This window comes from Streptomyces sp. NPDC059785 (assembly GCF_042732375.1).
GTDB lineage: Bacteria > Actinomycetota > Actinomycetes > Streptomycetales > Streptomycetaceae > Streptomyces.
Genome location: NZ_JBHWHV010000076.1, coordinates 1 through 44,267 on the forward strand (window position 1 = coordinate 1; position 44,267 = coordinate 44,267).

Consider the following 44,267-nt stretch of genomic DNA (forward strand, 5'->3'; position numbering starts at 1 on the left):
CTTCGGCTACCTCACCCCGGCCGAGACCCGACGGCGACACCGACACGCCCTCGCGGCATAACCATCAAGTGTCCAAGATCACGGGGAAGCTTCACATGCCACACAAACGATGGGCCACGGATCGGCTGTCCGTCTCGTACTGCCAGTACTACCTCCAAGGTGACGATTTTCTTGACGCCTACGAGGACAGCGACACCGTGCAGCGGATCTTGGAGGGCAACAGCCTGGCGGCGGGTGGCCCGGAGCACCTCACCGTGTTCGCCGGTACGCACACCGGGTGGATCCGTCTGACCACGGAACAGCGTGCGGACATGCCTCCTCCCGTGGGGGATGACTGGGAGACGGCGGTGGATGTGAGCATCTACAGCAGCAGCGGCAGGCTGCGGCTGTTCCGGTGGGGCGGGGATGTGGTGGACGAAGCCGGCGACTTCGCAACGGCCGGGCCCGGCTGGTACCGGGTCCGTGTTCAGGCCAGAGGACGGGACGCGGGCCGATCCGGCGCGGGGGAAGACGCTGTGGAAGAGCACTCTCTGACCACCTGGCCAGCGCCTCCGGAACCGGATGTCGTGCACCGGGCCGATGACGACTTCGCCCGAGAGCATTTCAACCCCGAGCGTTCACCGGGCCTGCCGGTTGACCCGGACGACCCCGCTTCCTTCCTCGACCTGTCATGAGGAACTGCGGTTCATCCGTCGCGACTTCCGGTGATCAGGGTTGATTTCGCATTCCGCCTGGCTGGATGCGGGACAGAGGCGCTGGTGCTCCCGGGCGAGATGAAAGTCCCAGTACTCGTCGAGGCCGCCGTTGTCGTCCAGAGCCTGGAGTTTGAGGACGGCTTCGGCGCCCGGCAGGCCCCAGCGGGCGCCGTCGACGAGCACGCCTCAGGTCCAGGTGTGGCCGGGGTCAGGGGCTTCGGCCCGGTCGAAGGAGGCGGCGATCGAGTCCTCGGGCGGGTGGACGACCGATCCGGTCAGCCACTTCGCCGTGGCGGTCGGCCCCGGCCGGGGAGTCCTGGCGGGGCTGCGGCCGTCGGGCGGGGCGATGATGTCGTGCGGCCGGCGGGGTACCGGATCAGCATCGAAGACACAGGCCAGGGTGGCCATCCGTTGGCGGTGCGGTTTCTCGCCCGGGGCGAGCCGGGTGCGCATCGCCCGCCGGGCGGCCCGGTGCGCCCTGAGGGTGGCGGGCCGCAGCGCTTCGGGCCGCATCACGATGCCCTTCCCGTCGACCTGCAGGACCAGGAGCGTGTCGGCGGTCGCCGGTAGCGGGATGTGCTGGCGGTAGAAAGCGTCAATGTCCCGGGCAGCCTGCATGACGAGGTGTTCGGCCTGGCGCTTGCCGAAGACTCCCTCGCAGCGGCGGTCGATCGCCGCCTCGGCCTGGTCATAGGAGTTGCGGACGGCCTTCATGGCGGCGAGCCGACGCAGACCGTGGGAGTGCCGGCCCGCGGGCAGGGACAGCGAGGCGTCCGCGGGACGGATGCTGCTCAGCCCTTTCTGCCGCCAGGCGCACCGGTTACGGTGCCGAACACGCAGGCCGGCTCGCGGTGATGGCCCGTCTCGCGATAGGGACGGACCAGCCCGTCCGCCCCCGAAAGGCGGTTCGTCGGCGGTGACGCTTCCAGGGACGGAGAGGTGACGGCCCCTCCACGCCCGTGTGGGCACACTGCGTCAGGGGCCCGGGGGCACCGAGCCCCTGTCGTCACCGACATGCTGGGGGTGGTCCCGCCCGATGCCAGCGCCGAAGACTTTCGCGGTGCGGCCGGCAGTGTCGACGGTGATGTCCGCGCCGACGAAGCGGCGGCCGGAGACACCCGGTGGCGCACCGTCCACGGCAGCTCCCTTGTCCACGGCAGCCTCCTTGTCCACGGCAGCTCCCTCGAACGCGCTGGTGACGGCCGCCCTGGCGGGCGGTGGCATACCGGCGAGCGGTCCGGCGAGCGGTGGCATCCCGGCGATCGGCCCGGCCGGCCGTGGCGTACCCGCACCGGCTGCTCCGCCTGCGCCGGGTCGCTTCCCGCCTGCCGTGCAGGACATGTTCGGCAACAGCGCCGTGGCGGCGGCCGGCCGCCGGGAGGCAGGCGCCGCCCCGGCGACGGCCGCCGTACAGCCGGCGCAGGAGACGCAGGCGGCGCCGACGGCCCCCGACGGCGGGCCGGAGGTGCGGGCGCGGCCCGGTCCGAAGGCGGATCCGAAGTTCGCGGCGCTGAAGGAGGACGTCGGGCGGAAGAAGACTGCGTTGGCGGCGTCGCATCCGCCGCCGCGGACCGAGGCGAGTGCCGCGCAGGACGCCGCGCTGCCGCCCGCGGACGACGCCGAGGCGCAGGGCAAGACCGCCAACGCGCAGGAGATGAACGAGGCCGAGCCGAAGGAGTTCGACAAGGACGCGTTCATCCGGGCGGTGGAGAAGGCGATCGCCGACAAGGCGCCCAAGAACCTGGACGAGGCGGACAAGTTCGCCGGCTCCGGCAAGGCCGACGAGGTCCGCGCCGAGGTGCACGGCAAGGTCGGTGAGGGCAAGGCGGCCTCCGCCGAGCAGATCGCCACCACCACCAACGCCCCGCCCAACACCGCCGCCGCCGTGCCCAAGAAGGTCGTCCCGATGACCGCGGACCGGCCGCCCGGCACCCCGGGGGCACCGAATGCCGCCCAGGCCGTGCCCGACCGGCTCCCCGCCTCGGCCACCGACCTGTCCGCCGGGCCCGCCGGCCTCAAACGCCGGATGGACGGCGCGAAAGTCACCGAAGTCCAGCTCCGGAACTCCAACGAACCCGCCTTCAAAAAGGCCCTGAGCGAGAAGAGGACCGCCGAACAGCATTCTGCGGCGGCCACCGGCCGGATGCGCGGGCACGAGCAGAAGGAACTCACCGCCGCCACCGCCCAGGCCAGACGCCTCGGCACCGCCGCGATGGGCGCGATGGGTGCGCAGCGGGTGCTGACCGGCCGCCACGTCGATACGGGCAAGGGCGGGGCGAAGGGCCGCGACGAGGACAAGCGGGCCACGGTCACCAAGCTCCTCCAGGGTGTCTTCGACACCATGCAGAAGGACGTCCAGGGCATCCTGGACGGGCTGGACAAGCTGGTCGACGACCAGTTCGGCCGGGGTGAGAAGGCCGCCCGGGACGCCTTCACCGCCGAGCACAAACGGAAGATGGAGGAGTACAAGGACCGCCGGTACTCGGGCTGGGCGGGCAAGGCACGCTGGGTGCGGGACCTGTTCGCCGGACTGCCCGCCGAGGCCGACACCATCTTCGAAACGGCCCGCACCAACTATGTGCGCCGGATGCGGCAGGTCATCTCCGACGTCGCCGACACCATCGGCGCCGAGCTGAACCGGGCCAAGCGGCGCATCGCCGAGGGCCGCACCCAGATGACCAACGCGGTGCAGAAGCTGCCCGCCGACCTGCGGGGCATCGGCCGGGAGGCGGCCGCGGAGTTCAGCGACAAGTTCGACGAACTCACCACGTCCGTGGACGACAAGGGCACCGAACTCGTCGACACCCTGGCCACCAAGTACACCGACGCCCTCACATCCGTGGACGACGAGATCGCCGCGGAGAAGGAGAAGAACAAGGGCCTGGTCGCCAAGGCCACCGACGCCATCAAGGGCGTCATCGGCACCATCATCGAGCTGAAGAACCTGCTGCTGGCGGTGCTGGCCAAGGCCGCCCAAGCGGTCCTGCTCATCCTGAAGGACCCGATCGGTTTCCTGAAGAACCTGGTCACCGCGGTCGGGGCGGGGCTGAAGCTGTTCCTCGCGCACATCGGCCGGCACCTGCAACAGGGCATCATGTCCTGGCTGCTGGGCAAGACCACCGAGGCCGGCCTCCAGCTGCCCGCCAGGTTCGACACCCAGGGCATCGTCACGATGCTCGCCTCACTGCTCGGACTGACCTGGCAGAACATCCGCGCCCGGATCGTGCGCAAGGTGCCGGGGACGGAGCCCGCCGTCACCGCGGCCGAGACCGCGGTCCCGCTGGTCGCCGACGTCCGCAAACGCGGCGTCGCCGGCATGTGGAACGACCTCAAGACCCGCGTCGGCGACCTGAAGAAGGACCTCCTCGACAAGGTCATCACATACGTCACCCCCACGATCGTCCAGGCCGGGATCATGTGGGTGCTCTCGCTGCTCAACCCCGCTTCCGCGTTCGTCCGCGCGGTCAAACTCATCATCGACATCGTCACGTTCGTCGTCACCCGGGCCCGCCAGATCGTCGAGTTCGTGGGCGCGGTCCTCGACGCGGTCATCGCCATCGCCCGCGGCGGCACCGGCGGCGTCCCCGCCCTGATCGAACGCGCCCTGGCCCGCTCCATCCCCGTCCTGCTCGGCTTCCTCGCCGCCCTCCTCGGCATCGGCGGCATCGCCGCCAAGATCAAACAGATCGTCCAGACCCTCAGCAAACCCGTGAACCGGGCCGTCGACTGGGTCATCGACAAAATCGTCGGCCTGGTCAAGAAGCTCGCGGCCAAGCTCAAAGCCAGACTCGACGCGCGGAAGAAGCAGAAGAAGCCGAAGAAGCCCCGGCGGGCGGCCGACCGCGACCGGCCCGGACGGCGCCGCGGACCAGGCCGACGCCGCGGGCGCAGGCGCCGTAGGGACGACGGGCGACGTCCCCGAAGGAGCGACGAAGACCGTAAACGCGATCGCCGGTCCCCGAAGCAGCAGCAGCGCGACCTCATGGCGGCGCTGCACGAGGCCGCGGCGCTGGCCAAGAAGCACGGCGACGAGGAAGAGGTGCGGCGCGGTCTGCCCGCGATCAAAGCCCGGCACCGGCTCACCGGCCTGGCCGTGACCGTGCGCGAACAGGGCGCGGACAAGGAGCTGTTCCACTTCGAGGCGACGGTCAACCCGCGTGCCACCTTCGACCAGCTCGCGGAGAACTGGTATCTGCACCACGCGATCGAGACCTACGGGGACAACCCGGCCCGGAAGCCTCCCATCGCCTTCGCCATCAGCGCCGAGATCGTCGACACCACGGGCCACCGGGCTCCGGCGCTGACGGCGACGCTGCGTCTGGGCGCCACCCAGGCCCGCAAGTACGCCGATCAATGGGTCAAGCAGGGCAAGCTGAACCGCTTGCCGGGGACCACGGCGTCGGGTGGCCACACGCTCTACAGCTTCGTACCGTGGCCGGTCACCGCGAACCTGGCCGCGCCGCTGCTCCACCCGGAGTACCCCAAGTGGATGTCCGGGGCTTCGAAGGTACCGATCCCGGACGCGGAGGCCCGGCGGCTGTGGTTCCTGATCATCGAGGGGCTCCGGGACTCAAGGCCCGGCAACTTCGACATCGTCGCGGACACCCTCATGGCGGGGATGACGGTACTGCCCGGCCAGGGGGCTCTGTGGTCGAAGGGCGAGGACCTCAGCGACTACGCCCGGAGCCTGGGGTACACGACCCTGGAGGCACAGGACTTCTACAAGATCACCCAGGGTCTGCGGCTGCACAACGACTGGGGCCGGGTCCGCCCCGTGTGGGTGGCGTTCTCAGAGCGCTACGCGCAGAAGCTCCGTCGCGACATCAATATCTTCGCGCGCCAGATCAGTCACGGTTCCGTGCTGGTCGACATCGAACTGCCCGCGGTGAAGGAGATCGAGCGGACTCTGAGGATCACCATCGAGCTGAAATTCCACGGCATGGCGTGGGGCGACGACTCGCGCCGCGTCCTGAGCGACCCTCTTCCGAAATACTGGCGGGAGCTGACCCCGGGCGGCGATGAACTGCCCGCGGGCGGACAGCAAGTGCTTTCCCAGTCCGAGGCCGACGCCGCCACCCGAATCGCCAGGCAGCGTTTCTCGGACAGCCAGGCCGCGAAGAAGAGGGCGAGAGGGATTCCGTAAATGGGGCATCGGCCCGAGCGTTCACCGCTGTTCGAGATGTTCCTGGCCGGGGTGCACACACCGGCCGGACTGTCCCGGGACCTGCTCGACGAGCTTCCCGGGAGCTGGGCGCTTTCGCGGCTCACCGGCGACGAGCGGACCGAGGCCGAGGACATCCTCATCGCCGGACTCGCCGAGAACGACGGCCGCGCCGCGACCGCGCTGGCCGACGCCGGGGCCGTGCGCGCGATCCCCGCGCTGATCGAGCGGACCACCCCCTCGGCGCCTCCCGTCATGCGGGTCTTCGCGGCGCGTGCCCTGCTGAGGCTGGGCGACCTCTCGGGCCGGGACGCGCTTCTCGACCTGCTGCGCAGCGGTGCCGGAAGCCACATCGACCGGTCCACCGCGGTCACCCTGCTGTCCCAATTCCCCGATACGGAGCGAGAGTTCACTCGGCCGGTCATCCTCGAAACCGCATTGCGCGACGCGAGTGGCCTGGTCCGCTCCCAGGCGATCTCCGCGCTGTTCAGCGTCCACGGCCTCGCCGGCGAGGAGATGGAGGGGAGCGAGCTGCTGGGCAGTATCCACAGTCGGCTGCTGTCGCCACTGGCCTCGCTCCGGGACGAGGCCGAGGCCGAACTGCGGGTGCTGCTGGACCGGATCGGGGCCGAGGGGACCCCGGGGCCCCAGCGGAGCGAGGAGGCCGAGGGGGCCGGGCCTCGGCAGCCGGATACGGATCTGATGTGGCGCCCCGACCCGCGGGCGGAACCGCTCCGGAGCCTCTTCGCCGCGGCCGAGCCGGACGAAGGCCCCGGCCGGGTGCCCGAGTACCCGCTGGAGGGGCTGGCCGGGCTGACCGGTCGCGAGCGTCGCGCGGCGGAGGACTTCCTGCTCGTCCGCCTGCCTTTCGACGACCGGGCGGTACGGGCGGTGGGCCGGCTCGGCGTGCGCCGGGCGGTCGAGCCGCTGCGCGAACTGCTGCGCACCACCGCCGCGGACGCCACCGTACGGGACGACGCCCTGGCCGCCCTGCGCGTCCTGACGGGGGACGACGGGACGGCCGCGGACACGGAGAATCAAGGGCGCCCGGAGGATCAGAGGCGTCAGGATGGCTGAGGGATCACTCAACACCGCGTACAGCCTGGGCGGATGACCGGTGTCCTGACCCGGGAGAGGCCGACCGGACGGGCAGCCGTGGTGGGCCGGGCGGGCAGGCCACCGGGGCAGCGTTGGGCGGGCGCGGGACCATGGTCACCGAGGGCCCGCCGGGAGGCCGTAGGGTGCCCGTCGATCCCCGGTCGCCGGGGATATGACACAGGCTCTGAGCTTGTTCTTCAGCCTCCGGCCGTCCTGGCTCTTCGGTACCTGATCAGTTCATGAACGGTGATTGTGGTCGTTTACATCGCTCTGAGGAGCTCCTCATGCGCCCAGGGGGAGGAACTGGCGGACGCCGCGCAACGTGGTGTGCAGCTGGTGCTGGGTTGTGTGACTGTCGAGGCGCACGTCGAGCGCCCCTGGAAGTTCGCTATCGGCCCGCAGCCCGACAGGAAGCCGCGAAACGTCGAGCCCGTCACACTTGGCGATGAGGATCCCGAGTTCATGACGGCTCATAGCGTCGGCTCCTGCCAGATGGTGAACCCCGTTCGCCTCGCCGGAGGCGAGTTCCAGCAGTGCCGCGGCCAGGTCGGCGACATGCACAGGACAGCGGATGTCATCGGTGAACAGGACACCGTTTCGGCTGCCGGCCCATCCACACATAGACCACGCCCCGAAGACTGAATGCGGGTGCCTGATCGCGCAAGGCGACGATGGTGGGGATGGATCCGGTATCGGTGGGGCTGCTGGCGGCGCTGGCCGGCGGGGCCGGCGGAGAAGTCGGCCGGCAGGCCTGGGCGGGGCTGAGTGCACTGGTGCGGCGCCCGTTCAGCCGGGACGGCGACGGGCAGACCCGGCGGCCAGTTCGAGGGAGGCGGAACTGATGCGCCTGGCCAGAAATCCTGATGACCAGGGCCAGGCGCAGGCGCTGAGCACCGCTCTGGCGGTGCGGGCCGCACCCATCACACCGGCCACGCCCACGAAGGCCTTCTGGCGATAACCAGGTGATACCCGTCATTTTCGCCACTGTCGGCTCGTCGGTGATCTTCATAGGCTCCTGGTGCCGATTCCCCCCTAGAGAAGGCAATTCCCATGTCTGACAAGAGCAATGACGATGTCACGACCCACGTCACCCGGCGCTCGGTGCTGCGGCGCAGCACCGGAGTCGCCGCGATCGGCGCGGCCTCCCTGCTCGCCTCCCCGATATCCGCTTCCCCCGCCGGCGCCGCACCGCTCGACGGCGCATCGGCTTCAGGAGGCGACGCGCTGCCGGGATCGGTGGCGGGAATCCGTATACCCGACAGCGCACTGGCACGGGAGACGGTGAGGTTCGCACGAGGCGTGTCCTCCGTGACGCTTTTCAACCACGTCATGCGGACGTACCTGTACAGCGCGCTGCTCTTCGACCGCCGCGGCGTCCGGTACGACTGTGAACTGGCGTTCGTCGCCGCGGTTCTGCACGACCTCGGGCTACTGGAGGCGTACCAGGTCCCGGCCGAGCGTTTCGAGGTCGGCGGCGCGGACGCCGCGGAGCGGTTCCTCAAGAAGCAGCACATGTCTGACGAACGGGTGGCGGTCGTTTGGGACGCGATCGCGCTGCACACGAACATGGGCATAGCAAGCCGGAAGAGGCCGGAGATCGCCATGGTCTCCGTCGGCTCGGCGGCCGATTTCGCCGGGCAGGACCTCCAGCAGATTCCGTCCGACGCCCTCGAGGAGATACTCGACGCGTTCCCCCGGGAGGGATTCAAGCAGGACGCCCTCGACAACATCCTCTCGATATGCCGCACGAATCCCATGTCCGTGGCGATGCACCCCTTCGCCGAGGTCGGCCGCCGACACATACCCGAGTTCCCGGTGCCCACCGTCGAAGACATGCTGCTCGCCGCGCCGTTCGAGGAGTGACGGGTCACCGCGTGTGACTCCCGCCCCACCGGGACGGGACCTTCTTCGACCCAGGCCGACCCCGTGCGTCCCTTCTGTGAGCCGCGTTGACTTACAGCCAGGCCGCACATGGGGGCGGGCCGACGCGGCCGCGATTGCCTGGCGTGGCCGCGTCGGCCCCGACGAGGTTCCGCGGGGTGCTCACGTGTTCCCGTCCGGAAGCGAGTTCGCCCGCCGCGATCAAGACACGAACCGGTCGACGCGTCCGGGCCGACCAGGATCGCCTTCGCCGGCCGTGCGCCGGCCTGTGGCGGTGTCAGGGATTCAGCCGTGTGACCGGTGGTGTGTCCGGGCACACGGCCGGACGCGTACTCCCCCGACGATCTCCGCCCCATCGGCGACGGCTGTGGTCCGCGTCCTGTCGGGACTACAAGTGGGCGTTTGGCCTGTAATGGAAACAAATGGGCCATCTGTGCGCCGCTTTTTTAAGAGCGTTGAGTTGTGTGGCGCACCCGTCATACGAATGGTCGTCCGAGCTGCCCTGAATGCCCGTCTCCCGGTTCCTCGCCTGTCTCATGCCACGATGCCGGCCCGCCGGGAACGCCGGGCCGACGTCCTCTTCGCGATGCCCCGCGACGGAACTTTCTACGAATCTCGGCCAGCCTCAGTTGCCTGACCATAAGCAGCCTCGCCACACACCGGGCAGTCACGCTCGTCGGCCGAGTCCATCACGACCGGGTGACCACAGAAGTCGCACGGACGCACGCCTTCGCCCGTCGACTCCCGAACAGGCACGTCATCACTCATGACAGCCACACCGCCACCCGGCCACCTTGACCGAAGGCATATGGGCACCTCCCGGCGGGCAGCGTCGTGCTTCGGTGCCCACCGGCACGTTCCGCTGCGCGTGGCCCTGCCGCCGGCCGCGGTGGCGGGCATCTGGGTCGCCGCGGCCGACAGGCAGCGCGCGGATCATGCAAGTGCGCGCCACCGCCCGCACCGCACTGCCGGGCCGGCCACACGGCGGTACGGGCCGGGGCGGGCACCTCGTCGACGGCCCGGTGCCGGCCCCAGCTACCGGGAGCCGGCCGCGGGGCGCGACGCGTAGAAGGACTCCTCCAGGTAGACGGCCGCGTGCGGCTGGTAGGGCTCCTGAAGGTAGGCGGCCTCGTCGTCGTCGAGTTCGACGTCCACCGCGGCGAGGGCGTCGGCCAACTGGGCCGGCTTGGTGACTCCGACGATGGGTGAGGTCACCGCCGGGTTGCGCATGACCCAGGCCAGGGCGACCTGCGCCGGGGACAGACCCCGCCTCCCCGCGATCTCGTGGACCCGCCCGGCCACTGCCTGGTCCTCGTCGCGGTAGAGGATTCCTGGGCCCGCATCGGTCCCGGCACGCGCCGTGGCCATGTCCCAGGCCCGGGTCAGCCTGCCCCGTGCCAGCGGGCTCCATGGGATCACGCCGATGCCCTGGTCGGCGCAGAGCGGGAGCATCTCGCGCTCCGCCTCCCGGTGGATGAGGTTGTAGTGGTCCTGCATCGACACGAACCGGGTCCAGCCGTTGAGGTCGGCCAGGTACAGGGCCTTGGCGAACTGCCAGGCGTACATGGAAGAGGCCCCGATGTAGCGGACCTTCCCCGACCTGACCGCGTCGTGCAGCGCCTCCAGGGTTTCCTCGATCGGAATGTCGTAGTCCCAGCGGTGAATCTGGTACAGGTCGATGTAGTCGGTCCCCAGCCGCTTCAAGGAGGCGTCCAGTTCGGCGAAGATCGCCTTGCGGGACAGCCCCGCCCCGTTCGGACCCGGGCGCATCCGCATCCAGACCTTGGTGGCCAGGACCACCTCCTCGCGCCGGGCGAAGTCTTTGACGGCCCGGCCGACGATCTCCTCGCTGCTGCCGGCGCTGTAGCCGTTGGCCGTGTCCAGGAAGTTGACGCCGGCCTCGAGGGCCTGCTTGATGATGTCCCGGCTGGCGTCCGCGCCCAGGGACCAGGGCTCGCCGCCCCGGTCCGGCTCGCCGAAACTCATGCAGCCAAGGGTGATGGCGGAGACGTCCAGTCCGGTCGTGCCCAGCTTGATGTATCGCATGCCGCCGAACCTAGGAGCTGGAGTGCGCTTCAGCGCAAACACACCCCGGCCCGCATCCCGCAGGCACAGAGCCCGCACCATCAGCTCCGCGCCGAACGCACGGGATACCGCCAAGCCCCCCCCCCGGCAGCACACCGCCCTCGCGAAACCGCCGCCACGACCGGTCAACGCCCGACCACCAAGAGACTCCGCCGGCCCGGGCAACGGCACCACGGCGCTCACGACGGCGGCTTTCTCGTAGGCGGTATGGATCAGGCCAAGGCGGCTGCGGCGGATGTCGATGCCATAGTGCGCAGCCGCCGCGGAGAGGAAGCCACCGCCAAAGTCGCCGTGTAGTGCAAAGGAATGGATCATCGTCCCTGCGCCAGCGGGGATGCTCCCCCACCGGCGAGGAAGTCCCGATGCGCTTTGACCGGTCAGGGAGCCTTGAGTCTGGCCGGTGGAGACACCGGCATCGCCATTGACCAGCGCACAGGCCGCCGACCGACAGCCGGACCACCGGGCGGCCGGCACGCGGCTCCCGGGCATGAAGTGCGGCGGCCCGGCGGCTGCTCACGCCCGCACGGGGTGTCCGTCCAGCAGGGCGTCGCCGGCGTGGCGCCGGACGGGCACCATTGTCATGCGAGCCATGCGGATTCCTTGTGACGTATGCGTGGGGAGACGTCCGAGTGGGCCGCGACAGCGGACGTGCCCGTGGTGCCGGGTACGGCCGAGTGCCCAAGGTGACGGTGCACGAAGTGGATGGCCATCGCGCCCTCCCCGGCCGCGGAGGCCACCCGCTTCACCGAGCCGCTGCGGACGTCCCCCACCGCGAACACCCCGGGCAGGCTGGCCTCCAGCGTCATGCACGAGCGCCCGCGGCCGTGCCACAACTCGGGGTAGTCGCAAGCTTCCTGGGCCTCCGGCCCGGTGAGGACGAAGCCGCGGGAGTCGAGGGCGACGGCGTCGGCGAGCCACTCGGTGTGGGGCTCGGCTCCGGTGAAGACGAACAGGCTTCGTACCGCGAGCCGGCGGTGCCCGCCCGTGCGGTTGTCGACCACGTCGAGCTCCTCAAGGACTTCCTGGCCGAACACTTCGGTGACCTCGGTGTGCAGCATGACCTCCACCCGTGGATGGCGCTCCACCTGGTCGACCAGGTAGCGGGACATGTTGGCCTCAAGACTGGCTCCTCGGACCAGCAGGTGCACCTGCGGGGCGTACCCGGCGAGGAACAGCACCGCCTGGCCCGCCGAGTTGCCTCCGCCGACGACGGCCACCGGGTCGCTGCCGCACTGCTGGGCCTCGTAGACGGTCGCCGAGTAGTGCACGCTCGTGCCCTCCAGGTGTTCGATGCCGGGCACCTGGAGCCGGCGGTAGTGGGCACCCACGGCCAGGACGACGGCGCGGGCGGCGATCTCGCTGCCGTCGGCGAACGTCACCTCGTAGTGGTCCTCGTCCTTCGGATGGAGACCGGTCGCCTCCAGCGGAAGGCTGATCCTGGCGCCGAACTTGTCGGCCTGGAGCACGGCGCGTTCGGTGAGTTCGGCGCCGGAGATGCCGGACGGGAAGCCTAGGAGATTCTCGATGCGGGACGACGTGCCGGCCTGGCCGCCGGTGGCCATCGCCTCCACCACCGTGGTGCTCAGGCCCTCGGAGGCGGCGTACACCGCGGCAGCGAGGCCGGCGGGCCCGGAGCCTACGATGAGGACGTCGCCGTGACGGTTTCCGGCGGGTAGGGACGGCAGGCCGATGAGCCGGGCCAGTTCCGCGTTGCTGGGGTTGCGCAACAAGGTGGTGTCCCGCCAGATGACGAGTGGTGTCTCCGCCGGGCCGACGCCGAAGCGGCGCAGCAGTTCCTCGGCCTCCTTGTCGGTCTCCAGGTCGATCCAGCGGTGCGGCAGCCGGTTGCGGACGGCGAACTCGCGCAGCCGTCTGGTGTCGGGCGAGTAGCGCGAGCCGATGATGCGGAAGCCGGCGCCCTGTCCGACGAGCAACGCGCGACGGCACAGACAGGCGCGCAGCACGGTGTCCCCGATGGTGGAGTCCTGGGACACCAGGTGGCGCAACTGGTCCAAGGAGACGACGAGGACCTCGCCCGGCTCTCTGGCGACAGCGGTGTAGAAAGCCACTTGTCCGTGCAGCAGGCCGAGTTCGCCGATGAAGCGACCAGGGCCGTGCACGCGCAGCACATGTTCCTGCGGAGTGCCGTAGTCCTCGAAGACGGCGACGGTACCGCTGAGGACGACGTAGAACGTCTCGCAGCGCTCCCCCTCCCGGATCAGCACGTCGTTCGGAGCCATGTTCCGGCGTTGCCCGTGCTCCGCCAGACGTGCTGTCTGCTCCTCCGTGAGGCGCGGGTAGGCGCCGTAGGTGTCAGGGGTCTCCCAGAAGGCGGCCTCGTCCGCTTTGTCCGGCACCGGTTCTTCGCCCGGCAGCGGCTGGTCGCCGGACATCAGACGTACGCCTCGTGGAGGTAGCACCAGCGCCAGTCCTCGCCGGGTTGGAACGACTGCACGATCGGATGGGCCTCGGCAGCCGCGTGCTTGCGCGCGTGTGTGTTCGGCGAGGAGTCGCAGCAGCCGACGTGCCCGCAGGTCAGGCAGAGCCTCAGGTGGACCCAGGGGGCGCCGAGCACCAGACACTCCTGACAGCCTTCTGGGGTCAGCGGCTGGACCGGCCGGACAAGCGCGAGGTGGGGGTCTGTGTGCAGGGTCATCCGGATCACCCTTTCCGGGTGGTGATCGACTGTTCCACCCATTGGCGCAGAGCGGGGGCGGGCGCCGCCCCCGCCTGCCGGGCGACTGTCTCGCCCTGGTCGAGAATCAGCAATGTCGGTACGGCCTGGACCGCGAAACGCTGCGACAGCCGCGGGTTGTTGTCGACGTCGACCTTGACGAGTTTGATGCGGCCGGCGAGATCGGTGGCGACCTTCTCCAGTGCGGGGCTGACCATGCGGCAGGGGCCGCACCAGGTGGCCCACAGGTCGACCACGACGGGGACGTCGGCCCGCTCGGCGACCTCGGTGAAGTCGTCGTCGCCCGCGTCCACCATCCACGGCAGGAGCTGCTTGCAGTGGCCGCATTTGGGGCGGCCCTCCGCGGCCGCGGGCACCCGGTTGGTGCGCCCGCAGTGGGGACATGTGACGGTCGTCGTCTGCATCGTGCTCATGCCGCCTGCGCTCCCTTGGCGTCCTCGGGCTGGTCGTAGGTGACCACCAGCTCTCCGTGTTCGGCGTCGACGCGGACCGTCCCGCCGTCCTGGACGTCACCGCGCAGCAGGGCGCGCCCGACCATCGTCTCGACCTCGTGGGAGATGTAGCGGCGCAGCGGGCGGGCCCCGTACACCGGGTCGTAGCCCTGGTGGGCGATCAGCTCCCGGGCCGCTTCGGTGAGCTCCACGGTGATGCGGCGTTCGGCGAGTCGGCGGCGCAGCTCGTCGAACTGCAACTCCACGATCCGCTCGATCTGGCGCTCACCGAGCGGCTTGAACAGCACGATGTCGTCGACGCGGTTGAGGAACTCCGGGCGGAAGTGCCCGCGCAGCTCGCCCATCACCAGGGCGCGGGCGTCGGGCTTGAGCTCGCCCTCGGTGGTGGCGCCGTCGAGGAGGTGCTCGGAGCCGATGTTGGACGTCATGATGATCACGGTGTTGCGGAAGTCGACGGTGCGGCCCTGGGAGTCGGTGATGCGGCCGTCGTCGAGGACCTGCAGCAGGGTGTTGAAGACATCGGTGTGTGCCTTCTCGATCTCGTCGAACAGCACGACCGAGTACGGTTTGCGGCGTACGGCCTCGGTGAGCTGGCCACCTTCCTCGTAGCCGACGTATCCGGGCGGTGCGCCCATGAGCCGGCTGACGGTGTGCCGCTCCTGGTACTCACTCATGTCGAGGCGGACCATGTTCTCCTCGGAGTCGAACAGGGCCGCCGCGAGGGTCTTGGCCAGCTCGGTCTTCCCGACGCCGGTGGGACCGAGGAAGATGAACGAGCCGATGGGGCGGCGCGGGTCGCGGATGCCGGAGCGGGCGCGGATGATGGCGTCGGCGACGAGTTCGACGGCCTCGTCCTGGCCGATCACGCGCTCGCGCAGGATTTCATCGAGGCGCAGCAGTTTCTCACGTTCGCCCTCCTGGAGACGGGCGACGGGGATGCCGGTCCAGGCTGCGACGATCTCGGCTATCTCCTCCTCGGTGACCACCTCGCGCAGCAGCCGGTCCTGCCCCTGTTTGACAGCCAGTTGCTCCTCCTCTGCCTTCAGCCGGCGCTCCAGGTCCTGGAGCCGGCCGTAGCGGAGTTCGGCGGCCCGGTTGAGGTCGTAGGCGCGTTCGGCCTCCTCCGCCTCGTGACGGACCTGCTCGAGTTCCTGGCGCAGTTCCTGTACGCGGCGGATGGCCTGCCGCTCGGCCTCCCACTGGGCGTGTTTGGCGTCGGCCTCGCCGCGCAGGTCGGCCAGTTCCCTGCGCAGCTCCTCCAGACGGGCTTTGCTGGCGGCGTCGGTCTCCTTGGACAGGGCCGCCTCCTCGATCTCCAGGCGGGTGACGCGGCGGGTGATCTCGTCGAGTTCGGCGGGCATCGAGTCGATCTCGGTACGCAGCCGGGCGCACGCCTCGTCGACGAGGTCGATGGCCTTGTCGGGCAGGAACCGGTCGGTGATGTAGCGGTGGCTGAGGGTGGCCGCGGAGACCAGTGCCGTGTCCTGGATCTTCACGCCGTGGAAAACCTCCAGACGTTCGCGCAGTCCGCGCAGGATGGAGATGGTGTCCTCCACGCTCGGCTCGTCGACCAGCACCTGCTGGAAGCGGCGTTCGAGGGCGGCGTCCTTCTCGATGTGCTTGCGGAACTCGTCGAGGGTGGTGGCGCCGATCAGGTGAAGTTCGCCGCGGGCGAGCATCGGTTTGAGCATGTTGCCCGCGTCCATGGCCCCTTCGGCGGCACCCGCGCCCACGACGGTGTGGAGTTCGTCGATGAAGAGCAGGATGCGCCCCTGGGCGGCCTTCACCTCGGACAGCACGGCCTTGAGGCGTTCCTCGAACTCGCCGCGGTACTTGGCGCCGGCGACGAGAGAGCCCATGTCGAGAGCGAACACCGTCTTGTCGCGCAGGCCCTCGGGGACGTCGCCGCGAACGATGCGCTGGGCCAGGCCCTCGACGATGGCGGTCTTGCCGACGCCGGGATCGCCGATGAGGACGGGGTTGTTCTTGGTCTTGCGGCTGAGGATCTGGGTGACGCGGCGGATCTCCGCATCACGGCCGATGACCGGGTCGAGGCGCCCGGACCGGGCCTCGAGGACCAGGTCGCGGCCGTACTTCTCCAGAGCCTCGTAGGCCACTTCGGGGTTGGCGGAGGTGACGCGCTGGTTGCCGCGGATCTGGGTGAGCGCGCTCAGGAACGAGTCCCGGGTCACACCGTGTTCCTTGAGCAGGCGTCCGGCGGCGGTCGCCGGCCCCTCCTCGGCCAGGGCGAGCAGGAGGTGCTCCACGGACACGTACTCGTCCTTGAGGCGTTTGGCCTCCCGCTCGGCGGCGTCGAGCAGCCGGGACAGCCGCTGGGTGACGAAGACCTGGCCGGGTGCCGCGCCGGGACCGGTGACCTTCGGGCGGCGGGAGAGTTCCTCGCGCACGGTCGCGCGCAGCTCCGCCGGGTCGGTGCCGGCCTGTTGCAGCAACCGCGGGATCAGACCGTCCTCCTGATCGAGAAGCGCGAGCAGCAGGTGTTCCCCGTCGACCTCGGTGTGCCCCATGCCGACGGCCGCGCTCTGGGCCTCCTGGAGGGCTTCCTGTGACTTCTGGGTGAGACGGTTCATGTCCATGGGGGTGTTTCACTCCTCGTGCCGCGGCCGCGCAGGGCGGCTTCGAGCAGGCTGATGCGGTCGAGCAGGTCGAGCACCAGGCCGATGGATGCGTAGTTGAGGCAGAGCCCGGTGCGCAGCCGCTGGATGCGGGCGAGAACCGCCGGGGCCGTGGGGTCGAACACCAGTCGCCCCGCGGAGTCGCGTTCGGCGTCGACCAGGCCGAGGGCGACGAACCGGCGGATCAGATCGGGGTGGAGGCCCGAGCGAAGGGCCACGGCGGCCAGGGAGAGCCTGGGGACGGGCACGAGCGCGTACCGGACTGCCGTCGCGGCGGTGATGTCGGCGCCCGTTCGTACCGGACGGGCGCCCTTGCCGGCCCGGCCGATGCCTCCCGCTCCCGCGGGTCGGTCGTTCATCGCGTCCTCCTGGGGTCGAACGAGGAAGTGGCGGCAAGTTCCTCGAACAGTTCGCGCTCCCGGTCGCCGAGGACGGGAGGCACCATGATGCGGAGTTCGGCGTACAGGTCGCCGTTCGCGCCCCGCGGGTTCGGCATGCCCTCGCCGCGCAGCCGCAGCCGCCGGCCGCTGGACGAGCCCGCGGGCACCGTGACCTTCGCCGTGCCGCCGCCGGGTGTGGGCACCGGTACGGTCGCACCCAGGGCCGCCTCCCACGGGGCGACCGGGACCTGGACGTGCACGTCACGGCCGTCCAGCCGGAACCGGGGGTGGGGCTGGATACGCGCCCGCAGGTACAGGTCGCCCGCGGCCGCGTCACCACTGCCCTGGCCGCCCTCGCCCGCCAGCCGGATGCGCTGCCCGTCGGTGACACCTGGCGGCACGTCGACCTCGTACCGCCGCGGCTGCCCGGCGGGGCCGGCGAGTGTGACGGTGCGACGGCCGCCCCGGTAGGCCTCCTCCACGGTGAGCGGCAGTTCGGCCTCCTGGTCCGCTCCGGGGACGCCGCCCCGGGCGGCACCGGTTCCGAACATGGAGCCGAGCAGGTCCTCGATGTCGATGCCCTCCGCTGCGAAGTCGTCGCCGAAGCCGGTGGTGTAACGGACGCGGGGGCCGCCCGCGCCCGCGGTCCGCCGACCGCGGAAGCCGCCGCCCGATCCGGCCGCGACCCGTTCGTCGAAGTCCTCGGGGATCTTGCGGAAGTCCTCGCCGAAGCGGTCGTAGCGGGCCCGGGTCTTGGGATCGGACAGAACGCTGTATGCCTCGTTGAGGTCCTTGAAGTGCTCCTCCGCCCCGGGGTCCTTGTTGACGTCCGGGTGGTACTTACGGGCGAGTTTGCGATATGCCTGCTGGATCTCGTCCTGGCTCGCGGTCCGCGGCACACCCAGCACCTCGTAGAAGTCGCGTGCCATCACCGGTCACTCCCGCTTGGCGACGGTCACGGCGGCCGGCCTGAGCTGCCGCTCACCGTCCCCGTAGCCGGGGCGCAGCACCTCGACGACCGTGCCCGGTGGGGCGTCGGGGTCCTGGACGACACCGACCACCTCGTGCCGGGCCGGGTCGAAGGCGACACCGCTCTCCGCGTGCCGCGGGTAGCCGAGCAGATCGAGGACGTTGACCGCCTGGTCGCGTACGGCCCGGACGCCCTCCACGATCGCATCCGGATCGGCGCCGGCATGGGTCAGGGCGAGTTCGAGGTTGTCGAGGACGGGCAGGAAGGCGGCGGCCGTGCGGGACCGCTCGACCGCCCGCTCGCGCTCCAGTTCCCTGGCGTGACGCTTGCGAAGGTTGTCGAGGTCGGCGAGCGCGCGCCGCCAGCGGTCCTCCAGTTCCTGGATCGCGGTCGTGTACTCGTCCTCGGCAGGCGCGGGGCCGGCGGCGTCGGGCCCCGCTTCGCCGCTCGCCGCTTCGGGCGGGGGCGGGCCCGGTCGGGGCGCATCCCCGTGGGGAGCGGGTCCGGCGCCTTCCGGGGCCCGGGCGCCCGGATCGGACGCAGGCCGGTCGGGTTCCTGGGGGTGGATGGGCATGGCGCGCCTCAGCCCTTGTCGAACTCGGCGTCGATGACATCATCGTCACCGTCGCTCGTGGGACCGCCGGTGGCGGTGTCCTGGCCGGGACCGCCGTCCGTGGCGGCGCCCTGATGGGCCGTCAGCCCGGCGAGTACCTGCTGGAGTTCGGAGGTCAGAGGCCGCACGCGCTCCACACCCGCCTCCTCCTCGACCGCCGCCCGGGCGTCGGACACGAGCATCTCCGCACGTGCCTTCTCGTGCGCGGGCGCCGCGTCTCCCAGTTCGGCGAGACGCTTCTCGACCTGGTACGCGACGGCGTCGAGTTCGTTGCGGGCGTCGACGGCCTCGCGGAGTGCCTGGTCCTGGCCCCGGTTGCGTTCGGCCTCCTGAACCATGCGTTCGACCTCACCGCGGTCCAGATTGGAGCTCTCGCTGATGGTGATGCCTTGTTCCTTGCCGGTGTCCTTGTCCCGTGCGGTGACGTTGAGGATGCCGTTGGCGTCGATGTCGAAGGTGACTTCGATCTGCGCTTCGCCTCGCGGCGCCGGCCGGATGTCCGTGAGCTGGAACCGGCCAAGGACCCGGTTGTCGGCGGCCCGCTCGCGCTCGCCCTGGAGGACCACCACATCGACGGCCGGCTGGTTGTCCTCGGCGGTGGAGAAGGTCTCGCTGCGGCGCACCGGAATGGTGGTGTTCCGCTCGATGATCTTCGTCATCACTCCGCCGCGCGTCTCCACGCCCAGCGACAAGGGTGTCACGTCGAGCAGCAGGACGTCCTTGACCTCGCCCTTGAGCACCCCGGCCTGGATCGCGGCGCCCAGGGCCACGACCTCGTCGGGGTTGACGCTCATGTTGGGGTCCTTGCCGCCGGTCAGCCGGCGGACCAGAGTCTGGACGGCGGGAATGCGGGTGGAACCGCCGACGAGGATGACCTCGTCGATGTCGCTCTCGCCGACCTTCGCGTCGGCCATCGCCTGCTGCACCGGTCCGAGGCAGCGCTCCACCAGGTCGCTGGTTATCTGCTCGAAGGTGGACCGCATGATCGAGTCGGTGAGGTGCTTGGGGCCCGAGGCGTCGGCGGTGATGAATGGCAGGCTGACCTGCGTCTGCGTCACAGAACTGAGCTCGGTCTTGGCCTTCTCCGCCGCCTCGAACAGTCGTTGCAGCGCCTGCGGGTCCTTGCGCAGGTCGATGCCGTTCTCCTTCTGGAAGTCGTCCGCGAGGTAGTCCACCAGACGCCGGTCGAAGTCGTCGCCGCCCAGGTGGCTGTCACCGGCGGTGGAGCGCACCTCCACCACGCCGTCGCCGACGTCGAGGATGCTCACGTCGAAGGTGCCGCCGCCCAGGTCGAAGACGAGGACGGTCTCGTGCTCCTTCTTGTCCATGCCGTACGCGAGGGCGGCCGCCGTCGGCTCGTTGATGATCCGCAGCACCTCCAGTCCGGCGATCCGTCCGGCGTCCTTGGTGGCGGTGCGCTGAGCGTCGTTGAAGTAGGCGGGCACCGTGATGACCGCCTCCGTGACCCGCTCCCCCAGCTGCTTGGACGCGTCGTCGGCCAGTTTGCGCAGCACCTGTGCGCTGATCTCCTCAGGCGCGTACAGCTTGTCGCGCACTTTGAAACGGGCCGCCCCGCCGTCGCCCTCGACGACGTCGTACGCCACCGCCCTGGCCTCGTCGGAAATCTCGTCGAAGTGCCGGCCGATGAACCGCTTGGCCGAGTAGATGGTGCCCTTGGGGTTGAGGATCGCCTGGCGCCGGGCCAGCTGGCCCACCAGACGTTCCCCGGTGTCGGTGAAGGCCACCACGGACGGCGTCGTGCGGTTGCCCTCGCTGTTGGGCACGACGGACGGCTCGCCGCCCTCCCACACAGCGATCACCGAGTTGGTGGTGCCCAGGTCGATGCCCACTGCCTTGGCCATGAGGAATTCCTCCCGGTACAGCGATTGCGTCGACTCTCCGGAGCACGTTCGGTCAGACAGAAGTGGACTTGCACAATGTCCCACCGGTGTGCACGGAGGGTCTCGAGCACGTCCCAGGGTGACGAACCGGGCGGCTCCACGCCTGCACCTGGCAAGTCAGGAATACACGGGTCCGATCACCCCACGAGGACGAGAGAGAGAACCCGCACATATCGGGTAGCCCGCCCGGGAGCGGGTACGCGAGAAAGCCGTTAACCTCCGCAGGACGGAGTGATCCCATGGCCGGCAGTCGGGCGTACGGCCCGTACCACCACTTCTCCGACCGGAAGGGCAGCCTGCCGCGGGCCGGCGCCGAGCGGCACCCCAGGGCCGCGCACAGCGGGCCCCGCCTGCCCGCTCGGCCCCCGGCCGACCATGCCCTGCACGAACTGGCCGCGCTCTCCCGTGCCCAGTTCGATGCTCCGGACGAAGGCGAGATCCTGCGCCTGGCCATGGACCACATGGCCGCCGCGGGGCCGTACAGAGCCGAGGCCGGATACCTCGAGGTGGCCGGCGACCTGGTCCCCAGCCCGGGGAACAGGCAGCCGCATGCCTCGGCCGTGAACCGAAGGGTGCGGGAGCTGGCCGGGCAGGACGGCATCGTGACCGTAGCCGGCAGGCCCTGGGGCCGGGCCCTGGGGCTCCGCGGACCTGGGGCCCTCCACGGCTACCTCGTGGTCACCTCCCGCTCCCGGCCCACCAGGATCGAGCAATCCCTGCTCGCCATGCTCGTCCGGCACACCGCTGCCGCGTTGTCGGTCGCCTCCGCACACCGCCGCCGACGCGAGGACGCGCTGGAGGCGCGCCGGCTGAGGGAGGAACGCACAGCCCTCCAGCACAAGCTGATCTCCGTGAGGGCCGAGCTGGGCTACGAGCGAGCCGTTCACGCTCTCATGGCCGACGTCGCCGCCTCGGGCGGCGGCGAGGAAGCTGTCACCCGTGCACTGCACGGACTCACAGGACTTCCCGCGCTGGTCGAGGACCGCTTCGGCCGACTGAGGTCCTGGACCGGTCCCGGCCGCCCCGTCCCCTATCCCGAACCGGACCCCGTACGCCAGGAAGACATGCTGCACGCCGCCGCCAAAGAGGCAGGGCCGGTACGGATAAGGGATCGGCTGCTCACCCTCGTCCGCCCGCACGGCGAGATCCTGGGCGTGCTGGCCCTGGTCGACACCCGGGACGAGGCCGACGAGCACACCGTCCTCGCGCTCGGACACGCCGCCACGTCGCTCGCCCTGGAGCTGACGCACCTGCGCAATCTGGCCGAAGTGGAGCTGAGGCTGCACCGCGAGCTGGCCGACGACCTCCTGGCCGGGACGGACGAGCCGAGCGCCTACGCCCGGTCCGAGGCAGTCGGACACGACCTGCACGGCAGCCACTACATAGTCGTGGTGCGGTGGTCGGACCGGACAGCGGACGATTCCTTCGCGCAGACCGTGGGCCGGGCGGCCGCTGCGGTGGGCATGCGCTCGCTGCTGGCCCGCCGCTCCGACCATGTCGCCCTCATCACCAGCGACAGGCCGCACGCCCGCGCGTTGTACGAGGCGCTCGCCCGGGAGAGCGGGACACGGGCCGGGACGATCGGAGTGAGCGCCCCTTGCGACTCCGTGGACGACATCCCCCAGCACTACCTGGAGGCGCAGCGTGCCCTGGACGTGCGCCGCCGCTCCCGCGAGCGCTACGGCACGTCGTTCTTCGACGAGCTCGGTCTCTACCGCATCCTGGGCCCCGGCAGCGGTCAGCGGGAACTGGAGACGTTCGTCCAGGAGTGGCTCGGGCAGCTCATCGACTACGACTTGCGGCACCACGCGACCATGGTGGAGACCCTGTCCCGGTACTTCGACTGCGGCGGCAACTACGACGAGACCGCCGACTCCCTCACGATCCACCGCAGCACGCTGCGCTATCGGCTCCAGCGCATCCGCAACATCAGCGGCCACGACCTGACGAACGTCGAGGACCGGCTGAACCTCCAGGTGGCGACCCGAGTGTGGAAGATCGTGCTGGGTGGACCGGGCTGATGCCTCACTTCGGCTCTTGCGCGAGCGGTGTCAGTGGAAGTCGGGCAGGCTGCCCTGTTGCACCTCGAGGGCACTGTCCGCCACAAGCCGGAATGCCGCATGGCGACGCGCGCGACGATGCGCCCGCAGCCGGCTGACCGGTACACAGCCCCTCACGCTGTCGTCAGGAGCGCGCGAGCCGGGCCGCGAGATAGGGCGCGGTGGCGCTGCGGCGGGCCCTCGCCACCTTGGCCGGCGGTCCCGCCGCGACCACCCGCCCGCCCGCGTCGCCGCCGCCCGGACCGAGGTCGATGACCCAGTCGGCGGTGGCGATCGTGTCCAGGTCGTGCTCGACGAGGACGACCGTGTTGCCCGCGTCGACGAGCCGGTGCAGCTGTCGCAGCAGCAGCGCGATGTCCGAGGGGTGCAGCCCCGCCGTCGGCTCGTCGAGCAGGTAGAGCGCGTGCCCGCGGCGGGCTCGTTGCAGTTCGGTGGCCAGTTTGATGCGTTGCGCCTCACCGCCGCTGAGTTCCGTCGCGGGCTGGCCCAGCCGCAGGTACCCCAGCCCCACCTCGCGCAAGGTCTCCAGACTGCGGAAGGCCGCCGGGACGGCGGACAGGAACTCGGCGGCGGCGTCGACGGACAGCGCCAGCACTTCCGCGATGTTCCTGCCGCGATAGGTGACCTCCAGCGTTTCGGCGTTGTACCGAGCGCCTTCGCAGGTCGGACACGGCGCGTAGGTGCCGGGCAGGAACAGCAGTTCCACCGCGACGAATCCTTCGCCCTGGCAGGTCTCGCACCGCCCTTCGGGCACGTTGAAGGAGAACCGCCCGGCCGAGTAGCCGCGCGCCCTGGCCTCGTCCGTCGCCGCGTACAGCTTGCGTACCGCGTCGAACATCCCGGTGTACGTGGCCAGATTGGACCGGGGTGTCCGGCCGATGGGCCGTTGGTCCACCCGGACCAGCCGGTCGAACGACTCGACCCCCGACGCGTCCTGGACGTCGACCTCCAGCTGCGCCTCGTCGGGCTCCTCGGGTACGAGTCCGAGGTGGCCGCGGACGACCTCGGCGAGCACCTGCGTCACCAGCGTCGACTTCCCCGAACCGGACACGCCCGTCACCGCGGTCAGCACGCAGAGCGGTACGTCGACGGACACGTCGCGCAGATTGTGGCGGGAGACGCCGCGCAGGTGCAGCCAGCCGTGCGGTGCGCGCGGGCGGTGGTCGGGCGGCTGGGCGCGCCCGAACAGGTACTGGCCCGTCGCCGACTCCCCGACCCGCTCGAGACCGGCGACCGGGCCGCTGTACAGCACGCGTCCGCCCCCCTCGCCCGCACCGGGGCCGATGTCGACCACCCAGTCCGCCCGCCGTACGACGTCCATGTCGTGCTCCACGACGAACAGTGAGTTGCCCGCCGCCTTGAGGCGGTCCAGTACCTCCAGCAGCGGTTCCGCGTCAGCCGGGTGCAGGCCCGCGGAGGGTTCGTCGAGGACGTAGACGACGCCGAACAGCCCCGAGCGCAGCTGGGTGGCGATCCGCAGGCGCTGCGCCTCGCCCGGCGACAGGGTCGTCGAGCGGCGCCCGAGGCTGAGATATCCGAGGCCCAGGTCGAGCAGCACATCGATCCGCGCGACCAGATCGCCGCAGATCCGGACCGCGACCTCGGTCGTCTCCCCGGATCGGGCGGTCGAGGTGGTGGCGTCGGCCTCGGACCGCCCCGCGACGGGCCGCAGCAGCGCCAGGACCTCGGTGAGCGGCATCGCGTTGATCTCGGCGATGGAACGTCCGGCGAAGGTCACGGCGAGCGCCTCGGGCCGTAGTCCGCTGCCGTGGCACTCGGGGCAGGGGACGCTCCTGACGAACCGGAGCGCCCGTTCGCGCATCTTCTCGCTCTTGGAGTCGGCGAGGACGTGCATGACGTGCTTGCGGGCGCTCCAGAACTTGCCCTGGTAGCCGTAGTCGACGCGGTCCTCCTCCGACTCGATGTACACGGAGGGCTGCTCGTCCGTGTACAGCAGCCAGTCCCGGTCCCTTTTCCTGAGCCTGCGCCACGGTCGGTCGATGTCGATGCCCAGGCCGCGCACGACACTGCGCAGGTTGGCGCCCTGCCAGGCGCCCGGCCAGGCGGCGATCGCCCCCTCGCGGATGCTCAGCGAGGGGTCCGGGACGAGCAGGTCCTCGGCGACGTCGTGCACGACGCCCAGGCCGTGGCACTGCGGGCAGGCGCCGGCCGTGGTGTTGGGTGAGAACGACTCGGCTTCCAGCCGTGCGGCCCGGGGCGGATAGGTGCCGGCGCGGGAGTACAGGATGCGCAGCAGATTGGACAGCGTGGTGATGGTGCCGACCGTCGAGCGCGAGCTGGCCGCCCCGCGTCGCTGCTGCAGGGCTACGGCGGGTGGCAGTCCGGTGATTTCCTGCACGTGCGGTGCGCCGACCTGTTGCAACAGCCTGCGGGCGTACGGTGCCACGGACTCGAAGTAGCGCCGCTGGGCCTCCGCGTAGAGCGTGCCGAACGCGAGCGAGGACTTGCCCGAGCCGGAGACGCCGGTGAAGGCGACCATCGCGTCCCGCGGAACGTCGACGTCGATGTTCCGCAGGTTGTTCTCACCGGCGCCCCGGACATGTACGAAGGGGTCGGTCGCGTCCTTGTTCACCGTTCCTGACTACCCGATCACGCCGCGAACCGCGCGACAGGAGCCGTCACCGGATCCGACCGTACCGCCCGCGCCTGCCGGCGGGGGGCCTGTGTGTCACGCGGCGTCGGCGTTACTCCGGGGCATCCTGTGGGCACTCGCGATCGCGGAGTAGCCGACGCGAGGAGGCATGCGGGTGTCGCCACAGGACGTTATGGTCGTGGCTCTTCTGGCGGATCCGGATGCGCCGACGGAGATCGCGAGGCGCATGGCCCGGATCCTTCCTGACCGGCTCGCCGACAGGTCGGGCCAGGGACGACGGTTCGCCGTCGAGGTGGTCAGTGAGCCCTTCACCGCGGGGACCGAGGACCTGTCCACATTGACGCGCCGGATCATGGACCGCGGAAGTGAGGAGAACTGGGACGTCGTCGTGGCCCTCACCGACCTTCCGCTGCACTCGCACGGGCGCAAGCTCGTGGTGGATCTGAGTCACGAACACGGCCTGGCGCTGCTGTCCCTTCCCACGCTGGGAGGCTTCCGGCTGCAGACAAGGGCCCGGCAGGCCGTGGAAGAAGCCGTGCTCAGCTTGGCGGGCCCACAGGCCACTGGACCTGAGGAGCCTCCGGGAAGCCAGCCGCTGCGGGGGCCCTTCATCGGTCGTCTAGCACCCATCCGTCCAGGCCGGGTCGGTGAGGAGGAGATCGCTGATCTGCGGTACGTCGTCAGGGGGCCGCGCGGTTACCTGAGGGTGCTCGGCGGTATGGTCCGCGCCAACCGGCCGTGGCGCTTGGTGCCGGGCTTGTCGAAAGCCCTGGCCGCCGCACTCGCCACGGGAGCAGTCGCCACGGTGAACTCCACCGTCTGGGCCCTGGCCACTTCCCTGAGCACGCCACGCCTGGTGATCGCCATGGTCGGATCCGTCGCGCTCATGATCGGCTGGCTGATCGTGGACGCGAACCTGTGGCATCGAGCGGATGAGGTTTCGCCGGAGGCGAGGAAGAGGGCGGCTCTCTACAACGCCTCGACGGTTGTGACCGTAGGTATCGGGGTGATCGTCTGCTACGCGGGTCTGGTGCTCATCAACTTGGTGTGGGCGCTGTTCATCCTCAACGACCGGCTGTTCGCTTCCATGACACGAAGCCCGCTGCACGCCACGGACTACTGGACGTTGTCCTGGTTCGTCGCTTCGGTCGCCACGGTGGGCGGCGCGCTGGGATCGGGCCTGGAGAGCGACGAGGCGATCCGGGCAGCCGCCTACTCAAAGCGCGAGCAGGAGCGTCGCAGCATGCTGCGAGACGACCGCGGTGACTAGCCGGTGACCTCAGTCGGAGATGTGCCGCCGGCCGGTGGTCGTCCGGGCCCGGAGATTCCGCTGATCGGTCGGTGCCTGGTTGTTTCGCCCCGGGGGCCGACGGGGACCCGGATGCAACGCCGTCGGAGCGCCGAGCTCCGCCTGGCGAGGGCGGCGGCAAAACGACCGTTCCGCCTGACGAAGGTGGACGGCCCATGAAGGCGTGCCGGAGCCCCGGACCCGTCGCAGCACTCCCGGTGATCAGGCTCTTCGCGCCCTCTCCAGCATCGCCCTGCCGCGACATCAAGGGGAGTCATCATGAGAGCAGCAGTATACGAAGGCCCGCGCACGGTCACGGTGAAGGACGTACCGGACGCGAAGATCGAGCACCCCTGCGACATCATCGTCAAGATCACCACCACCAACATCTGCGGTTCGGACCTGCACATGTACGAGGGGCGCACCTCGTTCGAGTCCGGCCGCACCCTGGGACACGAGAACATGGGCCAGGTGGTGGAGGTCGGCTCGGCCGTCCGAAAGGTCCAGGTCGGCGAGTACGTGGTCCTGCCCTTCAACATCGCCTGCGGCTTCTGCAAGCAGTGCGAGCGGGGTCTGACCAATTACTGCCTGACCATGCAGCCGGAACCGGCCCTCGCGGGAGCCGCCTACGGATTCGCCGAGATGGGCCCCTACCAGGGCGGCCAGGCGGAACTGCTGCGCGTGCCCTACGGGGACTTCAACGCACTGCGCCTGGGCGAGGACGCCGCCGAGCGGCAGAGCGACTACGTGATGCTCGCCGACATCTTCCCCACCGGCTATCACGCCACCGAGATGGCCCACGTCAAGCCGGGTGACCAGACCATCGTCTTCGGGGCCGGTCCCGTCGGGCTGATGGCGACCTACTCCGCCCTCCTCAAGGGGGCGGGCCGCGTCTGGACGGCCGACCACCAGCCCGACCGGCTGCGCAAGGCGGAGGAGCTCGGGGCCATCCCGATCAACACCGCCGAACAGGACCCGGCGGAGGTCGTCAAGGAGGCCACCCTCGGTCTGGGCGCCGACAACGGCTGCGAATGCGTCGGCTACCAGGCACACGACCCCCAGGGGCACGAGGACGCCAGCCTCACGCTCAACGGCCTGATCGACTCGGTCAGGTTCACGGGCGACATCGGCGTGGTGGGCGTGTTCCTGCCCCAGGACCCCGGCGGCGCGGAGGCCCAGGGCGAGCTGGAGGCCCAGGGCAAAGTCCCGATCGACTTCGGCCTGATGTGGTTCAAGGGCCAGCGCATGGGAACCGGGCAGGCACCGGTGAAAAGGTACAACCGGGCCCTGCGGGACCTGATCGCCGGCGGGAAGGCCAAGCCGAGCTTCGTGGTCTCCCACGAACTCAGCCTGGACGAGGCCCCCACCGCCTACGAGCACTTCGACGCCCGCGACGACGGCTGGACCAAGGTGGTCCTGCACCCGGACGGGCACGGCAATGGCCACAAGCGGTAAGAGACCCGGGGCCGCCGCGCCCCCTGTCCCCCCTGGACCGGTCCGAGGGACGGGTGAAAAGCCGCCCGTCCCCCGGACGGGGCCGGGGGCGATCGCCGTGCTCCGGCCGGAACTGCACCAACGGCGATTGCCCGCGCTCCGGCCCGGGGGAAGGACGCCGGACGCGGAGCAGAGTTCGCAGTGGCAGCACCCCGTCCAGCGGCTGCGGGCCCCGGCCGGTTCGCGGGCCGTGTGGGAGGCTCTCCTGCCCGACGCTTGCCGCACCCCGACCAGGCCGACGCGTCATGGCAGGGCGTTCCGACCGGGCGGACACCCGTGACGTGGTTGCGGGCCTTCGGGGAGGTCGTACGATCCGGGCTCACGATCGAGGAGACCCGGCTGGAGCCCCTGCTCGCGCTGCGTGCGGCCGCTGGAATAGCAATCGTGGTCGGACCGGCCCTGTGGCTGGTCTCCCCCGCGTATGCCGCGTCCGCCGCCCTCGGCGCCTACTCCGCGGGTGGGGCCACCTTCCAGCGCAGCTGGCGTCCACGCAAGGTGATCGCGCTCGGCGCGGGCGCGGGTCTGGCGCTCAGCACCTTCGTGGGCTACCTGGCGGCGGGACGACTCCTGACATTCCTGCCGCTGCTGGCCGTATGGGCCTTCGCCGCGGGAACGGCGTGGGCCGTCGGATCGACCGCTGGGACCGTCGCAGCGACGACCGTGGGCAGCATGCTGGTGACCATCACCTTGCCCACGAGCACCGGGCGAGCCCTGGAGCACGCCGGGGTCATCGCACTCGGGGGCGTGACGCAGGCCGTGTTGATCTTGCTGTTCCCGATCCGTCGCTGGGGAGCGCATCGTGACGCGCTCGCCGACGCCCTGGCCGCCGTCGCGGACTACGCCCGCCGGCTGCGGCACGACCCGACCGCACCGTTCGACGCAGAACCGTTGATGACGGCCCGGGACGCGGCCGCTGTCACACCGTCGCAGGCCCGCACCCGTCCCCCCGTCCTGCACGGTCCCCGGGGACTCGCCGAGCGCATTCTGCCGGTGGTCGCGGCGCTCGCCGACCCGGACGTGGGCGCCCCGGCGGAAGGACCGGGGCGGGACCGCGCGCGGGAGTTGCTCGATGCGGCCGCCGACGTCCTGGATGCCGCCGCCCGTTCGATCCGACGCGGCACTCCCGCCGAGGTGCGGCCCGAGAGCACGGACGTCCTGCGCGTCGACGAGGAGCACGAGGTGCTGGAGGGCCCCGCGCGGCAAGCCGCCGAGCGGCTCGTGGAACTGCTCGGCGAGGCGTTGGAGATCGCCGGGAGCGGCTGCGCGCAGGGGAGAAAACCCACGCCGCCCGGCCCCGCCGACGCTCAGTTCCTGGTACGCCCGACACTGCTCCGGCTGGTCCCGGTCGTCGTCCGGGCGGTCCGCCGTGAGGTCCGCGGGGACTCGCCCGTGTTCCGGCACGCCGTCCGCCTGGCGGCGGTGGCCACACTCGGTGATCTGATCGCCACCCGGCTGCCCCTGGGCCACGGCTACTGGGCGCCCATCGCCTCGGTGATGGTGATGCGGCCGGACTTCCACCGGACGTACGCGCGTGCGGTGGCCCGTCTCGCCGGGACCCTGGCGGGGGTCGCACTCGCCACCGGCGTGGTGCGGGCCCTGGGCACGGACGCCCATGTGTCCGGCGCGCTGGCGGTGGTCTCGGCGGGCCTGTCGTACACGCTGAACCGTACCGGCTACGCCTACTCCCAGTGCTTCACCGCCGCGTACGTCGTCTTCCTGCTCGGCATGGGCGGCCAGGCATGGGAACAGACAGTCCCGGAGCGGGTCGTGCTCACCCTGCTGGGCGGGGCCCTGGCAATGCTGGCGTACGTGGTCTTTCCCGCATGGGAGACACCCCGGCTGCCGAGTCGGCTCGCGGACTGGCTCGCCGCCGACGGCCGCTACGCGGCCGCGGTGCTCCGCAACTACGCCGAACCGACCCGTGAGCATCAAGCCGGCATGCGCAGGGCGCTGCTGGAGAGCAGGGAGGCACATGCCGCCTGGCAGGAGGCATACGACCGGGCAAGGCAGGAACCGGTCCGACCCAGGGGTCTGACGTCACGCGAGGCGCACGAGGCGCAGGAGGCACTCAAGGGGTTCGGCCGGGCAGCGATGCTCGTGGAGAGTCACGTCCCGCGGGCCGACAGCCATTTCGCCCCCGAGGCGGAGCGATTCGCCGAGGCCCTGGAGACGGACACCGCGAAGGCAGCAGCCGCCGTGCGCGAGCACAGGAATCCGGACTGGGGACGCCTGGAAGAGGCGCTCCACGCGTGGGAGGACGCCGCCGCCGGCAACGGGAGCCCGGTCTTGCGGCGCGAGGCGCAACTCCAGAAACGGGCCTTGGAGGACCTCGCGACAGCCGTGAGCCGCACGCCCCTGGAACAGGACGTCGGCCCCGCTCGCGAGGAGCAGCGGGTGCGGGCCGCCCTGACGACGGAAGGCGACGCATCAGGACCCGCGCACCGGGACGGGTGACGATGTCGGCCATGGGGAGCGCCTCGCGTCCTGAAGCGACAAGCAGTCTCCCCGACACGTCGGGCGCCGCCACACATACGCCGCTGTCGTCATCACGAGGATCGAGTCCAGCCAGGTGCTGCGGCGGTGATGCAGTTCCAGCGGCGGGGCGAGCGGTTGTCGGCGGTGGGCCGTCAAGGATAGGGGCCTCCTCGCCGCGCACGTGGACTTCACCGCTCGCTACAGCCGGACGATCGAGTTGCCCCCTGTTGCTCCCACTTCTCTGCCGTCCGCCCGTCGCCTCGGTCCTTGGAAGTGATCTCATTGGGCTGCTGCTGCGATGAGGGCGGTGGTGGCCCCTCACATGCCGCGGTCTGGGGCCGTACCAAGGTTTGGGGCGTTCGTCAGCGGACATCGGAAGCTGCTGCAACTGCACGGGGCCGGGGTAGAAAGCTGCGCTGTTGGGCCCGCTCATGTCTTCGCCGATGAGGTAGCGGTAGAGCCATTCCGCGAAACTCATGTGGTGTTCTGCCCAGGTTTCGTGGTAGCTCACCAGGAGCATCGGGGTCAGCGACAAGGAAGATGGTTTCGCCCCGGTCGGTACTCGCGATCGGCCACAGACCATTGCGGGTGCCGAAGGTCAACTCGTCGAGTCCGAAGAGCTGGCGGGGGTCCTCGTCCGCGTCGAGGTCGTCCCACGACTCATGCTCGAAGTATACGTTTTTGTATTCATAGTTCATGGAAATGGTTACGAGCGCCGCCGCGGTGCTTCCACCTGCGGCCACGTCTCCTTCACCCAGCCGGTGACGGCCTCCTCGTTGCGCTCCACCGCCCGCCGGGCGGGAAGTCGGTGGCTGAAGCCGTGCCGGTGCGGCATCTGCGCGGTCACCGACAGGTCATGGTCTTGTGGAACCGGCTCCCGGTCTGCGATGCGCTGCCAAAGCCTGGAAAGGCCTACCGGCCCGCGGTGGGAGTCTCGGCGAACCGTTTCTTGTACGCCTTGACGAAATGGCTGCTGTCGGTGAAGTGCCAGCGAGCGGCGATCTCGGACACGGTCAGACGTGTCGAGAGCAACTCTGCCCTGGCGCGTTCGAGACGGCGTTCGCGCACGTATCCCATGACCGACGACGTGCCCCCCTGACCGAATGCGCGGTAGAGGGTGCGGACGGACACGTTCAGGGCCGCCGCTATCCCCCGGGGGTTGAGGTCGGAATCGGCGAGCAGCCGGGTCTCGATGTGGTCCATCGCCGCCCTGAGGAGCGCCGGTGCGAACTCCGCGTCGTCGATGACCTGCTCGTTCATCAGCCCTCTGAACAGCTCCAGAGCCGCGTTGCGGGCGGCTCCGGCGGCGGCACCGAGTCCGTCCGCCAGTTCCGCCCAGAGACGGAGCTGAGCGAGCAGAAGAGCCGCGGCGGGCGACGCCTGTGCTGCGGTGACCGCCCGCGTGTTCACGGGGAACCGGATTTCGCTGGCGGGAAGGACCAGGGTGATCGCCCGGGTGCCCCGGGCGACCTCGAAGTCCCACGGGTCCTCGTTCCTTCGCACGCACAGCATTCCGGCCGCCGCCGTGGCTCGCTGGCTCCGGGTGGCGAAGCGCCACTCACCACTGAGCGTCACGCTCGTCACGATCCGGTCCTCGAGGTGCCCGCCCGGGCCCCCGGTGCTCCCCGCGACCGCGTCGCTGTACTGGTCCTCGAGGAAGAAGTCGAGGAGGTTCTGCTTCCAGATGCGAGCGCGGTAGGTCCCTTCGCTGTGCCGCGGCAGCCGCATGGGCGGCGCCGGCACCCGCTCGCCGCCCTGACGCCGCCACTCCGAGAGCAGCACACGGTTCCGGTTCTCGCGCGCGTACGGCACGGTGATGTCGAGCACGGGTGTCGAGGGGTCCCCGACCCGCCAGGGAGACAGGCTGGCTTCGGTGTTCATCCAGTTCAAGCTACTCCGCCCCGGCCCACCGCCTCCGGCCAGGCTCACCGTGCGGCCCGGCCCCCGGGTGGCACGGAAGTACAACGCACGCGGCCGGCCGGTACAAGCCGCCGGCGTCCGGGCCCTGTGATCATGAACGGACGGCACCCGCCCTCCCGGGGGACGAGCGGGTCCCGCGGGACCTTCGGGTCCTGATTCCGACTGCCTGGGCGCTGATCCGCCTGTCCAGGTCCGTTCCACTCACCGACTGGAGTTTTCGGTGTCCGAATCCGTGGTGACTCTCTTCGAGAGTCTTGTCGACGCTGAGCCGCCGCACGACGCACCTGTCCTGTTCGACACTGCGTGCGTGATGGGTGGGAGCATCGCGGGGCTTTTCGCGGCACGGGTGCTTTCCGACCGCGCGCGCAAGGTCGTCATCGTCGAGCCCGACGACATATCGGCACAGGCCCAGTCGCGCTCCGGGGTGCCCCAGGACCAGCAGGTGCACACACTGCTGCCGGCCGGCCGGCGGTGGATCGAGCGGTGGCTTCCCGGCGTTTCACAGGAGGCACAGGACCGGGGCGCCTCGCTCGTCGGACCCGACAAACAGTTCGTCGGCTACGACGACATCCGGCAGGCGCCGGACGGCGTGGACCACCAATTCCTCGCGGTCGGGCGTCCTCTGCTGGAGACTCTCGTCCGGGACCGGGTCACCGCCCTGCCCCATGTGTCGGTCCTGCGGGCGCAGGCGACGGGGCTGCGGTACGGCGACGGTGCCGTCACCGGCGTGCGCTTCGCCGAAGCCGCAACAGACGATCAGGGCACGCGGACGGAGGGTGTCCTCGCAGCGGACTTCGTCGTGGACGCGATGGGACGCTCCAGCAAGCTTTCGCACTGGCTCGGGCAGGACGGTTACGACCAGCCCCGACTCGAACGGCTCGCAGTCCCGGTCAACTACGCGACCGCCCTGTTCGAGCGCCCGGCGAAGTTCCCGGAGCTGGAAGTGGCGACCGTGCTGCAACTGTTCACACCCCAGTACCCGTCGGGCGGAGTGTCCGTCGCGGCGGCGACCGCGATCGAAGGGCAGCAGTGGCTCGTCATGCTGATGGGCTACGGCGACAACCGGCCTGGCAGGACGATCGACGAGTTTCGCGCGAAGTGCGCCACACTGCCCCCGAACTTCAGCGAGATCACCAGCGGCGACGTCACTCGTGACGTGGTGACGTACCACCAGGCGGAGACCAGGCGGCGTCACTTCACCGAGGCCGGCCGCCTGCCGGCGCGTCTGGTCAGCATGGGGGACGCCGTGGCGTCCTTCAACCCGGTCTACGGCCAGGGCATGAGCTCCGCCGCTCTGCACGCCTCCTGCCTGGCCTCCTATCTCGACAGCAGCGCCGACCTCGACGAGGCGGCCACGGAGTTCCTCCGCCTGCAGCAGGTGGTCGTCGACGCGGCCTGGGCCGTGTCCGCGGGAGGCGACGCCGCCCGCATCGACGCCGAGAACGGGACCGAGGTGCCAGAAGAAATGCGGCAGCAGCGCCGGGCCATGGAACAGATCACCGGTGCAGCCCTCATCGACGCGGAAGTGTCGGGAGCATTCAACAAAGTGTCCTACATGCTGCGCCACCCCTCCACGCTGTTCGATCCAGCACTCCTGGCAAAGGCGGCAGCCGCCGCCGAAGGAGCCACCGCCACCTGACCGACACCAAGATCGACCGGTACACCGGAGATGCTGACGCTGTTCGCCCCTGACGCCGGTGGGCAGTGATCCGATCACCGCACGGTGGTCAACGGGGTGGAGTTCCGGGCCCGGACGGGGGTGCCCTGGCCGGACTTGGCGGAGCGGTACGGCCCTGGCGGACCGTCTACGAGCGGTATCACCGCTGGTCAGCGGACGGCACCTGGCAGCTCGCCGATTCGGTGCTGATGGTGCGCGAAAATCTGCGCAAGGTGACACCTTCGTGATCCATACTCTGTGGCGGCAGCTTCGGGGAGGGCACGTCCTTGCAACACAGCAGTGGGGTTACACGAGCAGTCAAGCGGGCAGCAGCGGTTGTCACTGCCGCTGTCCTGATGAGCGGTTGTTCATCCGACGATCCAGCGCAGGCCAAGGACTGGCAACGGGATTACTGCACCAAGCTGGGGTCCTGGCAGGACGCGGCGCACACCACGGCAAGCGGTGAGGCAGACGCCGATGCCGGTGACGGACAGAGTCTCCAGTCGCCCGGGGCCGATAACACCGTATCGGCAGCACATGCGGTCATAGAGGCCTCGAAAAAGCTCGACCGGGCGGGCCTGGAACACGGTGGCACCAACATCCTCGATGACACCGCCAACGCGGTCGGCGGCGACATCGGGGCTGAGGGCCGTGCAGTGTCTTACTGCGATAGCTCAGGCTTCGAGACCTTGGTCAGTTCGGCTGGCTAGTGCTGTGAGCGCATGGGTTCGCCGGGTCGTTCGGACCGCGGCGGCGACGGGGCGTCCGCCCCAGCGCAGGTAGGCGTGCAAGGCTCATGCCTGGACAGTGTGGTTGGGACGCATGCAGTTGGCGGTGGTGAACTGCCGCAGTGGGACGCAGTGGGCCTCGTGCAAGCGGACTCGTGATGGCGGTGCGCACAGCCTGACGACCAGGACCGACCGCGGTCCCGAGCCGTGCCGCGGGCACGTTCCGCGGCCCATGGAGCCCAGCACGGCATTGGCCGATGCCCGCGCGGCGGGGCTGTGACGGCGTAGGGCCACTGCTGACGCGAGGGGCCCGGACGGTGCCGCTGATCCCCTGTCAGGCCTGCACTTCGACGGCCTACCGCATGGTGGTGTGCCGCACCAGGATCACGTCCAGGGCTGACCCTCAGTGAGCACACCGATGGATAAGCCGGTCTGCATCACCCGAGCCATTCACTGACGGGACGGGACGGGACGGAAGGGGTTACGGGCTGCGGCGCGGGGCGTCGGACGTGGCGGCGGACGACCGCTCGGGCAGGAACCAGGTCAGGGCGGCGGCCCACACACAGATGCCTGCGGCAATCCACAGCACCAGGGTGTAGCCGCCGGCCGTCGGTGCGCCGTCGCCGCCGATCTGAGCGTCCAGGACGCCGGCGGGCGGCGCGCTGCCCGTCGAGAAGCCGGTGAAGCGGACCACCTGACAACAACCCAGGGCGCTCCCCGTCCGGGCGGGGACGGCCCGGACGATCGAACCGGGGACCGCGGCAAAGGCGGTGCCCAGCGCCGCCGGACACGCGCTACGGGAACCGTGCCACCCCCCAAGCCTCCTCCCGATCCGGGCCGGCTCCCCTTCCAGGGCTGCCCACGCGACAACTGGGCTGATTGCACGCACCCCCTTTCGAGCCCCGCACTACGGAAACAGAAGCGGCTGCACGGCCCGCGGAGCCGAGTCCGGCTCCGCTCCGCACGGCCAGGCGCAAACCGTCCGGCGTTGATAGGGTCCCAAGGGAGGTGGGGAGATGAGTTCTCGGCTGGCGGCCTACGCCGTCTGCATCCAGGACGGGAAAGTGCTGCTGGCCCGTCACGCACCACCGGGAGGCACCAGCACCTGGACCCTCCCGGGCGGCCGGGTCGAACACGGCGAAGACCCCTTCGACACGGTGATCCGCGAGGTGGCCGAGGAAACCGGCTGCACCGCCCTCACCGAGCGCCTGCTGGGGGTGGACTCCCGGCTCATCCCCGCCAGCGCCGCACGCGCCGGAACCGAGCACCACAACGTCGGCATCTTCTACCGGGTCCGTATCACCGGCGGCCGCCTCCGGCCCGAACCGAACGGCGACATCGCCGAATCGGCCTGGACCTCCCTCTCCGGTGTCGTCGGCCTGCGCCGCTCCTCCCTGGTCGACATCGGCCTCGCTCTGGCACAGACCCTTCCGGCCACCGGCCACACCGCCTCCGTCCCGGTCGGCGGCCTGATCCAGCACTGACACACCCCCACCGCTCACCCGCCTCACCCGTCCGCCCCGCGGACGCCGCAGCCAAGCAGCCGGACACGGGCGCGGTCAGCCGACCGGCGGGCCGGTGCCGGCCAGAGCCTCCACGGCGGTGGCCGCGCAGGCCAGGTCGAGCATCGAGTCGACTGGCACGCTCAGCGGGCCCACGACCGGCAAGCGGGGGTACGCCGAGGCGGTCAGCGCCGCGGAGATCGAGGTGCAGGCCGGGACGATGACCTCTGCTCCCCTCCCCCGACACCGGTCCGCGACCGCGGGAGGCCCAAGGTCACAGAGCGATCAGTCCTGCCGCCGTCTCTCTGAAGCCGCAGGCATCGAAACAGAACGATCGCAGGTGCTCTTCGAAGTCGACATGCAGCCACTCGCACCCCGCAGCACGACACCCCTCAGCAGCTGCCCTGACCAGCTCGGCTCCCACCCCGCTCGAACGATCGCGCCGAGCTACGACCGTGTCCAGAACGAACGCATGGACGCCGCCGTCCCAGGCGACGTTGACGAAGCCGACCAAACGATCAGCTTTCCAGGCGCAGACCCAGCCGAGGCTGTGACGTTGAAGTCTCCCGGCTGCCGTCGCAACCGCTGGACAACGAACGCACCGAAGATCGATAAGTCCTGCCCCGACTCATCGACAACTGCTGCCGCTACAGAAGAGTTCTGCCAGCGGCAGAGCACCGGCCGGACCGGGCTCGACGCTCACTACAGTCCGGACCCATGACAACGATCACGACGCGTACGGTCGAGTATCCGGCCGACGGTTTGACGATGACTGGGCACCTGGCGCTCCCGGCCGGTGCCGACCGCCGGCCCGCGGTGCTGGTCGGACCAGAGGGCGTGGGGCTCAGCGACGTCGAGCGCCGCAGGGCCGATGCGCTCGCCGAGCTGGGATATGTGGCGCTGGCCTTCGACCTTCACGGCGGGCGCTACTTGAGTGACCCCGAAGAGATGCTGGCCCGTTGCATGCCGCTGCTCGCGGATCCCGACCGGATGAGAGGCATCGGCCATGCGGCGCTCGACGTGTTGCGCACCGAACCGCGGGCCGACCCCGACCGGACAGCCGCCGTCGGCTACGGCACCGGGGGTGCCATCGGGCTGGAACTCGGGCGCGACGGCGTCAGCCTGCGCGCGATCGCGACAGTCAACGCAACTACCACAGGCCGACCGGGCGAAGCGGCGCGCATTCGCTGCCCCGTGTGGGCCGGGGTCGGGTCGGAAGACCCCATCATGCCGCCCGCGCAACGGAACGCGTTCACCGCTGAGATGCAGGCCGCGGGCATCGACTGGCGCCTCACGGTCTACGGCGGCGCCTTGCACGCCTTCCACCACCCGTCGGTCGACCACCCCGTGGTCCCCGGCGTCGGCTACCACCCACAGCACGCGCAGCGAGCCTGGCGCGACGTCGTCGACCTGCTCGCCGAGTGCCTGCCCGTGACGGAGGACCTCAGTGGATGACCCGGGCAGACATGCTGACACCAGGCCTGGTCGGCACCGGGCACTGACAGTCCCCTCCCCTCAAGCCCGCACGGCAGAATCGCATGCGGGCAGAGGCTCGATCGGTGACCCGCGGCGGACCATTCCGGCCGCGCCGCCGAGGCAAGGTATACGCATTCAGAGGGTGTCTCAGTTGGCGCCCGGAATGAGTACACCTACTCAGGCGCACCTGTTGTGGTGGCGGGAACACTGGCGGGCATGCAACGGCGTTCGGTGTGGTTGGATCTCGGGCTCGCGGTGGCCCTTCTTCCGGTGTCGGCCATGCTCGTCGTCTGGCTCGGGATGCATGTGTTTTTCTCAGGTGATGACTTCGGATCTCCCGGTGTTCGCACGGCCCGGGCTGCCCGTCGTGGGGTGTGGATCAGCGGTTGCGTAGCGGTGGTGGCGGGTGGCGGGTTGATGGGACTGCGGTTGTGGATCGCCGGATCCCTTCACCTACTCGTTCTCGGCGTGGCGGCTGTCCTGTTCGCCGCCGTGGCTGGTCAGCATGGTTGATCAGCGGAGTCGTCGGTAGGAGACGAGGGCAGCGACGAAGGCGAGGAAGTGTTCGGCCTTGCGTTCGTAGCGGCGATGGAGCCGTCGGACGAAAAAGTCAGCCCGCTGACTTGCAGGACTGGTGCTTCCAGCAGCTGAACAACACCTGTGCGAGCCTCCTGCCACTCCTGCGAAGAGACGAATACGTCGACCTGGTCGCCCACGCACCCTGCCCTGCGCCAGGAAAAACGTCCACCGGCTCGCACTGGCCGACCGCAGCAAGGGGTCGGGCCCCGACCTGTTCCCCCAAAGCCGCGCCGACCTCATCGTCTGCAACCCGCCGGGCTCATCCTGTCCGACCTGGCAGAACACCTCGGCCTCCGCACCCGTCAGCAACTGCTCGATGTCGTCCAGGCAGCACGGCTTCGTGTCATGGACAGAATCGATACCAAGCCCCGTCACCCAGACGCCAAGGACGCCGCCAACCCACTCAGAAATACCTATTGAGCACGGCCTCCGCCCGTGGACCGCCGCCCCGGTCCGCTGCTCAGTCGGGTGGGGCTCCTGGGCCGATGATCCGATACCCCACGCCGGGTGTGGTGGCGATGACCGGGGGGTCGCCGAGTTTGCGGCGCAGGCGGCTGATGGTCACCGCGACGGTGTTGGTGAACGGGTCGGCGTGCTCGTCCCAGACCTGTTCGAGGAGGTTCTCCGTGCTGAGGAAGGCGGGGCTCGCGTCAAGGAGGGCTTCGAGTACCGCGAATTCCTTGACTGAGAGGCCGAGTTGGTGACCGTCGCGGCTGGCGGTGCGGCGCATCGGGTCGAGCTCGATGCCCGCCGTGCTCAGGGTGCGGGACCGAGCGGCGGGGCGGCGGCGGGCCAGGGCGCGGATGCGCAGGACGAGTTCGGGAAAGTGGAAGGGCTTGGCGAGGTAGTCATCGGCGCCCAGGGTCAGGCCGCTGACACGGTCGCCGGGTGAACCGGCGGCGGTCAGCATCAGGACCATCACGCGGCCGTCCCGCTCGGTGATCATCCGGCAGAGGACGTCGCCGTGGATGCCCGGCAGGTCGCGGTCGAGCACAACGACGTCGTACGCGTTGACGTCCAGCCTGGCCGCGGCGTCGAGCCCGTCGTGGGCCACGTCCACGGCCATGCCCTGGTCACGCAGCCCCTCGGCGATGACTTCGGCGAGGGGGCGGGCGTCCTCGACCACCAGGACTCTCAATGCGCCACGCCCGTCTCCGAGTTGGGAGCTTCCACCGTCGCCCTGCCGTCCGTACGGGGCAGGGTGATGGTGACGCGCAGGCCGCCGTCGGGGCGGGCGCGCAGGTCAAGGGTGCCGTGGTGGGCCTGGGTGATGGCCGCGACGATGGAGAGGCCCAGGCCGCTGCCCTGGCCGGTGCCGGTCCGGTCGGCGCCAAGGCGGCGGAAGGGCTGCGCGAGGTCCGCCACCCGCCGCTGGTCGAGGACCGGTCCGCCGGACTCGACGACGAGGGACACCGCGCCCGGATCATCTCCTTCGGCCCGTACCGCGACACTGATCCGGCCCCCGGGGTCGTTGTACGCGATCGCGTTGTCGACCACGTTGTCGACCGCGCGGCGCAACAGCGTCCGGCTGCCCCACACCCACGCGGAGTCGTCGATCCGGTTTTCGCGCACGGTCAGGCCCTTGGCCGCAATGTCCTTTGCCCGCCCGGTCAGGGCGGTCAGCGCGAGTCGGCCGAGGGTGAGGCGCGCCGCGTCGGTGAACTCGCCGTGCTGGGTGCGAGCCAGGACGAGGAGACTCTCCAGCAGCCGGTCCACCTGGTCGAGTCCGGCGCGCATCCGGGTGGCCAGCGTGGCCGTGGTCTCGGATACCGGGCCCGGCTTGGCGAGGGCCACGTCGAGGGAGGCCCGCATCGTGGTGAGCGGGGTGCGCAGCTCGTGGGAGGCGTTGGCGACGAAGAGGCGCTGGGCGTCGAAGGAGTGCTCCAGGCGACCGAGGAGGTCGTCGATGGTGTCGGCCAGGTCCTTCACCTCGTCGCCGGGCCCGTCGATGGCCAGGCGTTCGTGCAGGCTGTCGGCGGTGATCCGGCGGGTTGCCGCTGTCATCACCCGGAGCGGGCGCAGCACCCGGCCGGCGACGAACCAGCCGAGCCCGACCGAGATCACCGCCATGACGCCGAGGGCGATCGCGGAGCCGAGCAGAATCTGCCGGGACTGGATATCGTGCGCCCGGGCCAGCTGCTGCAACTCGTCGATGCGGCCCTGAGCCTGTGCCGCCGTGACGGGCTGATCGGTACCGCCATCGGGGGCGGTCCGGCTGGCACGCGATCCGCCGGATGCCACCACGGCCGCGATGGCCAGCAGCGCCGTTCCCGACAGCAGGAACAGAGTCACGTACCAGGCGGTGAAGCGGGTGCGGGCTGTGCCACGGCGCAGGCCGAGCCGGGCAGTCAGGCCCGCGAGCCGTCGGCGCCAACCCCATTTCATTCGCATGCTCCCCTCTCGCCACCGCACCAGGACGCGTACCGGGCCAGGCTAAGCCGAGGGGCCTAACAGCGAGATGACAGTGGCCGTTCGGCCCCTGTAACGCGCTCCGTCACAGGGTGGGCCCATGAGCGATGAGAGTACGAAGGCGACGATCGAGGTCATCGGTGTGCGTAAACACTTCGGGTCCCAACTGGTCCTGGCCGGGATGACGTTCACCGTGCGGCCCGGACGGGTTACCGGCTTCGTCGGCCCGAACGGCGCGGGCAAGTCCACCACCATGCGCGTGATCCTGGGCCTTGACGCGGCCGAGGAGGGAAAGGCCCTGGTCGGCGGGGTGCCGTACCGCACCTTGCATCGCCCGCTCAGGCATCTGGGGGCATTGCTGGACGCCTCCGCGCTCCAGCCGAGCCGCACCGCCCGTAACCACCTGCTGTGGCTGGCCCACTCACAGGGCGTGCCGCCCCGGCGCGTGGACGAGGTCATCGAACAGGCCGGCCTGGCCACGGCGGCCCGGCGCAAGGCCGGCGGCTTCTCGCTGGGCATGCGCCAGCGCCTGGGGATCGCGGCGGCGCTGCTCGGTGAGCCGCCGGTGGTCATGCTGGACGAGCCGTTCAACGGCCTCGACCCCGACGGCATCGTGTGGATGCGCCACTTCCTGGCGGAGCTGGCCCGGCAGGGCCGCGCCGTCCTGGTCTCCAGCCACCTGATGAGCGAACTCGAAGACACCGCGGACCATGTCGTGGTGATCGGTCGCGGCCGGGTCGTCGCGGACACCAGTGTGTCGGAGCTGCTCGCCCAGGCGTCCGGCGGCCGGGTCACCCTGCGTACCTCCGCGACCGAGCGCGCCGCCCAGGTCCTGCACGGCGCGGGCGCCACCGTCCTCGCCACCGGCCCCGACACCCTCGGCGTCACGGGCCTGCCCGACGAGGAGATCGTGGCCCTGCTGGCCCGGAACGGGGTGCCGTTCTCCCAGGTGTCCGCGCACCGGGCGACGCTCGAAGAGGCGTACATGGAGGTCACCCGGGACAAGGTGGAGTACCGGGGCATCCCGGCAGGAGAGGCCGCACGATGACAGCCACCCTCACCCCTCGGCCCCCGGCCACGAGGCGCGCCGGGTTCCTCAGGACGCTGCACGCCGAGTGGACGAAGTTCCGTACGGTACGCGGCTGGGTCCTCGCCATGGCGGGGGCGCTCCTGGTGACGATCGTGGTCGGCCTGCTCGGCACGGCCGCCCCCGCCCCCGGCTCTCGCGGTGCCGGCTCCGCCTCGTATCCGACGGGCCCCGACGGCGAGGCCGTCAACGACAGCTTCTACTTCGTCCACAAGACGCTCACCGGCGACGGCGCCCTCACCGTCGCCCTGCGGTCCCTGACCGGTGTGGCCGACACCGGGACCGGCAAGACGGCCCGGGGCGCCCAGCCCTGGGCGAAGGCAGGGATCATCGTGAAGGAAAGCCTCACCCAGGGATCCCCGTACGCGGCGGTCATGGCCACCGGCGGTCACGGCGTGCGCATGCAGTACGACTACACGCACGACACGGCGGGCCCGTCCGGCAAGGTCACCCAGGAGTCCCCGCGCCGGCTGCGCCTGGTCCGCTCCGGCGACAGCCTCACCGGTTACACCTCTACCGACGGCTCCCACTGGACCGAGGTCGGCCATGCGAAGCTGCCCGGGCTTGCGCGCACCGTGCGCGCCGGGCTCTTCGCCACGTCACCGGAGGCCAAGCAGGACACCGCGGCGGGCACGGGCTTCAGCCCCGCCGCGGCCACCGGCACCTTCGGCCGTCCCGGCCTCACCGGTGGCTGGTCCCGGAGCGCGTGGAACAGCACGCAGGTGGGCGGCGACGCGGGCACCTCCGGCAGCTACCCGAACACCACCAGGGGCGGCTTCACCCGGTCCGACGACGGCGGGTTCACCGTGACCGGGGCCGGTGACATCGCGCCGGTCGTCGGCGGGCCCGCCATGGGCGTCGGCTTCTCCGTCGAGAACTTCCTCGTCGGCACCTTCGCCGGGCTGATCGTGGTGATCGCTGTAAGCACGGTGTTCATCACCGGCGAGTACCGGCGTGGTCTGCTGCGTACGACCATGGCTGCAACGCCCCTGCGAGGCCGGGTGCTTGCCGCCAAGGCGCTGGTGGCCGGGGGCACCGCGTGCGCCATCGGCCTGGTCGCCGCCGCGATCACCATTCCCGTCGGAGAACGCGGCGCGCGTGGCAGAGGCTTCCATGTCTTCCCCGTCACGCCGGCGACCGAAGCGCGCGTCATGGCCGGAACCGCTCTGCTCTGCGCGGCCGCCGCTGTGCTGGCCCTCGGCACCGGCGCCCTGCTGCGGCGCGGCGGCACGGCGGTCGCCCTGGTCATCGCGTCGATCGTGCTGCCCTTCCTGCTTGCCGCCTCCGGCGTACTGCCCCCGGGCGTCTCACAGTGGCTGCTGCGGGTGACCCCGGCCGCGGGCTTCGCCATCCAGCAGACCCTGCCCAGGTACACGCAGGTGCTCAGCGTGTACGAGCCGTCGACCGGCTACTACCCACTGGCGCCCTGGGCCGGCCTCGCCGTGCTGTGCGGATACGCCGCGCTCGCCTTCACCCTGGCCGTGGTGCGGCTGCGCGGGAGGGACGTATGAGTCTCCTGAGCGGTGCACGACCCACGAGCACGGCGGACGGCGCCTGGCGAGGGGACTTCGGCCGCGCCCTGCGCGCGGAGTGGACAAAGCTGCGCACCACAGGGGACATGGGCAGGTTGCTCCTGCTCGCCGTCGCGCTGACCGTGGCCGTCGGCTGCGGCACCGCCAAGGCCGTGAAGTGCCCGGACGCGAGGTGCGGTCAGGACGCCGTCAAGCTCGCCCTGACCGGCGTCACCGTCGGGCAGGCGGTCATCGCCGTCTTCGCGGTGCTGGCCGTCAGCGGCGAGTACACCACCGGGATGATCCGCACCACGCTCATGGCGGTGCCGAACCGGATCACCGTCCTCACCGCCAAGGCGACGGTCCTCACCACGGTCGTCCTCGCCTCCGGGACGACTGCCGTCCTGGCCTGCCTGCTCGCCGGCCGCTGCATCCTGCCCGGCAACGGATTCACCGAGGCGCACGGTTACGCGCCGCTCTCCCTGGCCGACGGCCCGACCCTGCGGGCGGCCGCGGGCTCGGTCCTCTACCTCGTCCTGATCGCCCTGCTCGGACTCGGCGTGGCGACCGCGGTACGGGACGCGGCGAGCGCCATCGGGATCGTGCTCGGGCTGCTCTACCTCTTCCCGGTCGTCACCCGGGTGGTCAACGACCCGGAGTGGCAGCGCCACCTCCAGCAGATCTCGCCCATGACCGCCGGGCTCGCGATCCAAGCCACCGTCCAGCTGCCCGAGCTGCCCATCGGCCCATGGGCCGGCCTGGGCGTGCTCGCCGCGTGGGCCGCGGCCGCGCTGCTGCTCGGCGGCCTGCTGCTGTACAGGCGCGACGCGTAGCCGCATCGAGCCGTCCGTGAACACGGTGGCCCCGGGCCCCTCCCCGGCCCGCTGCCCGGACCGGCAG

33 protein-coding genes and 4 pseudogenes are annotated in these 44,267 nt (G+C 70.4%); 17 read left to right on the top strand and 20 right to left on the bottom strand.

The window, feature by feature from the left end:
* Positions 1-68: 68 nt before the first annotated feature.
* Positions 69-674, top strand: a complete 606-nt coding sequence (locus ACFV6E_RS37500; protein ID WP_385467839.1) for a hypothetical protein — start codon at positions 69-71, stop codon at positions 672-674.
* Here ACFV6E_RS37500 and ACFV6E_RS37505 read toward each other — a convergent pair.
* From ACFV6E_RS37505 to ACFV6E_RS37515, 3 genes are all read right to left on the bottom strand, one after another.
* Positions 669-878, bottom strand: a complete 210-nt coding sequence (locus ACFV6E_RS37505) for a hypothetical protein (protein ID WP_385467842.1) — start codon at positions 876-878, stop codon at positions 669-671. The two genes, ACFV6E_RS37500 and ACFV6E_RS37505, sit on opposite strands and share 6 nt — an antisense overlap.
* Positions 879-881: 3 nt before the next feature.
* Positions 882-1,409: a hypothetical protein gene (locus ACFV6E_RS37510; RefSeq protein ID WP_385467845.1), complete on the bottom strand. Its 528-nt coding sequence runs from the start codon at positions 1,407-1,409 to the stop codon at positions 882-884.
* Between the two features lie 261 nt (positions 1,410-1,670).
* Positions 1,671-1,850: a hypothetical protein gene (locus tag ACFV6E_RS37515; RefSeq protein WP_385467848.1), complete on the bottom strand. Its 180-nt coding sequence runs from the start codon at positions 1,848-1,850 to the stop codon at positions 1,671-1,673.
* Between the two features lie 184 nt (positions 1,851-2,034).
* Here ACFV6E_RS37515 and ACFV6E_RS37520 point away from each other — a divergent pair, with 184 nt between their 5' ends.
* Positions 2,035-5,838 (top strand): hypothetical protein, encoded by a 3,804-nt coding sequence (locus ACFV6E_RS37520; RefSeq protein ID WP_385467851.1) that lies wholly within the window; start codon positions 2,035-2,037, stop codon positions 5,836-5,838.
* On the top strand, positions 5,839-6,933 hold the full coding sequence (locus ACFV6E_RS37525) for a HEAT repeat domain-containing protein (RefSeq protein WP_385174691.1): 1,095 nt from the start codon (positions 5,839-5,841) through the stop codon (positions 6,931-6,933).
* Between the two features lie 303 nt (positions 6,934-7,236).
* On the opposite strand, the pseudogene ACFV6E_RS37530 reads toward ACFV6E_RS37525, so the two are convergent.
* Positions 7,237-7,560, bottom strand: a pseudogene (locus ACFV6E_RS37530) (sugar nucleotide-binding protein); the annotation flags it as partial.
* Positions 7,561-8,004: 444 nt separating this feature from the next.
* Here ACFV6E_RS37530 and ACFV6E_RS37535 point away from each other — a divergent pair.
* Positions 8,005-8,817 (top strand): HD domain-containing protein, encoded by an 813-nt coding sequence (locus ACFV6E_RS37535; protein WP_385467853.1) that lies wholly within the window; start codon positions 8,005-8,007, stop codon positions 8,815-8,817.
* Positions 8,818-9,870: 1,053 nt separating this feature from the next.
* On the opposite strand, the gene ACFV6E_RS37540 is transcribed toward ACFV6E_RS37535, so the two are convergent.
* The 9 genes from ACFV6E_RS37540 to dnaK all read right to left on the bottom strand — a co-directional run bounded on the left by ACFV6E_RS37540 (position 9,871) and on the right by dnaK (position 20,528).
* A complete protein-coding gene (locus ACFV6E_RS37540; RefSeq protein WP_385467856.1) occupies positions 9,871-10,881 on the bottom strand; it encodes an aldo/keto reductase in 1,011 nt (336 codons plus the stop codon).
* Positions 10,882-11,498: 617 nt separating this feature from the next.
* Positions 11,499-13,313 carry an FAD-dependent oxidoreductase gene (locus ACFV6E_RS37545; RefSeq protein WP_385467859.1) on the bottom strand — a complete coding sequence of 605 codons (1,815 nt, stop codon included), beginning with the start codon at positions 13,311-13,313 and terminating at the stop codon, positions 11,499-11,501.
* Entirely contained in the window at positions 13,313-13,576 is a 264-nt protein-coding gene (locus tag ACFV6E_RS37550) for a UBP-type zinc finger domain-containing protein (protein ID WP_385467862.1), read from the bottom strand. The genes ACFV6E_RS37545 and ACFV6E_RS37550 overlap by 1 nt, the downstream gene beginning before the upstream one ends.
* 5 nt (positions 13,577-13,581) lie before the next feature.
* The gene (gene trxA, locus ACFV6E_RS37555; RefSeq protein WP_385174677.1) at positions 13,582-14,028 is read right to left on the bottom strand and encodes a thioredoxin; all 447 of its coding nucleotides are present in this window, start codon (positions 14,026-14,028) and stop codon (positions 13,582-13,584) included.
* Positions 14,025-16,664, bottom strand: a complete 2,640-nt coding sequence (clpB, locus tag ACFV6E_RS37560; protein ID WP_385467865.1) for an ATP-dependent chaperone ClpB — start codon at positions 16,662-16,664, stop codon at positions 14,025-14,027. Before clpB ends, trxA begins: the two co-directional genes overlap by 4 nt.
* On the bottom strand, positions 16,655-17,062 hold the full coding sequence (locus ACFV6E_RS37565) for a chaperone modulator CbpM (RefSeq protein ID WP_385174672.1): 408 nt from the start codon (positions 17,060-17,062) through the stop codon (positions 16,655-16,657). Before ACFV6E_RS37565 ends, clpB begins: the two co-directional genes overlap by 10 nt.
* Positions 17,059-18,012 (bottom strand): DnaJ C-terminal domain-containing protein, encoded by a 954-nt coding sequence (locus ACFV6E_RS37570; protein ID WP_385467868.1) that lies wholly within the window; start codon positions 18,010-18,012, stop codon positions 17,059-17,061. Before ACFV6E_RS37570 ends, ACFV6E_RS37565 begins: the two co-directional genes overlap by 4 nt.
* 6 nt (positions 18,013-18,018) lie before the next feature.
* Entirely contained in the window at positions 18,019-18,627 is a 609-nt protein-coding gene (locus ACFV6E_RS37575) for a nucleotide exchange factor GrpE (RefSeq protein ID WP_385174667.1), read from the bottom strand.
* Between the two features lie 8 nt (positions 18,628-18,635).
* The gene (dnaK, locus tag ACFV6E_RS37580; protein WP_385467871.1) at positions 18,636-20,528 is read right to left on the bottom strand and encodes a molecular chaperone DnaK; all 1,893 of its coding nucleotides are present in this window, start codon (positions 20,526-20,528) and stop codon (positions 18,636-18,638) included.
* A 278-nt stretch (positions 20,529-20,806) separates the two neighbouring features.
* Between dnaK and ACFV6E_RS37585 the strand changes: the two genes are divergently transcribed.
* Positions 20,807-22,588, top strand: coding sequence for a PucR family transcriptional regulator (locus tag ACFV6E_RS37585; protein ID WP_385467874.1), 1,782 nt, complete (start codon positions 20,807-20,809; stop codon positions 22,586-22,588).
* Positions 22,589-22,751: 163 nt separating this feature from the next.
* Here the strand turns inward: ACFV6E_RS37585 and uvrA are convergent, their stop codons facing one another.
* Entirely contained in the window at positions 22,752-25,220 is a 2,469-nt protein-coding gene (gene uvrA, locus ACFV6E_RS37590) for an excinuclease ABC subunit UvrA (protein ID WP_385467877.1), read from the bottom strand.
* Between the two features lie 169 nt (positions 25,221-25,389).
* Here uvrA and ACFV6E_RS37595 point away from each other — a divergent pair, with 169 nt between their 5' ends.
* The 3 genes from ACFV6E_RS37595 (at position 25,390) to ACFV6E_RS37605 (ending at position 30,477) form a co-directional block, all read left to right on the top strand.
* Positions 25,390-26,511, top strand: a complete 1,122-nt coding sequence (locus ACFV6E_RS37595; RefSeq protein ID WP_385467880.1) for a hypothetical protein — start codon at positions 25,390-25,392, stop codon at positions 26,509-26,511.
* Positions 26,512-26,808: 297 nt separating this feature from the next.
* Positions 26,809-27,984 carry a glutathione-independent formaldehyde dehydrogenase gene (locus ACFV6E_RS37600; RefSeq protein WP_385171933.1) on the top strand — a complete coding sequence of 392 codons (1,176 nt, stop codon included), beginning with the start codon at positions 26,809-26,811 and terminating at the stop codon, positions 27,982-27,984.
* A gap of 315 nt (positions 27,985-28,299) precedes the next feature.
* Positions 28,300-30,477 carry an FUSC family protein gene (locus ACFV6E_RS37605; protein WP_385467883.1) on the top strand — a complete coding sequence of 726 codons (2,178 nt, stop codon included), beginning with the start codon at positions 28,300-28,302 and terminating at the stop codon, positions 30,475-30,477.
* A gap of 727 nt (positions 30,478-31,204) precedes the next feature.
* Here the strand turns inward: ACFV6E_RS37605 and ACFV6E_RS37610 are convergent.
* Positions 31,205-31,377, bottom strand: a pseudogene (locus tag ACFV6E_RS37610) (winged helix-turn-helix domain-containing protein); the annotation flags it as partial.
* 33 nt (positions 31,378-31,410) lie between these two features.
* Positions 31,411-32,379, bottom strand: coding sequence for a helix-turn-helix domain-containing protein (locus ACFV6E_RS37615; protein ID WP_385467885.1), 969 nt, complete (start codon positions 32,377-32,379; stop codon positions 31,411-31,413).
* 349 nt (positions 32,380-32,728) lie between these two features.
* Here ACFV6E_RS37615 and ACFV6E_RS37620 point away from each other — a divergent pair, with 349 nt between their 5' ends.
* The 3 genes and pseudogenes from ACFV6E_RS37620 to ACFV6E_RS37630 all read left to right on the top strand — a co-directional run bounded on the left by ACFV6E_RS37620 (position 32,729) and on the right by ACFV6E_RS37630 (position 34,785).
* A complete protein-coding gene (locus tag ACFV6E_RS37620) occupies positions 32,729-34,057 on the top strand; it encodes an FAD-dependent oxidoreductase (RefSeq protein ID WP_385467887.1) in 1,329 nt (442 codons plus the stop codon).
* A 72-nt stretch (positions 34,058-34,129) separates the two neighbouring features.
* Positions 34,130-34,263 (top strand): annotated as a pseudogene (locus tag ACFV6E_RS37625) (transposase); the annotation flags it as partial.
* Positions 34,264-34,362: 99 nt separating this feature from the next.
* Positions 34,363-34,785, top strand: coding sequence for a hypothetical protein (locus ACFV6E_RS37630; protein WP_385171946.1), 423 nt, complete (start codon positions 34,363-34,365; stop codon positions 34,783-34,785).
* A gap of 499 nt (positions 34,786-35,284) precedes the next feature.
* Here the strand turns inward: ACFV6E_RS37630 and ACFV6E_RS37635 are convergent, their stop codons facing one another.
* On the bottom strand, positions 35,285-35,497 hold the full coding sequence (locus ACFV6E_RS37635) for a hypothetical protein (protein ID WP_385467890.1): 213 nt from the start codon (positions 35,495-35,497) through the stop codon (positions 35,285-35,287).
* Positions 35,498-35,819: 322 nt separating this feature from the next.
* Here ACFV6E_RS37635 and ACFV6E_RS37640 point away from each other — a divergent pair, with 322 nt between their 5' ends.
* A complete protein-coding gene (locus ACFV6E_RS37640; RefSeq protein ID WP_385171952.1) occupies positions 35,820-36,287 on the top strand; it encodes an NUDIX hydrolase in 468 nt (155 codons plus the stop codon).
* A gap of 292 nt (positions 36,288-36,579) precedes the next feature.
* Here the strand turns inward: ACFV6E_RS37640 and ACFV6E_RS37645 are convergent.
* Positions 36,580-36,870, bottom strand: a pseudogene (locus tag ACFV6E_RS37645) (GNAT family N-acetyltransferase); the annotation flags it as partial.
* 152 nt (positions 36,871-37,022) lie between these two features.
* Between ACFV6E_RS37645 and ACFV6E_RS37650 the strand changes: the two are divergent.
* On the top strand, positions 37,023-37,760 hold the full coding sequence (locus ACFV6E_RS37650) for a dienelactone hydrolase family protein (protein WP_385467892.1): 738 nt from the start codon (positions 37,023-37,025) through the stop codon (positions 37,758-37,760).
* Positions 37,761-37,997: 237 nt separating this feature from the next.
* Positions 37,998-38,294: a hypothetical protein gene (locus tag ACFV6E_RS37655; RefSeq protein ID WP_385171957.1), complete on the top strand. Its 297-nt coding sequence runs from the start codon at positions 37,998-38,000 to the stop codon at positions 38,292-38,294.
* 526 nt (positions 38,295-38,820) lie between these two features.
* Here the strand turns inward: ACFV6E_RS37655 and ACFV6E_RS37660 are convergent.
* Positions 38,821-39,498 (bottom strand): response regulator transcription factor, encoded by a 678-nt coding sequence (locus tag ACFV6E_RS37660; protein ID WP_385467895.1) that lies wholly within the window; start codon positions 39,496-39,498, stop codon positions 38,821-38,823.
* Positions 39,495-40,745, bottom strand: a complete 1,251-nt coding sequence (locus ACFV6E_RS37665) for a sensor histidine kinase (protein WP_385467898.1) — start codon at positions 40,743-40,745, stop codon at positions 39,495-39,497. The genes ACFV6E_RS37660 and ACFV6E_RS37665 overlap by 4 nt, the downstream gene beginning before the upstream one ends.
* 124 nt (positions 40,746-40,869) lie before the next feature.
* Here ACFV6E_RS37665 and ACFV6E_RS37670 point away from each other — a divergent pair, with 124 nt between their 5' ends.
* From ACFV6E_RS37670 to ACFV6E_RS37680, 3 genes are read left to right on the top strand one after another with little or no spacing between them, the layout of a single operon-like run.
* Positions 40,870-41,817 carry an ATP-binding cassette domain-containing protein gene (locus ACFV6E_RS37670; RefSeq protein WP_385467901.1) on the top strand — a complete coding sequence of 316 codons (948 nt, stop codon included), beginning with the start codon at positions 40,870-40,872 and terminating at the stop codon, positions 41,815-41,817.
* Complete coding sequence (locus tag ACFV6E_RS37675) at positions 41,814-43,367, top strand: ABC transporter permease subunit (protein ID WP_385467904.1); 1,554 nt, start codon at positions 41,814-41,816, stop codon at positions 43,365-43,367. The genes ACFV6E_RS37670 and ACFV6E_RS37675 overlap by 4 nt, the downstream gene beginning before the upstream one ends.
* Positions 43,364-44,200 carry an ABC transporter permease subunit gene (locus ACFV6E_RS37680; protein WP_385467907.1) on the top strand — a complete coding sequence of 279 codons (837 nt, stop codon included), beginning with the start codon at positions 43,364-43,366 and terminating at the stop codon, positions 44,198-44,200. The genes ACFV6E_RS37675 and ACFV6E_RS37680 overlap by 4 nt, the downstream gene beginning before the upstream one ends.
* Positions 44,201-44,267: the final 67 nt, after the last annotated feature.

Bases quoted from the DNA above. Each gene is read 5' to 3' on its own strand.
- ACFV6E_RS37650 (WP_385467892.1), top strand. From the start codon at position 37,023: ATGACAACGATCACGACGCGTACGGTCGAGTATCCGGCCGACGGTTTG.
- ACFV6E_RS37545 (WP_385467859.1), bottom strand. From the start codon at position 13,313: ATGTCCGGCGACCAGCCGCTGCCGGGCGAAGAACCGGTGCCGGACAAA.
- ACFV6E_RS37520 (WP_385467851.1), top strand. From the start codon at position 2,035: ATGTTCGGCAACAGCGCCGTGGCGGCGGCCGGCCGCCGGGAGGCAGGC.
- ACFV6E_RS37525 (WP_385174691.1), top strand. From the start codon at position 5,839: ATGGGGCATCGGCCCGAGCGTTCACCGCTGTTCGAGATGTTCCTGGCC.
- ACFV6E_RS37540 (WP_385467856.1), bottom strand. From the start codon at position 10,881: ATGCGATACATCAAGCTGGGCACGACCGGACTGGACGTCTCCGCCATC.
- clpB (WP_385467865.1), bottom strand. From the start codon at position 16,664: ATGGACATGAACCGTCTCACCCAGAAGTCACAGGAAGCCCTCCAGGAG.
- ACFV6E_RS37535 (WP_385467853.1), top strand. From the start codon at position 8,005: ATGTCTGACAAGAGCAATGACGATGTCACGACCCACGTCACCCGGCGC.
- ACFV6E_RS37565 (WP_385174672.1), bottom strand. From the start codon at position 17,062: ATGAACGACCGACCCGCGGGAGCGGGAGGCATCGGCCGGGCCGGCAAG.
- dnaK (WP_385467871.1), bottom strand. From the start codon at position 20,528: ATGGCCAAGGCAGTGGGCATCGACCTGGGCACCACCAACTCGGTGATC.
- ACFV6E_RS37640 (WP_385171952.1), top strand. From the start codon at position 35,820: ATGAGTTCTCGGCTGGCGGCCTACGCCGTCTGCATCCAGGACGGGAAA.
- ACFV6E_RS37620 (WP_385467887.1), top strand. From the start codon at position 32,729: ATGGGTGGGAGCATCGCGGGGCTTTTCGCGGCACGGGTGCTTTCCGAC.
- ACFV6E_RS37680 (WP_385467907.1), top strand. From the start codon at position 43,364: ATGAGTCTCCTGAGCGGTGCACGACCCACGAGCACGGCGGACGGCGCC.
- trxA (WP_385174677.1), bottom strand. From the start codon at position 14,028: ATGAGCACGATGCAGACGACGACCGTCACATGTCCCCACTGCGGGCGC.
- ACFV6E_RS37600 (WP_385171933.1), top strand. From the start codon at position 26,809: ATGAGAGCAGCAGTATACGAAGGCCCGCGCACGGTCACGGTGAAGGAC.
- ACFV6E_RS37575 (WP_385174667.1), bottom strand. From the start codon at position 18,627: ATGCCCATCCACCCCCAGGAACCCGACCGGCCTGCGTCCGATCCGGGC.
- ACFV6E_RS37510 (WP_385467845.1), bottom strand. From the start codon at position 1,409: ATGAAGGCCGTCCGCAACTCCTATGACCAGGCCGAGGCGGCGATCGAC.
- ACFV6E_RS37615 (WP_385467885.1), bottom strand. From the start codon at position 32,379: ATGAACACCGAAGCCAGCCTGTCTCCCTGGCGGGTCGGGGACCCCTCG.
- ACFV6E_RS37670 (WP_385467901.1), top strand. From the start codon at position 40,870: ATGAGCGATGAGAGTACGAAGGCGACGATCGAGGTCATCGGTGTGCGT.
- ACFV6E_RS37665 (WP_385467898.1), bottom strand. From the start codon at position 40,745: ATGAAATGGGGTTGGCGCCGACGGCTCGCGGGCCTGACTGCCCGGCTC.
- ACFV6E_RS37595 (WP_385467880.1), top strand. From the start codon at position 25,390: ATGCGGGTGTCGCCACAGGACGTTATGGTCGTGGCTCTTCTGGCGGAT.
- ACFV6E_RS37585 (WP_385467874.1), top strand. From the start codon at position 20,807: ATGGCCGGCAGTCGGGCGTACGGCCCGTACCACCACTTCTCCGACCGG.
- ACFV6E_RS37570 (WP_385467868.1), bottom strand. From the start codon at position 18,012: ATGGCACGCGACTTCTACGAGGTGCTGGGTGTGCCGCGGACCGCGAGC.
- ACFV6E_RS37655 (WP_385171957.1), top strand. From the start codon at position 37,998: ATGCAACGGCGTTCGGTGTGGTTGGATCTCGGGCTCGCGGTGGCCCTT.
- ACFV6E_RS37550 (WP_385467862.1), bottom strand. From the start codon at position 13,576: ATGACCCTGCACACAGACCCCCACCTCGCGCTTGTCCGGCCGGTCCAG.
- ACFV6E_RS37675 (WP_385467904.1), top strand. From the start codon at position 41,814: ATGACAGCCACCCTCACCCCTCGGCCCCCGGCCACGAGGCGCGCCGGG.